The organism is Kribbella sp. NPDC049227, from assembly GCF_043197265.1.
Taxonomy (GTDB): Bacteria; Actinomycetota; Actinomycetes; order Propionibacteriales; family Kribbellaceae; genus Kribbella.
Genome location: NZ_JBICST010000011.1, coordinates 182,982 through 238,837, shown reverse-complemented (window position 1 = coordinate 238,837; position 55,856 = coordinate 182,982). Strand labels below are relative to the sequence as shown.

Below are 55,856 nucleotides of genomic sequence, written 5' to 3'. Positions count from 1 at the left end.
GGACCATCGCGATCCAGACCCGTTGCCGTTGGCCACCAGACAGCTGGTCGACCGGGCGCTCCCGCAGTTCGGTCAGCTCGACGGCCGCCAGGGCCTCGTCGATCGCGGCGTCGTCCTCAGCGGTCAGCCGCCCGAACAGTCCGCGGTGCGGATGCCGCCCCCGCGACACCAGTTCGGCAGCTGTGATCCCCTCCGGCGTCACCGGCCCTTGCGGCAGCACACCGAGCTTCCGGGCCAGCTCACGCGCCGGCAACTTGTGGATGTCCTTGCCGTCCAGCAGCACCTGGCCGCTCTGCGGAGTGAGCAGGCGGCTCATCCCACGCAGCAGCGTGGACTTGCCCGATCCGTTCGGCCCGACCACAGCGGTCAGCTGTCCGGCCGGCACCTCCAGCGTCAACCCGGACACCACCGGCGCATCCGCGCCGTACGCGAGGGTGAGGTTCTCGACGTGCACTGATCAGCGTCCCTTCTGCTGACGGCCGATGAGGTGGAGGAGGTACGGCGCTCCGCACGCAGCGGTGATGACGCCGACCGGGAGTTCGTACGGCCCGACCCGCAACCACTGCAGGCCGTTGCGCGCGACCAGATCGGCCAGTACGACGAACAGCGCACCGAGCATCGCGGTGGTGAGCAACGGCGGTCGCTCCATCCGGGTCAGCCGCTGCGCGATCTGCGGCGCCACCAATGCGGCGAACGCGATCGGTCCCGCTCCCGCCGTCGCCATCGCGGCCAGCACCGTGGCCACGATCAGCAACGCCAGCCGCATCCGCGCGACCCGCACGCCGAGCGACGACGCGACATCGTCCCCGAGCACCAGCGCGGACAGGTCCCGGTTGAACATCATTGCCACCGGCAACAAGAGCACCACCGCGAACAGCACCGGAATCGCGTCGCTCCAGGCCCGCGCGTTCAGCGAACCGGCCAACCACGCGGCGGCCCGGCCCGCGTCGTTGACGTCACCGATCACCAGCAACCACGCGACCAGCGAATTGGCCGCGGCCGCGATCCCGACCCCGATCAGCACCACGCGCCCGGCGTCGACCACGCCACGCTGGATCGACAACGCGCCGACGATCATCGTCGCGATCAGCCCACCCAGTACGGCGGCCAGCGGGATGCCGACCTTGGCCGCGGCGCCCGAGATGTTCCCACCGCCGCTGCCTGCCAGCACGATCACCGCGACCGCACCCGCGGACGCGCCGGAGTTGACGCCGACGATGTCGGGACTGGCCAGCGGGTTGCGCGACAAGGTCTGCAGCAGCGCCCCCGAGACGGCGAACGCGATGCCGACCAGCAGGCCGGTGGCCACACGTGGAAGCCGCAACTCGAGCACCACGAGACGCGTGCCGCGACGGCCGCCACCGAGCAGTACCTCGATCACGTCGGCGAGCGGGAGTTTCGTCGTACCGACGCTCAAGGAGACGAGCGCGATCATGATGGCGAGGACCGCGAACGCGACGCTGAGCATGACCGTCCGCGACTTCACAGCGCCACCGCCCGGCGCCGTACGACGATCACGAACAGGGGCGCGCCGACGATGCCGAGGACGACGCCGGCCTGGACCTCACCGGCACCGCCGACGAGCCTGCCGACCAGGTCGGCGAGGACCAGCGCGGTCCCGCCGATGACAGCCGCGCCCGGGATCAGCCAGGTGTTGCGCGCACCGAAGATCCGGCGAGCGACGTGACCCGCAAGCAGTCCGAGGAAGCCGATCGGCCCGCAGGCCGCGACGCCCGCTGCGGTGAGCAGGCCGATCGCAACCAGCCCGACCAATCGGGCCCGGCGGATCGACAACCCCAGACCGGCGGCAACATCGTCGCCGAGCGCCAACAGGTCGAGGTCGCGAGCGTTGACCAGGGCGAGGATCAGACCGACCGCCGCGAACGGCAGCACCTGCCCGGCGACATCCAGGCCGCGGCCCGCGACCGAGCCGACTGCCCAGAAGCGGTAGCTGTCGAGGGTGTCGGCGTCGAGCAACACGATCGCCGACGTCAACGCACCGAGCATCGCGGCCACCGCCGCGCCGGTCAGCGCCAACCCGACCGGCGACGCTCCGTTCCCCCGCGAGGCCAGGCGCTGTACGCCGAACGTCGCCACCAACGCGCCCACCAGCGCGACCCACACGGTCGACGAGACCGACTCGACCAAGCCGAGCTGCAACCCGAGAACGACGGCGAACGCGGCGCCCGAGCTCACGCCGAAGATCCCCGGCTCGGCCAGCGCGTTGCGGGTGTGGCCCTGCATGAGCGCCCCCGCGACACCCAGACAGACACCGATCAGGACAGCCACCACCGTGCGCGGGAAGCGCAGGCTGCGGACGATCACATCCGGGTCGGACCCGTTGTTCGCGGTCAATGCATGCCACAGCGCGCCAGGCCCGAGCCACCGCGATCCGAACGCGAGGCTGGCCGCGAAGGCCAGCAACAGAACGACGACGAGCACGAGCAGCGCGGCAGTACGACGTACGGCGGGACGGCCGGCGCGGACCGGTGGCGGCACGACCGGGCGTGCGGACGGGACGGCGGAGGACATATGGTTAGGGTTGCCTTAGTTCAACGTTGTGGTGAGTCACCTTAACCTGCGAGCCGTCCTGACCAGGAGACACCTGTGCGCCTGCCCCGAACCACCGCCCTGCTCGCCGTCGCCGCCCTGGCTCTGACCGCCTGCGGCTCGGCCGCGGACTCCGAGGACTCCCCGGATGCGGCCGCGGCGTCGTCCGCCGGGTTCCCGCGCACCGTCGAGCACGCGATGGGCAAGACCGAGATCCCGGCCAAGCCGAAGCGGGTGGTGGCACTGGACGCGAGCTTCGTCGACGCGACGCTGATCCTGGACACACCGGTGGTCGGATACACCGACTACCGCAGCATCAACGGGAAGCTGCCGGACTACCTCGGCGACGACCGCAACACCCTGGGCGGCGAGGCGGAGGCGGTCGGCACGCTGGCCGAGCCGAACCTGGAGAAGATCGCCGCGCTCGACCCGGACCTGATCATCACCGCGAAGGTCAGGCACGAGAAGCTCTACGACCAGTTGTCCGCGATCGCACCGACGGTCATGTCCGAGACCACCGGGCCGACCTGGAAGGAGAACATCCGGCTGGAGGCGAAGGCGCTCGGCGCGGAGGACCTGGCCGAGAAGGAGATCTCGTCGTACGAGAAGGCCGCCAGGACGGTCGGCGACGCGATCAACGCGAAGGCGAAGAACCCGACGATCTCGGTGGTCCGGTTCGTCGACGGACCGACCCGGCTGTACCAGAACGCCAGCTTCTCCGGCATCGTGCTCAAGGACGCCGGACTGAAGCGGCCCGCGCCGCAGGACGTGAACGACTTCGCGCTGGAGATCAGCCCGGAGCGGATCAAGGACGCCGACGGCGACGCGATCTTCGTCACCGTGTACGCCGACGAGAAGGGTCTGAGCGCCAAGACCGCCGGGCAGTTCAAGGCCAACCCCCTGTGGGCGCCGCTGGCGCCGAAGGTGCACGAGGTGCCCGACCTCACCTGGATGACCGCGGTCGGACTGCAGGGCGCGTGGTCGATCCTCACGGACCTGGCCAGGACCTTCGACGTGCCCGCTCCGGTCAAGGCCGACTGAGCGCTCGATAGGGTCCGCGGTATGACGGCTCTGACTCGATGGCATGTCGGTCCGTGGACCACGCGGGGTACTCGTCCCGGCTCGCCGTTCGAGCCGGGGCTGAAGCGGACGCCCGACGAGTTGAACTTCGACATCGTCGGGCTGTCGCGGATCCTCGGTCGGCGGCAGACGCTGCCGGAGGAGATGCTGGTCCGCCGCTGCCAGGCTGCGTTGCGCCCGACCGATCCGCGCCCGTGCGGCGTCCAGACCCTGACCGATCCGGACCTGGCCAGCGACCTCGCCGAAACCGCCGAACGCGCCTTCACCTGGATCGCCGACCGCGCCCCCGCCGGCTACGAGTTCGCCCTCACCGACGCCGTAGAACTCCGTCCGTTGCTGGACCTGGACGCCCCCGTCGTCGCGATCGAGGCCGTCATCCACCTCGCCGACACCGACCTCCCCGCCGCCCGCCTGGCCGCCTCCCACGTACGCCGCTCCACCTCCGGCGACTGGTACGCCGGCGACGCGGTCTGCAACTGGTCGGGTCCCCACGACACAGCAGACGCTGCGATCACCGCCGTACAAGCTGCCCGCGAAGACCTGGTCGCCCAACTACGGTCGGCCGGCCGCGAAGACCTCGCCACCACCGCATCCCGCTGGCCAGCAGTCCCCGTCGAACCCGCCTAGCACCACCACCTCCCAGTCCCACCAGGTGCCCCTCGGCCGCTGCCGTTTGATGGGTTGGCCCACCAGATGATGGGTTCGCCCACCGCACGCGGATAGCCAACCCACCTGCTCGTGGGCTGACCCAGCCCACGACCCACCCCCAGACACGGCGGGCTGCACCGACCAGCGCCAGCCGGTGGGTGGACCCATCAAACGGCGGGTTGGCCCACCGCACGCGGATAGCCAACCCACCTTCTCGTGGGCTGACCCAGCCCAGGGGCGAGAAGTTAGGCGGAGTGGGTGAGGGGTGGCGGGGTGGGGGTGGCGTGGGGTACGAGGTGTTGGCGGAGGAAGGTCAGTTCGGCTTCGACTGCGGCCTCGTGGCCTTCGGTGAGGGGGGCGTAGTGGTTGCCGGGGAGGCGTACCAGCTCGGCCTTGGCGGACTTGGTAGCGGCGGCGATTGCTGGGGCGGCTAGGGCGGAGCGGTCGTCGTCGCAGACCACGTAAAGGAGTGGGCAGCGGATGTCGGCGGCGTACTTCGCTGGGCGGTAGAACGCGGCGCGGGGAATTGAGCGCGCGGCCAGGGTTTGCTGCCAGTCCGGGTACTTGTTGCCGGGATTGAGGACTGCATCGCCCAGCTGGGCGTCAGGGGTGTTGAGCAGCGCGACTGTCCCGCGCGGGCCGGACAGCGCCACCAGCTTCGGGGGTCGCCCGACAAGAGCACCGACTGTGTCCAGCGCGGTGCGGCCGGCCAGGCGGAGTGCACCGAGCGGGCTCTGGTAGCGAGACGCCTTGCGAGTCACGACCGGACCATCGACGTTCGGGGACTGCGCGATCGCGGCGGCAATCCGATCGTCTTCCGCGGCGAGCTGTACGACGTACCCGGCGCACAACGAGAACGACCAGAGCGCGACCCGCTCGACCCCGGGAAGGGTCGCGGCGAAACCGATCGCCGCCCGCCAGTCCGCCAGCTGCCCGGCGATCGGCGCGACCTGACGCGGCTCACCACCGCTCTCACCGAAGTTGCGATAGTCGAACGCCAGCACACTGAACCCAGCCGCCGCGAACCTCTCGGCGAACCGGTCCGTACCCGGCTCCTTGGTGACGCCGAATCCTCCGGTCATCACCACGCAGCCGCCGTTCGACCCCGGATAGTGCCAGCCCGCGCACTCCACACCCGCACTGCTGAACCACACCTTCTCGCGCATACCCAGAAGTGAACCACGCGGTTCGCAAACTGTCCATGGCTCCTCTCAGAACCGCCGGCACGCACGGATCAGGCCGACTCTTCGCGCTCGAGCGCCCGGACCAGCGCGGCGAACCCGGCCTCGATCCCGGCCCCGTCACCACTGGTCCGCCACTCGATCAGGAACCCGCGCAGCGTCGCCAGGATCAACTCCGCGACCTCGCCCTTGCGCTGCTCGGACCACGCCGCCGGACAGATCGACAGCAACGCCGGGAGGTACTGCTTCGACGCTTCCCGGGCCAGATCGGCGTACCGCGCCGGGTCGTACATCGCCAGGCCGATCGCCTGGTCCAGCACCCACGACTCCGGGCCGACCAGGATCGGCCACATCGCCCGGACCCGGTCGGCCAGCGGCCGATCGGCGCCCTCGGTCGCGGCCGCGAGACTGCGGCTGATCCGGCGCTCGCGCAACTGCAGGACCGACTCCGTCAGCAGCTCCTCGGGGCCGGCGAAGTGATACAGCAGCACCTTGTGCGTCGTACCGGCCGCCCGTGCGGCCCGGCGGAGGGAGAAGTCCACCAGCCCGTTCTGGCCAAGGTCGTCGGCCACGCGATCGAGCAGTTCCCGCCGCCGCGCCTCCCCGCGCGGCGACTTCGCCGATCGCCGGTAGCCCGCCCGTTCCTCGGTCACCCGCTCAGTGTCACTGAAGTGAAGCTGGCAACGAAGTACCCGACGCCGTAGGGGGCGGCGTCGTACGTCAGGTTGCCGGTCAGAGCGGTCTGCCCGAGTGCGCCCGCGAGGACCTGCCATGGAGCGCGGCCTGCCGCCTGGAGAACGGTCGCCAGGTCCGGGTCGAGGGCAGCGAGGACGTCCAGATCCACGCTCCGCAACGCCTTTGCGACCGTCGCGTCGAAGATCTCGGCACGAGGATGGAGGTGGACGGGAGCATGGTCGCTGCGCCGGGCCGAGCCGTCGCCCATCACCAGCAACCCGATCCGGTCGTTGCCCTCGGCAATCTCCCGCCCGAGCGCCAGGCACACCTCTGGCGAGTCGTCGGCCACCGAGATCGACGTACGCCGTACGCCCGCCGCCTTGCTCTGGCCGACCAGCCAGGCCCCGACCAGCAAGGACAACGGCAACGCCGCCTCACCGTCTCCGACTCGCACCTGCGGAGCGCCGTACGCCGCGAAGCTGCCGCCCGCGGAAGCGTCGTACCGGCGCCCGGTGACCGGGCCGGACCCGACGATCACCAGGGCGTCGGCCTCTGCGAGTACGTCGATGGCCGCCAGGCAGGCCGCGCGCAGCGGATCGAGCTCGGGCGCGGCGCCGAAGGCCAGCTCGGGCACGATCACCGGCGGATGCGGGCAGACCGCAGCGGCGACGACTGGCACTAGCCGAGTCCCCGGCCGTGGCGCAGGAACAGGAACCCGTCATCGGTGGCGAGGACCTGCAGCAACGGCAGCGACCGCGCCTCGGTGGCCGCCAGTCCGTCGGTGATCCGGCGTGCTCCGGGTCCCGCGAGCAGCGGCGACACGGTCAGGCACAGCTCGTCGACCAGATCGGCACCGGTGAGTGCGCCGAGGAGATGCGGACCGCCCTCACACAGGATCTGCGGCAGTCCGCGCTCGACCAGCCCGGCCACTGCCTGGTTCAGGTCGACGGTCTCGTCACCGCAGATCATCACGTCCGCCACCTCGGCGAGGGCCTCACGCTGGTGGTCCGGCGAGGACGCACAGGTGATGACGATCGGCCGTACGGGCGCCTCGGTGAAGACCGTGCTGTCGGCGGCCAGTTCGAGTCGCGCGGAGACCACGGCGAGGGTCGGGTTCTCGGGCCAGCCCTGCTCGTTCCGCCATCCACGCCGCTTCGCGCCGAGCCGGAGACCGCCGTACCCCTCGGCGCGGAGGGTCCCCGCGCCGACCAGGACGACGTCGGCGAGCATCCGCAGCCGGCCGAGCATGCTCTGGTCGTCCTTGCTGGACAGGCCGCCGGACAGACCCTCCAGCGTCACGGCACCGTCGAGGCTGGTGACGAAGTTCGCCCGCAGCCTGGGGACGGACCGATCGGGCACCGTGTAGGCGGCGATCAGTTCGTCCTCGGTCAGCTCGGCCCCGGCAGCACAGTTCCGGATCACACCAGGCTCCTTCGGGTGTACGCGGGCGTCGCCGTCTTCCGCAGTACGGCGATCAGGTCGAGGGCCTGCCGGGTCCCCGCGATGTCGTGGACCCGGAACACCCGGGCGCCGAGCCAGGCCGCGATGCTGACGGCCGCCAGCGTCGCGGGTCCGCGCCGGCCGGACGGCAGGTCGAGAGTCTCGCCGAGGAAGTCCTTGTTCGACATCGCCACCAGGACCGGCCAGCCGGTCGCGGCCAACTCGTCGATCCGGCGGGTCACCTCGAGCGAGTGCAGCGTGTTCTTGCCGAAGTCGTGGGTCGGATCGATCACGATCCCGTCCGGCCGGACCCCGGCGGCGATGGCTCGCTCGGCCAGTGCGGTGGTCGTCCGGATCACGTCCGCCACCACGTCGTCGTACGCCATCCGGTGCGGGTCGGTGCGGGGTTTCAGCCCACCGACGTGGCTGCAGATCAGCCCGGCGCCGGACTCGGCGGCCGCCGCCGCGATGTCAGGATCGTGGCCGGACCAGGTGTCGTTGATGAGGTTCGCGCCGGCCGCTCCGACCCGGCGCGCGACGCCGCTGCGGAAGGTGTCCACGCTGATCAGGAGCTCCGGGTGGCGATCGCGCACGGTGGCGACGAAGTCCACGGTCCGGCGCAGTTCCTCGGTCTCGTCGACCGCTTCGCCGTACCCGGCCTTGACACCGCCGATGTCGACCAGGTCCGCCCCGTCGGCGACGGCCTGGTCGATCGCCGAGAGCGCGGCCTCCTCCGCGAAGGTGGCGCCGCCGTCGAAGAACGAGTCCGGGGTGCGGTTCACGATCGCCATCACCGCGAACTCCCCCGGCCCGAACGACCGGCCGCCGAGCCGCAGCACACCACTGGGTTCCTGAGCCACGCGCCGACTCTATCGGCCGGTCCCAGGGCCGCCGCCGGGCGGCCTGAGCGCCGGCTGCCGGTATCGCTCGCGCCACATATCCTATAGGATTCCCCGCGACAGACCGCCCACAGCTGCAGAACGGGTCCTCCATGCCACGGTTCACCGAGTTAGAGACGTACGACGTCCGCTTCCCCACGTCGCTGGACCTGGACGGCTCCGACGCGATGAACACCGACCCGGACTACTCGGCGGCGTACCTGATCCTGCGCACCGACGCCGGCGACGGGCTCGAAGGGCACGGGTTCGCCTTCACCATCGGCCGTGGCAACGACGTCCAGACCGCGGCGATCGAGGCGCTGCGCTACCACGTGATCGGGCTCGACCTGGACGCGACGCTGTCCGACCTCGGTGGATTCTGGAAGTCGCTCGTCCACGACTCGCAACTGCGCTGGCTCGGCCCGGAGAAGGGCGTCATGCACATGGCCATCGGCGCCGTCGTGAACGCGGTCTGGGACCTGGCCGCCAAGCGGGCCGGCGTACCGCTGTGGAAGCTGCTGTCGGACCTGACTCCGGAGCAGATCGTCGACCTGGTCGACTTCCGCTACCTCACCGACGCGCTGACCCGGGACGAGGCGCTGGAGATCCTGCGTGCCGCCGAGCCCGGTCGCGCGGACCGCGAGGCGACTTTGCGCGAGCGCGGGTTTCCGGCGTACACCACCACTCCGGGCTGGCTCGGGTACGACGACGCCAAGCTGGTCCGGCTGTGCCACGAGGCGGTCGCCGAGGGCTTCACCCAGATCAAGCTCAAGGTCGGCGCGGACCTGGACGACGACATCCGCCGGATGCGGCTGGCCCGCGAGGCCGTCGGCCCGGACGTCCGGATCGCGATCGACGCGAACCAGCGCTGGGACGTCGCCGACGCGATCCGGTGGGTCGAGGCGCTGGCGCCGTACGACGTCTGGTGGGTGGAGGAACCGACCAGCCCGGATGACATCCTCGGACACGCGGCCATCGCGCGCGCGATCGCTCCGATCCGGGTCGCGACGGGTGAGCACGTGCAGAACCGGGTCGTGTTCAAGCAGTTGCTGCAGGCCGAGGCGCTGTCGATCCTGCAGCTCGACTCGGCCCGGGTCGCCGGGGTGAACGAGAACATCGCGATCCTGCTGCTGGCGGCGAAGTTCGGCGTACCGGTGTGCCCGCACGCGGGCGGGGTCGGACTGTGTGAGCTCGTCCAACACCTGTCGATGTTCGACTACGTCGCGGTCAGCGGGTCGATGGACAACCGGGTGATCGAGTACGTCGACCACCTGCACGAGCACTTCCTGGACCCGGTGGTGATCCGGGACGGGCACTACGTGGCGCCGGTGCGGCCCGGGTTCGGTGCCGAGATGGATGCCGAGACGCTCTGCGACTTCCGGTACCCGAGTGGCAAGATCTGGACCGACCTCACAAAGGAGAACAAGTGACGGACTTCGCCGGCCTCCGTGCAGTTGTCACCGGTGGCGCGTCGGGCATCGGTCTCGCGGCCGCCCAACTGCTGGCCACCCGGGGCGCCCAGGTGGTCGTCTTCGACCTCAAGCCCGACGTCGCGGAACCGCTGACCGGGATCGCCGCGGATGTGACCGACGACAACTCGGTCCGCGACGCCGTTGCCGCGGCGGCGCTGCAGCTCGGCGGGATCGACATCGTGGTGAACAACGCCGGCATCGGCGCGCAGGGCACGGTCGCGGCCAACGACGACGACGAGTGGCATCGCGTCCTCGACGTCAACGTGGTCGGGATCGCCCGGGTGACCCGGGCCGCGCTGCCGTACCTGCGCAAGTCCGAGTCCGCCGCGATCGTCAACACCTGCTCGATCGCCGCCACCGCGGGCCTGCCGAACCGGGCCCTGTACTCCGCGAGCAAGGGCGCCGTACTGGCTCTGACGATGGCGATGGCGGCGGACCACGTCCGCGAGGGGATCCGGGTGAACTGCGTGAACCCGGGCACCGCGGACACCCCCTGGGTCGGCCGGCTGCTCGACGTCGCGGACGACCCGGCGGCAGAGCGGGCGGCGCTGGAAGCGCGGCAGCCGATGGGCCGGTTGGTATCGGCCGACGAGGTCGCGCACGCGATCGCCTACCTGGCCAGTCCGTTGTCGGGTTCGACCACGGGTACGGCGGTCGCCGTCGACGGCGGAATGCAGAACCTGCGGCTCCCGGCGGTGAAGTCATGAGGCTCTTCCCGGACGACCAGCGGATCGGGCTCGGCGGTGCGCCGCTGGGCAACCTGCTGGGCGAGGTCCACGAGGCCGACGCGGTCGCGACGGTGAACGCCGCCTGGGACGAGGGGTGGCGGTACTTCGACACCGCCCCGCACTATGGTCTCGGGCTGGCCGAGGAACGGCTCGGGGTCGGCCTGCGGGGCAAGCCGCGGGACGAGTTCGTGCTGTCGAGCAAGGTCGGCCGGATCATCTACGAGGCCGAGGACGCGGCGACCGACGACGAAGGGTTCGAGGTCAGCTCGAAGCGGCGGCGGCGCTGGGACTTCTCCCGCGACGGCGTGCTGCGGAGCATCGAGGACTCGTTGCGCCGGATCGGCACCGACCGGCTGGACGTCGTGTTCGTGCACGACCCGGACGACCACTACGAGGAGGCCGTCGCGACCGCCTTCCCGACGCTGATCGAGCTCCGCGACCAGGGCGTGATCGGCGCGATCGGCTCCGGCATGAACCAGACCGCGATGCTGACCCGGTTCGTCCAGGAGATCGACATCGACGTGATCATGCTGGCCGGCCGCTACTCCCTGATCGACCCCGACGGCCTGGACGACGTACTGCCGGCCTGCCTCGAGCACGACGTCCAGGTAGTTGCCGTGGGCATCTTCAACTCCGGTCTGCTGTCCCAGCCCCGGCCGGCGCCCGGTGCCACCTTCAACTACGCGCCGGCCGCCGCATCCCTGGTGGACAAGGCGAATCGCCTGGCTGACGTCTGCGAGGCGCACAACACCAGCCTGCCTACCGCGGCTCTCGCCTTCCCCCTCTTCCACTCAGCAGTAGCCGGCATCGCCGTTGGCTGCCGCACGCCGGAGGAGGTCCGCACCAACGCGACACTGGCCCGGACCGAGGTCCCCAAGGCACTCTGGTCCGACCTGAAGTCCGAAGGCCTCCTCCGCGAAGACGCACCCACGCCGTAGCGTCAGACCGGCGTCTCGCCTACGGATTTCCACACGACCTGCAAGCTGTCCCGCCGGCCGATCTGCTCGATGCGTTCTCCGACGTGTGCGCTCACCTCATCCAGCCGCGCCGGGTCGGCTTCCACCCGAAGCACCAGCCCGTCCGGCTCGGCCCGGATCCGCCAGGTCGCTTCTCCCAGGTCGATGACCAACTCCCCCGGCTCGCTGGACACCACCGTCATCCCACCCGGTTGATGGGCGAAGTGACTGCTCAACTGCTCGACATATCGTTCCGCGCGCGTCGTACCAACGTGCGCCTCGACCACTGCCATCACTGACACTCTCCTGTCGTTAGTTCGCCGCCAACCGCTCTGGTGAGAGGTTGAGGCGGCGGAGTAGTTGGGCGTTGAGGGCCACGACGATGGTCGAGACGGACATCAGGATGGCGCCTACGGCGGGCGAGACGAGGATGCCTGCGAACGCCAGTACGCCGGCAGCCAACGGGACCGTGATGACGTTGTAGCCCGTGGCCCAGACGAGGTTCTGCCACATCTTGCGGTAGCTGGCCTTCGAGAGAGTGATCACGGACAGCACGGCTCTGGGGTCGTCGGCGGCCAGGACCACGCCGGCGGATTCGATCGCGACGTCGGTGCCGGCGCCGATGGCGATGCCGACCTCGGCGCGGGCCAGGGCCGGTGCGTCGTTCACTCCGTCGCCGACCATCGCGACCTTGAGTCCACGAGCCTGTAGTTCGGCGACCTTGGCGTCCTTGTCCTGCGGGAGGACCTCGGCGAAGACCTCGTCGATCCCGAGTTCCCTGGCGACCGCATCAGCCACCTGGTGCGCGTCACCGGTGATCATCGCGACCTTCACACCGCGCCGGTGCAGCGCATCGACGGCCTGGCGAGACTCCTCGCGAACCTCGTCCTCCAACGCGATCGCTCCGAGCACCCGCCCGTCGCGAACCACATGCAGCACCGCGGCCCCGCGCCCCTTCCACGCCGCGACCTCCGCCTCCAGCTCAGCCGGCTCAGGTACGCCATACTCCCGCAGGAACGCCGGACCGCCGACGGCGACCTCGGTGCCGTCGACAACGGCCTGCACGCCTCGTCCGGTCAGCGACCGGAACTCCGAGGCAGTCAACCGGCCCGCCCTCCCCGCGCCGACAGCGGTCCGGACCTCGTGCGCCCGGACGATCGCCTTCGCCAACGGATGCTCGCTGTCCGCCTCGACCGCGGCAGCCAGTTCCAGCAACTCCTCGTCGGACACGGATCCGGCCGTTGCCACCCCGGTCACGGCCGGCTCGCCCTTGGTCAGCGTGCCGGTCTTGTCGAACAGGACCACATCGATCGTCCGCATCCGTTCCAGCGCCAACCGGTCCTTCACCAGTACGCCGGCCTTCGCGGCGCGCTCGGTGGAGATCGCGATCACCAGCGGAATCGCCAGCCCCAGCGCGTGCGGGCAGGCGATCACCAGCACCGTCACGGTCCGCGTCACTGCCTCGTCGAGCTCGCCGAGCAACGTCCACACCACGAACGTGATCAGCCCGGCGATCGACGCGAAGTAGAACAGGAACGCCGCGGCCCGATCCGCCAGCGCCTGCGCACGGGACGACGAGGCTTGCGCCTCAGCCACCAGCCGTTGGATGCCGGCCAGTGCCGTGTCATCCCCGACGGCGGTGATCTCGATCCGCAGAGCGTTGTCGGTGGCAACGGTTCCTGCGACCACCGAGTCGCCGACCGCACGGGCGACAGGCCGCGATTCGCCGGTGATCATCGACTCGTCGACCTCGGCCTGGCCGTCGACCACCGTGCCGTCAGCGGGCACGCGCCCGCCCGACCGCACCAGTACGACGTCACCCTCGCGCAGGTCGTGCAGCATCACCTCGACCACACCGTCGTCGGTCACCTTCTCGGCCGAGTCGGGCAGCAAGGCGGCCAGTGCGTCGAGCGCACCGGACGCGGCGCCGAGCGCCCGCATCTCCAGCCAGTGACCGAGCAGCATGATCACGATCAGCAGCGCGAGCTCCCACCAGAAGTCCAGGTCGAACCCGCCGATGTCCAAGGTGGTCACCCACGACGCGACGAACGCGACCGTGATCGCCATCGAGATCAGCAGCATCATCCCGGGCCGGCGGGACTTCAGCTCGCCCCATCCACCGGTCAGGAACGGCCGGCCCCCGTACACGAAGATCACTGTGCCGAGGACCGGCGCGATCAGCCCGGAGCCGGGGAATTCCGGCCGGGTGTAGCCGAGCAGGTCGGCGAACATCTCGCTGAAGAACACCACCGGCACGGCCAGCGCCAGGCTGATCCAGAACCGGTCCTTGAACTGCGCCGCATGATCCCCATGCCCAGCATGACCTGAATGCCCGGCGTGATCCGCAGGCTCGGCGTGCGCGCCGTGCTGGTGCTCCTCCATACCCCGACGGTACCCCCTAGGGGTATGGGATCACTAGAGGGGGTCGATGTCGGTCAGGGTCTCCGGGGTGAGCTCGAGCCAGCGGGTGATGCCAATCTCGCGCAGGAACGGCACGTCGTGGCTCGCGACGATGACCGCACCGCTGTACGACGAGAGCGCGTCCTTGAGCTGGGCGACGCTGGCCAGATCGAGGTTGTTGGTCGGCTCGTCGAGCATCAGCAACTGCGGCGGAGGCTCGGCCAGCAACAGTGCGGCCAGCGTCGCCCGGAAGCGTTCACCACCGGACAAGGTGCTGACCAACTGATCGGCGGCCCGGCCACGGAAGAGGAAGCGCGCCAGCCGCGACCGGCGTTCCTGGTTCTCCGTGCTCGGCGCCAGCAGCGCCAGGTTGTCCACGATCGACAGGTCGTCGCGGAGCAGGTCGAGCCGCTGCGGCAGGTACCGGAACGGGACGACCGGCAACGAATCACTCGTGATCGACTGCAGCAGCGTCGTCTTGCCCGCACCGTTCGGCCCGGTCAGCGCGATCCGCTCCGGCCCGCGGATCTCCAGATCCACGGTCGCGCCGGTGCGGAGCTTGTGCTCCTCCAGCCGGAGCACGACCCGCCCCGCCGGTACGGCGGTCTTCGGCAGGTCGACGCGGATCGCCTCGTCCTCGTGGACCTTCGCCTCCGCCTCGGCCACCGCGTCCTGCGCCGACTCGAGCCGCTCGGACTGCATCCCGAGATGCTTGCCCGCCGACACCTGGGCCGACCGCTTGAGCCCGCCCGCGATGATCTTCGGGATCCCGCCCTGCTCGAACGCCCGCTGGCCCCGCGCCCGGCGCTGGTCCATCTTCATCCGCGCCTCGACCAGATCGCGCTTCTGCTTGCGGGCGTCGGCCTCGGCCGCCCGGAGCATCCGCTCCGCGGCCTCCTGCTCGACCGCCACCGCCTCCTCGTACGCCGTCAGGTTGCCGCCGTACCAGGTGATGTCGCCCTTGCGCAGGTCACCGATCTGGTCGACCCGGTCGAGCAGTTCGCGGTCGTGGCTGACGATCAGCAACGCACCGCGGAACTGGTCGACGGCGTCGTACAGGTGCCGGCGAGCCCGCAGGTCGAGGTTGTTGGTCGGCTCGTCGAGCAGCAGTACGTCGGGACGCCGCAGCAACTCGGCGGCCAGGCCGAGCAGGATCGTCTCGCCGCCGGACAGCTCGCCGACACTGCGGTCGAGGTCGATCGCGCCCAGGCCGAGCTTGCCCAGCAACGCCTCGGCGCGTTCGTCGACGTCCCACTCGTCGCCGACGATCGCGAAGTTCTCCTCCGAGGCGTCACCGGACTCGATCGCGGTGACGGCGCGGCGGATCGCGTCGATGCCGAGCGCCTGGTCGACCCGCAGACCGGTGTCGAGGGTCAGGTCCTGAGGCAGGTACCCGAGCTCGCCGGCCACCCGGATCGTGCCACGCTGCGGCGTCAGCCGGCCCGCGATCAGGCGCAGCAGCGTCGACTTGCCGGCGCCGTTGCGGCCGACCAGGCCGGACCGCACGGGTCCGGCGACGAAGTTGAGCCCGTCGAACAGGACGTCGCCGTCCGGCCAGGCGAAGAAGAGGTCCGTACAGGTCAGGGAATTACTCATATGCGTGTACTCCGAACGAGGTCTTGGACGAGACCGCGCACCAGAACGGGCGGCGATCACCGGCTGCAGAAAAGACCTCGGAGTTACAACGCGACCCCTGACGTCGGGAATGGGACGTCCACCAGGGTAGCGGGCCGTGCTTCATCGCTTCAACCATTTTCCCGGCGCTTGCGCCAGGCAACGATCACCAGGTCGACCAGGGCGACGACCGCCAGGACCACGCAGGCGATCACCCAGCCGGCCGGTACGTCGTACGCCGCGAACAGGATCGCGGACGTGACGAACAGCGCCACGCCGAAGCAGGACAGGACCAGCCGCAGCGTCAGCGCACTCCGGGGCGGCGGCGGCTCGAAGGCCATACCACTGGACTACCTCAGGGCGCCTTGCGGAGCCAGGTCTCGACGCCGGCGATATGGGCGGTCATCCAGGCGCGGGCCGCCTCGGCGTCACCGGCCTCGATCGCGTCCAGGATCGCGGCGTGCTCGGACAGCGTCCGCTCGACCGCGCCGGCCTGGGTGACACCGCGCCAGATCCGGGCCCGCTGGGTCGCGCCGGAGATGCCGTCGAGCAGCGAGCAGACGACCATGTTCCCGGTCGCCTCGGCGATGCAGCGATGGAACCTGAGGTCGTTGGCGACCAGTTCCTCCACCTCCGCGTCGGGCGTGAGGTCGCTGCACAGCAGCCGCAGCTCGGTCACCTGCTCCCTGCTGATCCGGACCGCGGCCAGCGCGGCGACCCCTGGCTCGAGCAGCCGCCGTACCTCGAAGAACTGCAGCACCGAGTCGTCCCGGTGCAGGTCGACCATGAAGTTCAGCGCGTCCAGCAGATGCGACGAGTCCAGGCTCGTGACGTAGGTGCCGTCACCGTGCCGGACGTCGAGGACGTTGACGAGTGTCAACGCCTTCACCGCTTCGCGCAGCGAGTTCCGCGACAGACCCAGCCGCGCCGCGAGGTCCGCCTCCTTCGGCAGCCGATCCCCCGGACCCAGTTCCCCCGAGGTGATCATCCCTTTGATCTTGACGATCGCCTCATCCGTCAACGCCATCTGGTCAGTATGCCGCCCGCACCACTCAACGACGTACCGCGACAGCGTCCACTTCGAAGCTCATCTCCGGCAGGGCGAGTGAGGCGACGCCGAGCAGGGTCTGGACCGGCGGCCGCTCCGGCCAGTACTTCGCGATCACGCGACCGAGCGCGGCGAGTCTGTCCATCGAGTGGTCGACGATGTACGTCCGCAACTGGAAGACGTTGCCGTAGTCGAGCCCGGCGGACCGCAACGCGATGCCGAGGTTGGCGAAGGCAAGCTCCAACTGCTCCTCGAACCCGGTGACCGGTACGTGCCCGTCCGGGCCGGAGGCGTACTGCCCGGCGACGAAGACGAGCTCACCGACCTCGGCGACGTGGCTGTAGCCGAACCCGGCCGGATCGTGCAGCCCGGCGGGATTGCCGATCATCGCGCACCTCTCTTCCTAATCTGGATGTCTGATATCCAGAACATAGCATCCGGCCATGAGCACGACACCTGGATATTCGGGTAAGCCGCTGGTAGCCAAGCTCGGGATCAAGGCAGAGCACGCCGTACTGCTGGACAACGCTCCGGATGGGTTTGTGCTCGAGGGTGTGGCGGCCACCCGGCGGTTGGGGCGCGGGCCGTACGACGTTGTGCTCGCGTTCTGCCCGGACCGGGCCCGGCTGGCCAAACGGCTGCCGGTGTTGCTGGCGAGGACGACGACCGCGGGGATGATCTGGATCGCGTGGCCGAAGCGGTCGTCCGGCGTACCGACCGACCTGGACGAGAACGGGATCCGCGAACTGGCGGTGCCGCTCGGCGTCGTGGACGTGAAGGTCTGCGCGGTCGACGCCACCTGGTCCGGTCTCAAGCTGGTCCGGCGGCTCAGCAACCGCTGAAGACCAGTCGCGTGGAAGTGGACTGATCCGGAGCGTGACGTTGGCCACATTCCTGCACAGTCCTGATCATCACCCGGGGCGAGTGCGCAACTGCATACAGTGGCCAGTTAGGCTGGAACCGGACACCGTGGGTCACCGTCAGAGTCGCCGGAAACCCTCCACTGCAAGGCGTCCCGGACATGGTTTGCCCGGACCGTTGAGCATCGGCCGATCACCGTCGGCCCGATGAGCTGAAACACCTGTCAGCACAGTGTTTCAGGCCTCGAACGATCCAGCCGCCGAAGCCCGACCACCCGACACACTGGTCCGGTGGTCCCAGGCTGTGGAAGAGGGTCGCGTGCTATTAGCCTTGCCCTGGGGAACCACCCATAACATCAGCATTAACCACCGCGGTACCGGACCCGATCGGAAGAGGCGAACTGCCAAGTGGCCACCGAGCCATCAGACACAAATCCCCTAGCAGCCTTCGGTGCGAACGAATGGCTGGTCGACGAGCTGTACGAGAAGTACCTGCAGGACCCGAATTCGGTGGATCCGGCGTGGCTCGCCTATTTCAAGAGTGACAGCTTCAAGGCATCCCAGCCTGGTGACGCGAAGCCGGTGACGAGCACCCCGGCCGACGCTCCCCGGCCCGACGCCGTATCGGACAACAAGACTCCCGAGGCACCGAGCCGCGGCACTGTGCCGTCCGCGCCGGCCTCGAGCGCACCTGCCGCTGTCGCAGCCGCCACGCAGGCCGCCGTACCGCAGAGCCAGCCAGCAGCGAAGCAAGCGCCGGCCACGACAGCCGCCGCCCCGACCGGAGGCACGGTGAACCAGCCGCCCAGCGCCCAGCCCAAGGCCACTCCCGCCACCACCGCGGACACCGAGCGCCAGATCATGCGCGGCGCGCCCGCGCGGACGGCGCAGAACATGGAGACCAGCCTCCAGGTCCCGACCGCGACCAGCGTCCGCCAGGTCCCGGTCAAGCTGCTGATCGACAACCGCATCGTCATCAACAACCACCTCAAGCGCGCCCGCGGCGGCAAGGTCTCCTTCACCCACCTGATCGGCTGGGCGCTGGTGAAGGCGCTGAAGACGCTGCCGGAGATGAACGCGTCGTACGACGAGACCGACGGCAAGCCGACCCACGTCCAGCCGCAGCACATCAACCTCGGCCTGGCCATCGACATGCAGAAGCCGGACGGCACCCGGCAGCTGCTGGTGCCGTCGATCAAGGCCGCCGAGACGATGACGTTCGCCGAGTTCTGGATGGCCTACGAGGACGTCGTACGGCGGGCCCGGGACAACAAGCTCGCGCTGCCCGACTTCCAGGGCACCACGATCAGCCTGACCAACCCCGGCACCATCGGCACCCAGCACTCGGTGCCGCGGCTGATGGCCGGCCAGGGCTGCATCGTCGGCGTCGGCGCGATGGAGTACCCGCCGGAGTACCAGGGCGCGGCCGACGAGACGATGGCCAAGCTCGCGGTCAGCAAGGTGATGACGCTGACCTCGACGTACGACCACCGGATCATCCAGGGCGCCCAGTCGGGTGAGTTCCTGCGCCGGTTGCACCAGTTGCTGCTCGGCCAGGAGGGCTTCTTCGACGAGATCTTCCAGTCGCTGAGGATCCCGTACGAGCCGATCCGCTGGGCCGCCGACCTCCCGCACAGCCACGAGGAGGACGTCTCCAAGCAGGCGCGCATCCTCGAGATGATCCACGCCTACCGGGTGCGCGGCCACATCATGGCCGACACCGACCCGCTGGAGTACAAGCAGCGCAGCCACCCGGACCTGGACGTGGCCACCCACGGCCTGACCCTGTGGGACCTGGACCGCGAGTTCGCCACCGGCTCGTTCGGGGCGGCCAGCGAGCGCAAGTTCATGAAGCTGCGCGAGATCCTCGGCATCCTGCGCGACTCGTACTGCCGGACCACCGGTATCGAGTACATGCACATCCAGGACCCCGAGCAGCGCAAGTGGATCCAGGAGCGGGTCGAGCGGCCGCACACCAAGGTGCCGCGCGAGGAGCAGTTGCGGATCCTGGCCAAGCTGAACGAGGCCGAGGCGTTCGAGACCTTCCTGCAGACCAAGTACGTCGGCCAGAAGCGGTTCTCGCTGGAAGGCGGCGAGACCACCATCCCGCTGCTCGACGAGCTCTGCGAGGAGGCGGCCGGGGCCGGCCTGGACGAGGTCGTCATCGGGATGGCGCACCGCGGCCGGCTGAACGTGCTGGCCAACATCGTCGGCAAGTCGTACGGCCAGATCTTCCGCGAGTTCGACGGCAACATCGACCCGCGGACCGTGCAGGGCTCCGGTGACGTCAAGTACCACCTGGGAGCAGAGGGCGAGTTCGTCTCCGAGTTCGGCGACAAGATCAAGGTGTCGGTGGCGGCGAACCCGTCCCACCTGGAGACGGTCGACCCGGTGCTCGAGGGCATCGTCCGGGCCAAGCAGGACATCCTGGACCGCGGCGTCGCGTTCCCGGTGCTGCCGGTGCTGGTCCACGGCGACGCGGCCTTCGCCGGCCAGGGCGTGGTGGCGGAGACGCTGAACCTGTCCCAGCTGCGCGGCTACCGCACCGGCGGAACGATCCACGTGATCGTGAACAACCAGGTCGGCTTCACCACCTCGCCGGCCTCGTCCCGCTCGTCGATGTACTCCACCGACGTGGCCCGGATGGTGCAGGCGCCGATCTTCCACGTCAACGGCGACGACCCCGAGGCCTGTGTCCGGGTCGCGGACCTGGCCTTCGAGTACCGCCAGGCGTTCAACAAGGACGTCGTCATCGACCTGGTCTGCTACCGCCGCCGCGGTCACAACGAGGGCGACGACCCGAGCTTCACCCAGCCGCTGATGTACGACCTGATCGAGCAGAAGCGGTCGGTCCGCAAGCTCTACACCGAGGCCCTGATCGGCCGTGGCGACATCACGGTCGAAGAGGCCGAGCAGGCGATGCGCGACTTCCAGCAGCGGCTGGAGCGGGTGTTCGCCGAGGTTCGCGAGGCCAAGAGCCAGCCGGACACCCCGGCGCCGTACGTGACGGTGCCGGTCTACCCGGACAAGCCGGAGGGCCCGGACGCGACCGCGACCACGCCCGAGGTGCTGAAGAAGATCGCCGACGCGCACACCACGCTGCCGGAGGGCTTCACCGTGCACCCGAAGGTGCTGCCCCAGCTGCAGCGCCGGGCGACCGCGATCACGCAGGGCCCGATCGACTGGGCCAGCGCGGAGATCACCGCGTTCGGTTCGCTGCTGCTGGCCGGGCGCCCGGTGCGCCTCGCCGGTCAGGACAGCCGCCGGGGCACGTTCGTGCAGCGGTTCGCCGCGATCATCGACCGGGTCAACGGCCAGGACTACGTCCCGCTGCAGAACCTGGACGAGAACCAGGCGAACTTCCACGTCTACGACTCGCTGCTGAGCGAGTACGCCGCCCTCGGCTTCGAGTACGGGTACTCGGTGGCCCGGCCGGACGCGCTGACCCTGTGGGAGGCGCAGTTCGGCGACTTCGTGAACGGCGCCCAGTCGATCATCGACGAGTACATCTCCGCCGGTGAGGCGAAGTGGGGCCAGAAGTCGGGTGTCGTGCTGCTGCTGCCGCACGGGTACGAGGGCCAGGGCCCGGACCACTCGTCGGCCCGGGTCGAGCGCTTCCTCCAGCTGTGCGCGGAGAACGCGATGACGGTCGCTCAGCCGTCGACGCCGGCGTCGTACTTCCACCTGCTCCGCCGGCACACGCTCGGCGAGGAGCACAACCCGATGATCGTCTTCACGCCGAAGCAGTTGCTGCGGCGCAAGGAGGCGGTGTCGCAGCCGGAGGAGCTCACCCACGGCACCTTCCGGCCGATCATCGGCGACGCCGAGGCGGAGGCCACCGCGGGTACGGTCGACCGGATCGTGCTGGCGTCCGGGCGGATCGTCTACGACCTGCTGGCCGAGCGGAAGAAGGCGGAGCCGGACAAGATCAGCACCGCGGTCATCCGGGTCGAGCAGCTCTACCCGCTGCCGAGCGACGAGATCGTCGCGGAGCTGGCGAAGTACCCGAACGCGACCGAGATCCGCTGGGTCCAGGACGAGCCCGCGAACCAGGGCCCGTGGCCGTTCATGGCGCTGAACCTGACCGAGCACCTGGGTGGCAAGCCGTTCTACCGGGTGTCCCGGCCGGCCATGTCGGCGACCTCCGTGGGCTCGATGGGTGCGCACCAGGCCGAGCAGTCCACGCTGCTGAAGCAGGCCTTCAGCTGACGTGTACTTCACCGACCGAGGGATCGAGGAACTCGAGGGCCGGCGTGGCGAGGAAGACGTCACGCTGGCCTGGGTGGCCGAGCGGCTGCGCGAGTTCGTCGACCTGAACCCCGAGTTCGAGACCCCGATCGAGCGGTTCGCCACCTGGCTGGCCCGCCTCGACGACGAGGACGACTGAGCTTCCTCCTCATCTAGAGTGAGCGTGTGCCCTTCGCCGAGCAGCCCGTACGCCGGGTGGCCGCGGCGGAGGGCGTTCGTCCGTCCGGGCCTTGGCCGCACACGATTCCCGCCGTACGGCAACTGCTGACCGACGGTCTCGACCTGGATCCCGGCGTCACCTTCCTCGTCGGCGAGAACGGCACCGGCAAGTCCACGCTGGTCGAGGCGATCGCGGTCGCGTACGGCCTGTCCCCCGAAGGCGGCTCCACGGGAGCCCGGCTGACCACGCGGGCGACCGAGTCACCGCTGGCGGACGAACTCCTGCTGACCCGGGGCATCGGCGGCAAGCGGGCCGGCTACTTCCTGCGCGCCGAGACCATGCACGGGTTCTACACCTACCTGGAGAACAACCCGCGCCCCTCCGGCCCGGCGGACCTGGCCTTCCACGAGATGAGCCACGGCGAGAGCTTTCTGAGCCTGATCAACGACCGCTTCATCCGGCGCGGGTTCTACTGCCTGGACGAGCCGGAGTCGGCACTCTCGTTCTCCAGCAGCCTGGTCGTGGTCGGCGTACTCAACCGGCTGGCGGAGTCGGGCTCGCAGGTGCTCTGTGCGACCCACTCCCCCGTGATCGCCGCTGTGCCAGGGGCAACGATCCTGGAGACCGGCGACTGGGGCCTCCGGAAGACGGCCTGGGAAGACCTCGAGCTCGTGCAGAACTGGCGTGCCTACCTGCGTCACCCCGAGCAGTACCTGCGGCGCATCCTCTAGTCCGCGTGTGGCGGCCGGGTTCGCAGCGGTGGATCGGGAGCCAGCGTGCCGTCCGGAGCGATGTGCTCGAAGATCTGGTCGACCAGATTCAGGACGTGCGGGTCGTCGACGGTGTAGATGTGCCGGCGGCCTTCGCGGCGGGCGGTGATGATGCCGGCCAGCCGGAGCTTGCCGAGGTGCTGGCTGGCGGTGGCGATACTCACGCCCACCCGCTCGGCCAGCGTGCCGACGTCGTACTCGCCCTGAGCCGCCAGTGAGACCAGATGCAGCCGCACCGGGGCGGACAGCATCGCGAAGGTGCCCGCGGCGGAGTCCAGCTGGGCCTTCGTGGGTTCGGGAAACGGTGTCGTCATCGCGCAGTCATTGTGACCGCTGAAGGGGCTGTGCGGCAGCCCGCCGAGCCGGGGTGAGGACGGTCTCACACTTTCGCAATTGCGAAAGTATCAAAACGGTGGCAGGCTGGAACCATGTTCCGAGCCCTCCGCCCTGTGCTCATGCTGCTCGTGGTGGCGATCCCCGCGGTCGCCCTCCGGCTCACCGGCACACACCCTTCGGCCCTGCCGTCGATCTTCGTCTTCGGCCTCGCTGTGGTCGCCGCGTCCTTCGTCCTCGCCTGGGCGGCCGAGGCCGCGGAGGTGGACATCTCGGGCGGTCTGGCGATCGCCCTGCTGGCGGTCATCGCGGTGCTCCCGGAGTACGCCGTGGACCTGTACTTCGCCCACACGGCGGGCAGCAACCCCGACTACGTGCAGTTCGCCGCCGCCAACATGACCGGCTCGAACCGGTTGCTCCTCGGCCTCGGCTGGTCCAGCGTCGTCCTGCTCAGCCTGTACGTCGCCTCGCGGCGCAGCGGGCGGTCGGTCAAGGCACTGGTGCTCGAGTCCGGGTACCGCCGCGAGCTCGGCTTCCTGGCCATCGCCGGTGTGGTCGCCTTCGTCATCCCGGTGACCGGCGAGATCCACCTGGTGCTGGGCATCCTGTTGCTCGCGTTCTTCGCCTACTACCTGTACCGCGCCGCGATCTCGGAGCACGACGACGAGCCGGACCTGATCGGGCCGGCGGCAACGATCGGCGGGCTGCCGACGGTGCAGCGGCGGATCGCGGTGATCGGGATGTTCCTGGTCTCGGCCGGGGTGATCCTGGCCGCCGCGGAGCCGTTCGCGGACTCGCTGGTCGAGGGTGGCCACGCGCTCGGGATCGATCAGTTCCTGCTGGTCCAGTGGCTGGCTCCGCTGGCCTCGGAGGCGCCGGAGTTCATCGTCGCGCTGCTCTTCGCCTGGCGCGGCAAGGGCGCGGCCGCGCTGGGCCTGCTGATCTCGGCCAAGGTGAACCAGTGGACGCTGCTGATCGGCAGCCTCCCGATCGCCTACGGCATCGGCGGCGGACCGATCGCGCTGCACCTGGACGGACGGCAGATCGAGGAGTTCCTGCTCACCGCGACGCAGACGCTGCTCGGGATCGCCGTATTGCTGAGCCTCCGCTTCCCCCGCCGGGCGGCCTGGACGCTGCTGGGTCTGTTCGCGATCCAGTTCGCCGTACCGGGTCAGACCGGGCGGTATGTGATCAGCGGGATCTACCTGGTGCTCGCGATCGTGGCGGCCGTGCGCAACCGGCAGTACGTCATGGCAACGTTGACCTCGCCGTTCCGGAAGACGGACAAGCCCGCCGACGCGGAGCGCGCCGACGAGCTCGTCGAGGTCTGAGCCGACCTGTCTCGTGGGTCAGCCCACGAGACGGGGACGGCAGGCGGCTGGCGGGTTGGCGTGGGTCAGCCCACGAGACCGCGGGTTGGCCCACCGCGTGCGACTCGCCAACCCACACTCTGATGGGTCGACCCACCAGACGGGGAGAGGACCGCGGGCGAGCGGCGGGTCAGCCCACCAGACGGGGTGAGCGGGCCAGCGGGTGGGCGGGGGTCAGCTGGCCTGCTGCTCCTCGGTCTCGACCAGGGCGCCGCGGCGGCGTTCCTGCGGGCCGGGCTTGCCGCGGCGGCGGCCGGAGAGGAACTTCTCGCCGGCCGCCGTACCGGTGAACTTGGTCCGGCGGGCCCATTCACGGCATTCGTCGATCACCGGGCACGAGTTCAGGCACACGGCCTGGGCCCGGCGCTGCTCCCAGTGCGTGGCGGACTCGTCGTACGCCGGTGCCTGGCCGACGCACGCGGCCCGGGTCATCCAGCGGTCGGCGGGGTCGGCGATCACCGTCAAGGTCGGCCTCATGGGCCCTCCTGGTCCTCCATCGATCGGGCGGATCGACCCGCGGGGGTTTCCCGCGGTAGGACCAGAGTGCGCCTGCCTCATTGCCCCGCTGCGACGCGCATGTTTCAGCCGTGCAACGTCAGTGCCGGACCATCCGGATCTCCCAGAGGCCGAAGAACGGATCGTGCTTGCGGCTGCCGTCCTCGACGAAGTCGTTGCGCCGGTAGAACCTCCGGGCCTGCTGGTTGTCCTCGAACACCCACAGGCTGGCCGGATCCTTGCCGATGGCAAGCTCCAGCAGCCGGGCACCGAGCCCGGTCCCCCACCACTTCTGGCGGGTGTAGATGGCCTGCAGCTCGAGCGGAGTCGGGGCGTCGTCGTCCCGGTTGGGCCCGCCCGACGCGAAACCGACCACGCGGTCCTCGACCCCTGCCGCGGGGTCCGGGTTCAGCGCGATCCAGCGCTGCCATCCGTTCCTGGCGGCGGTCGTCCACCGCTCGATCCGGCGGTCGATGTCGCTGGTCCGTTCGAGCAACTGGTCGGCCGGGACCAGGTCGGCGTACGCCTCCCGCCAGCAGAGCAGGTGGCACCAGGCCGCCGCCTCGGAGTCGGCGACGGTGGCGCGGCGGATGAGAGGTTGCACCTAGACAGTGAAGACGATCTTGCCGAAGACGTCACCTTCATTGAGCTTGGTGAAGCCCTTGCGGGCGTCGGCCAGCGGCAGGATCGAGTCGATGTGCGGCGAGATGCCGGCGTTCGCCATGAACTGGAGCAGCTCGGCCAGCTCTGTCCGGGTGCCCATGGTCGAGCCCTGGACCCTGAGCTGCAGGAAGAAGATCCGGTTCAGCTCGGCCGACTTCGGCGCCTGGCCGCTGGTCGCGCCGGAGATGACCATCGTCCCGCCCTGCTTGAGCGACTTCAGCGAGTGCGACCAGGTCGCCTGCCCGACCGTCTCCATCACCGCGTCCACCCGCTCCGGCAGCCGCGCACCGGACTCGAACGCCCCGTGCGCGCCGATCTCGAGCGCCTTCGCCCGCTTCCCCTCGTCCCGGCTGGTCGCCCAGACCCGGATCCCCGCCGCCCGCGCCAGCGTGATCAGCGCGGTCGCGACACCACCGCCGGCACCCTGCACCAGCACGGTGTCACCCGGCTTCAGACCCGACTGGGTGAACAGCATCCGGTACGCCGTCAGCCACGCGGTCGGCAGGCACGCCGCCTGCTCGAAGCTCAGCCCGGCCGGCTTCGGTACGACGTTGCGAGCCGGTACGGCGACCTTCTCCGCGAGCGTTCCCTGGTAGCGCTCGCTGAGCAGCGACCGCTTCGGGTCGAGCGTCTCGTCGCCCTTCCAGGCCGGGTCGGAGATCACCGCGTGCACGACGACCTCGTTGCCGTCCGGGTCGACCCCGGCCGCGTCACAGCCGAGGATCATCGGGAGGTTCTGCTCGGCCAGTCCGACGCCCTTGAGCGACCACAGATCGTGGTGGTTGAGCGCGGTCGCCCGGACGTCGATCGTCACCCAGCCCTCGGGCACCGTCGGGTCAGGGCACTCCCCCACCTCCAGAGCGGCGATCGGGTCGTCGGCGTCGAACTTGGCGGCGTAGGCAGCAAGCATGCCTACCACCCTAGGGGGTGGTCTACTCGGAGTCAGTTACCGAATTCACCATCGGGGTGGAGAGCACGCCGTCGAGCAGGCGACGGGATTCCTCGAGCGCGGTGATCGAGGCCGTGATCCGGTCGCGCTCCTGGTGCAACTGGTCGATGAGCACCTCGCACCTCGGCTCCAGCTTCGCTGTGACACACGGCAACACCTGCGAGATCGTCGCCGTCGACAAGCCGGCCGCCAGCAAGGTCCGGATCCGCGCCACCACGTCGACGTCGCTCTCGGCGTACTCGCGATATCCGCTCGCCAGCCGCTGCGGCCTCAGCAGCCCTTGGTCCTCGTAGTACCGGAGCAACCGCTCGCTGACCCCGGTCCGCGCCACCATCTCGCCCATCCGCACCCCGTCGCCACCTCCACGACTCGACTCTGACATGCGTGTCGGAGTTTAGCCTGCCTCCGGATCGGCAATAAGGGCCATGACCGTAATCCCCTGAGGAGAGCCGATGCTACGCGCACTGATGGCCGCGGGTATGACCGCCGTCCTGCTGACCGGACAGACCACGGCCGCCCCGGCCGCGCCGACCGCACAGGTCACCGGCGCCTACCTGCAGATCACTGCCGACGGCGTCGCCACCGACCCAGGTTTGGAGGGCGCGTCGCACGCCCACGCCGCACTCGCCGCGATGTACGACGTCACCGGCGATCCGCGGCAGCGCCAGACCGCCGACGAACTGCTCGATTACATCCTGGGGCGAAAGCCGGGCCAGATGAGCACGGACCTCGCCCTGCAGTTCCTGCGAAGCCCTTACCTCCAGAGCGATCCGCGGTTGCGCGCCAACCTGGAGACCTTCGTGACCGCGCTCCTCGACCTGTACGCCACGCAGCCCGACAAGGTACTGCGTACCGGCGACATCCGCACACTGACGGGACGCGCTGAGCTGCTGGTCGACTACGCCGAGTACCTCGAGCACGGGCACGGCGACCCGTCCCGGATCCGGTCCGCCGACGCCGCGGCCCGAGCGATGCTGGACCGAGTCGCCGCGCTGCAGTACACCCACGCAGAGGCCGTCTCGTCGTTCCACAACGACCGGTACGTCGGTGCCTTCCCGCACTTCGTCGCCGGTGACGACGGCAACATGGGCACCTGGGATGTCGAGCACTGGGCGCCGTCGATGCTGTCACTGGACCAGTACGCCGCGGTCCGCGCACTCGCCACCGGCTACGGCCGGTTCCACACTGCCACCTACAACGACGCCGCCGCGTCCGGGACCCGTCACCTGCTCGGCACGACCCAGATCGATCCGGACCTGATCTACGCCGGCGCTCCCGCGGGCTTCCCGCTGGACGGCGCGACGTACGTGATCGGCGAGGAGACCGGCGAGCAGCCGTACCTGATCACCTACGGCTGGTCCCCGAACGCGATCGCCCAGCTGGGTACGGCGTTGAAGGCGGTCCGGGACAACCGGGTCAAGGTGCCGGACTCCGCCGCCTGGCTGGCGTCGTACTGGCGTGGCACTCCTCCGCGCAGCGTGCTCGCACCGGGACAGTTCTGGCACGGGCTGGACGCGAAGATCGAGTACACCCACCGGTTCATCGAGGCCACCCAGCTCGCGGTTCCCGCCGACTTCCCCTGGCTCGGCCTGGATCGCACCACGTTCCCCGGCACGGGTGACGACGACATCCGCCGAGGCGGCTGGTACGACGGCTCCGGCCGCGGCACCATGTCCGCGGTCTACTCCCGACTGGCAATGACCGGCTACATCCAGTCCGGCGGCCACGACATCCCCATGCTCACCCAAGCCGCCCACTGGTGGAACCACATGGTCGTCCGCAGTTGATGGCGGGTTGTGTCACCGCCGGCCGGAAACTATCCCGTCAGCGGCGACACAACCCGACAGCGACCGGTCAGGCGCGGGCGACTCCGTCGGTTTCGGCGGCTGCTGCTACTGCGGCGGCGACGGCTGGGGCGACGCGGGGGTCGAAGGGCGACGGGATGATGTAGTCGGGGCGCAGGTCGTCGGTTGCGATGAGGTTCGCCAGCGCCTCGGCGGCGGCGAGCTTCATGCCCTCGGTGATGCGGGACGCGTTCGCGTCGAAGGCGCCGCGGAAGATTCCGGGGAACGCGAGCACGTTGTTGATCTGGTTCGGGAAGTCCGAGCGGCCGGTCGCGACCACGGCGGCGTGCCGGTGCGCGATGTCCGGGTGCACCTCGGGGTTCGGGTTCGCCAGCGCGAAGATCATCGACCCCGGTGCCATCCGGGCGATCGCTTCCTCGGGCACGGTTCCGCCGGAGACGCCGAGGAACACGTCGGCACCGTCGAGCGCGTCCACCAGGCGGCCGGAAAGCCCACCGGTGTTGGTGTCGCGGGCCAGCGACAGCTTCACCGGGTTCAGGTCGGCGCGATCCTCGTGCAGCACACCCTTGCTGTCGACGACGGCCAGGTCGCCGACCCCTGCCTGCAGAAGGATGCGCGCACACGCGACCCCGGCCGCACCCGCACCGGAGATGACCACGCGGATGTCACTGATCGACTTGTCCGTGACCCGGAGCGCGTTCCGCAGCGCGGCCAGTACGACGACCGCCGTACCGTGCTGGTCGTCGTGGAAGACCGGGATGTCCAGGCGCTCCTTCAGCCGGCGCTCGATCTCGAAGCACCGCGGCGCGGAGATGTCCTCCAGGTTGATGCCGCCGAACGTCGGAGCCAGCCGGACCACCGTCTCGACGAACTCGTCCACGTCGGTGCAGTCGAGCGCGATCGGCACCGAGTCGACGCCGCCGAACTCCTTGAACAGCAGGGCTTTGCCCTCCATCACCGGCAGCGAGGCGGCCGGCCCGATGTCGCCGAGCCCGAGGACGGCGGTCCCGTCGGTGACGACCGCGACCACGTTGGACTTCCAGGTGTAGCGCCGTACCAGCGCGGGATTCTCGGCGATCGCGGTGCAGACGCGGGCGACGCCCGGCGTGTAGGCCTTGGACAGGTCCGCGGCGTCGCGGACGTGCACGGACGAGGTGACCTCGATCTTGCCACCGCGATGCAGTTCGAAGACGGCATCACCGGCGTACGGGTCGGGAACCTCTGGTGAGAATGGCTGGGCGACCATCAGAGCCCTTTCGCAAAAACTTGGGTGGAAGTGTTCGACAACAGGGGATCGCCCGTGCGCACGAGTAAACCACACGCCCTACTGGTCTGCTGTGAGGGGTCCCACATCCGGTGACGATCCAGTCGCGATCCGACACGAACGCCGGGCGCCGGACTGCCTGTTGTGTCAGGATGCGGTTTCCCCCCACCACGTCGAGGAGAATTCGCGATGAACATCGTCTCCACCCTCCGCAGGAGCCGCCTGACAGCCGCCGCCACCACGGTCGCCGTCCTCGCGCTCGCGCTCGCCGCCTGTGGCAGCGACGACTCGGGCGCCGGTGGATCCGAGGACAAGGCGAAGGCGGCCGGCATCACGCTGGTCAAGCCGGGCAAGTTCACTGTCTGCACACACCTGCCGTACAAGCCCTTCCAGTACAAGGACGGCAACAAGGTGGTCGGCTTCGACGTCGACCTGCTCGACCTGGTCGCGCAGGACCTCGGCCTGGAGCAGGAGGTGGTGAACATCGAGTGGGCGCAGGTCACCTCGGGCGCCGCGTTCCAGGCGAAGAAGTGCGACATGGGCATGGGCGCGATGACGATCACGCCGGAGCGGCAGGCCGCGATCAGCATCACCGACCCGTACATGGACGCCACTCAGGTGCTGATGGCCAAGAAGGACTCCGGCATCAAGGGCCTGGAGGACCTGCGCGGCAAGATCCTCGGCTCCCAGGCCGACACCACCGGTCACAAGTACGCCGACGAGAACAAGGACAAGTACGGCTACAAGGTGATCCCGTTCCCCGACTCGGCGCTGCAGGAGAACAACGTGAAGTCCGGCCGGGTCGCCGCCGCCATCAACGACAACGGCCTGCTGTACGACTTCATCAAGGACAACCCGGACATGGCCGTGGTGGCCGAGTTCGACACCGGTGAGCACTACGGCTTCGCCGCCCTCAAGGACGGCAGCGGGCCGAAGCTGGTGGAGAAGTTCAACGGCCTGCTCGCCACGGCGAAGTCGGACGGCAAGTACAACGAGATCTACAAGAAGTGGTTCGGGGTCGAGCCGAAGAAGTGAGCCGACAAGACATGAGTTCCGCCACCGAAACCGTTCAGCGGAAGGGGTTGAGCCCGCGGCAACGGGCTCGCCGCTCCCGCGGGATCCAGTACGCCGTCCTGGTCGTTCTCCTTCTGGTCGCCGCGTTCAGCGCGGACTGGGGCCAGATCATCAGCGTCTTCTTCAAGCCGCAGTTCATCAAGGAGGCCTTCCAGAACGGGCTTCTCACCGCGCTGGTCAAGACGCTGGAGTACACCGCCGGCGCGTTCGTGATCGGTCTGGTCGGCGGCACCGTGCTGGCACTGATGAGGCTGAGCCAGGTCGGGCCGTACCGGTGGATCGCGACGGCGTACATCGAGTTCTTCCGGGGCCTGCCGGCGATCGTGGTGTTCATCGCGTTCAGCCTGCTGCCGCTGGCGTTCGAGGGCATGACGATTCCCTGGGACCCGTACGGCGTGGTCTGGCTGGCGCTCGGGATCGTCGCGTCGGCGTACATGGCCGAGGTGATCCGGGCCGGCATCCAGGCGGTGCCGAAGGGACAGGTCGAGGCGGCCCGCTCGCTCGGTATGCCGGCCGGGCTGGCGACCCGCAAGATCGTGCTCCCGCAGGCGTTCCGGATCGTGCTGCCGCCGTTGACCAACGACCTCATCCTGCTGGTCAAGGACTCGTCGCTGGTGTTCATGATCGGTGTCGCCGCGGACGGGTACGAGCTGACCGGCTTCGGCCGCGACCTGGCCAACACCGAGGCCAACCTGACGCCGCTGGTCACGGCCGGCTTCTGCTACCTGCTGATCACGCTGCCACTGGGCCTGCTGGTCCGCCGGCTCGAGGCCAGGACGGAGAGGACGCGCTGATGGCACCGGTGGTCGAGATCAGGGACCTGCACAAGTCGTTCGGCAGCAACCATGTCCTGCGCGGCATCGACTTCACCGTCGAGCAGGGCGAGGTCGTGTGCGTGATCGGCCCGTCCGGTTCGGGCAAGTCGACGCTGCTGCGCTGTGTGAACCTGCTGGAGAAACCCCAGCAGGGACAGGTGTTCGTGCGTGGTGAGGACATCACCGACCCGGACTGTCACCTGGACGCCGCGCGGCAGCAGATCGGCATGGTGTTCCAGCAGTTCAACCTGTTCCCGCACCTGTCCGCGCTGGCCAACTGCACGATCGCCCAGCGGACGGTGCTGAAACGCAGCCCGGTCGAGGCGGACCGGGTCGCCCGGGCCAACCTGGAGCGGGTGGGCCTGAGCGACAAGATCGACGCTTTCCCGGCGCAACTGTCCGGTGGCCAGCAGCAGCGGGTGGCGATCGCCCGGGCACTGTCGATGGATCCGGCGCTGATGCTGTTCGACGAGCCGACGTCGGCGCTCGACCCCGAACTCGTCGGCGACGTACTGACCGTGATGCGCAAGCTCGCGCTCGAGGGGATGACCATGCTCGTGGTCACCCACGAGATGGCGTTCGCCCGCGAGGTCGCGGACCGGGTCGCGTTCATGGACGGCGGCGTCATCGTCGAGCAGGGTCCGCCGGCCGACGTCATCGGCGACCCGAGGGAGGAGCGCACGCGAACGTTCCTGCGCCGGGTTCTCGACCCGACCCACGTCGAGCCGACCTGACCGAATTGTCACGCTGCGTGCCCGGGAGGTCGACGGGCCGCAGCGCGGCAGCGGGCCAGGACTACGAATAGGTCTCCATTGGGCCCCCATCGGTGCGCCCCGGCTATCGGCCTGTGTCAAGATGCGGACACATGGCGCCGGGCCCGTCCGGCACCCAGCTTTGGAGGACTAGATGTCTGTCCTGCGTAGGACGCTCGTGTTGTCCGGCGTCCTGGTTCTCGCGGCCGCCGGATGTGGTTCTGACTCGCTCGACAACAACAACGGTGCCGGCAGCGCGCCGAGCAGCGCCCCGTCGAGCGCGCCGTCCAGTGGTGGACCCGACCTGAGCGGTTCACTGCCGGCCAAGATCAAGTCCGCCGGCAAGATCGTGGTCGGCGTGGACGCCAGCTACCCGCCGAACGAGTCCCTGCAGGGCGGCAAGACCGTGGTCGGGATGGACGTCGACCTGTTCAACGCGGTGGCGCAGAAGTTCGGCGTCACGGTCGAGTGGCAGCCGGCCAGCTTCGACACCATCATCACCGGTGTCCAGGGCGGCAAGTACGACGTCGGCGTCTCGTCGTTCACGATCAACGACAAGCGCAAGCAGCAGGTCAACATGGTCAGCTACTTCAACGCCGGCACCCTGTGGGCGACCGCGAAGGGCAACCCGAAGGGCGTCAACGCCGACGACGCCTGCGGCAAGACCATCGCGGTCCAGAAGGGTACGACGCAGGAGCAGGACGACCTGCCGAAGCGGCAGGCCAAGTGCAAGGCCGAGGGCAAGCCGGCGATCAAGACGCTGCCCCGCGACAAGCAGGACCAGTCGACCGCGGACCTGGTCTCCGGCAAGGCCGACGCGATGCTGGCCGACTCCCCCGTCGTGCTGTACGCGATCCAGCAGACCAACGGACAGCTCGAGCAACTCGGTGACATCTACGACGCGGCGCCGTACGGCTATGTCGTTCCGAAGGCGCAGACCGAGTTCGCCGGCGCAATCGTCCAGGCCCTGAAGGCGCTCGAGTCCGAGGGCACCTACAAGAGCACGCTGACCAAGTGGAACAACGACTCGGGCGCGATCTCCGACTTCGCCGTCAACCCGTGAGTCGACATGGTTACTGACACCGAAACGCGGCAGGCGGAGCCGGCCTCCGATCGGCCGGGGCGGATCGACGCCGTCCCGGTCCGGCATCCCGGGCGCTGGGTCGCGATCGCCGTGATCGCCGTCCTGGCCGCGATGCTGGTGCACCTGCTGCTGACCAACAAGGCGTTCGAGTGGCGCTTCGTCTTCGAGGCGATGAACCAGTCACAGGTCATCAACGGCTTCGTCAAGGGCACGCTGCTGGTCACCGCGCTGTCGATGATCGTCGGCGTGGGCGGCGGCGTCCTGCTGGCCGTGATGCGGCTGTCCGACAACCCGATCCTGGCCGGCGTGGCCTGGGTCTTCACCTGGTTCTTCCGCAGCATCCCGCGGTACATCCTGCTATTCACGATGGGCACGCTGGGCATCTTGTTCCAGGAGGGAGTCGCGTTCGGGGTGCCGTTCGACTGGAAGATCATCGAGTGGCTCGGGTTCTCGGGTGACTGGCGGCTGTTCACGCTGGACGCGAACCAGATCTTCACCGGCCTGGTCGCCGGTGTGATCGGCCTCGGGCTGTCCGAGGCGGCGTACATGGCCGAGATCGCCCGGGCCGGCATCCTCAGCGTAGACAAGGGCCAGGCCGAGGCCGCCGAGGCGCTGGGGATGAGCAGTGGCAAGGTGATGCGCCGGGTGGTGCTGCCGCAGGCGATGCGGGTGATCGTGCCGCCGACCGGCAACGAGACGATCGCGATGCTCAAGGACACCTCGCTGCTGGTCGCGGTCCCGGTGATCGGCGAGCTGTTCTACCAGCTGCAGTCGATCGGGAGCACGTACTACAAGACGTTCCCGATCGCCGTCGCGGCCGCGCTGTACTACCTGGCCGTGACGAGCGTCCTGATGGTCGGTCAGTACTTCCTCGAGCGGCACTTCGGGCGAGGCTTCGGGAACAGGGCGCCCCGGGCGGCCCGCCCGGCCGGCGCGGGAGGTGCGTGATGACGGCCGCGGCCGCCGCTGAGACGGCGGAGCCCGTGACCGAGCGCCTGGTGCACGCAGTCAACGTGACGAAGTCGTTCCATCACAACGAGGTGCTCAAGGGCATCGACCTGGACGTGGATCGCGGTCAGGTGGTCTGCCTGCTCGGCCCGTCCGGTTCCGGTAAGACGACGTTCCTGCGCTGCATCAACCAGCTGGAGACGATCGACGGCGGCCGGATCTGGGTCGACGGCGAGCTGATGGGGTACGACGACCGCGGCGGGCGGCTGTATCGCCTCAAGAACAAGCAGATCGCGGCCCAGCGCCGCGAGATCGGCATGGTCTTCCAGCGGTTCAACCTGTTCCCGCACATGACCGCGATCGAGAACGTGATGGAAGCGCCGATCCAGGTCAAGCGCGAGGGCAGGAAGGAGTCCCGGGTCCGGGCCCAGGCGCTGCTCGACCGGGTCGGCCTCGGCGACCGCAGTACGGCGTACCCGGCACAACTGTCCGGCGGTCAGCAGCAGCGGGTGGCAATCGCGCGAGCGCTGGCGATGCAGCCCAAACTGATGCTGTTCGACGAGCCGACATCGGCGCTCGACCCGGAGCTGGTCGGCGAGGTGCTCGCGGTGATGCGCGAGCTGGCGGACGAAGGGATGACGATGATCGTGGTCACCCACGAGATGTCGTTCGCCCGCGACGTGGCCGACACCGTCGTCTTCATGGACGCCGGCGTGGTGGTCGAGTCCGGGCGGCCGCGCGAGGTGCTCGGGAACCCGCAACACCAGCGCACCAAGACCTTCCTGACCCGGCTGCACTCCGAACACGACCACCCGTGATTCCTGTGCGGAGGGCCGGCTCGTGCACCGGGCCGGCCCTTTCGCCGTGCATCAACCGCTTCGAGCGTGGAAGATGTACGGCATGGTGAGCCGAGCGGCCGCCGGACACGAGGGAGGCAGTGTGAGCAGCACAGGACGATCCGCCGAGGTCCGACTGAGTATCCCGGCGGACAGTGCCTACATCGCCGTCCCGCGGTCGGTGGTCGGCAACCTGGCGGCTCGCAACGACTTCACCGTGGACGCGATCGACGACCTGCGGATCGCGGTCGACGAGGCGTGCGCCCTGCTGCTGCCGCAGGCCTCCGACGGCGTGCTGGACTGCGTCTTCGAGATCAACCCACCGCAGCTCACCGTCCGGACCAGTGCCGTCGTACCGAACGGCTGGCGGCCGGACACGTCGTCGTTCGGCTGGACCGTGCTGACAGCGCTGGTCGAGTCCGCGGCGGCCGAGACCATCGACGGCCGGCTCACCATCACCGTGACGGCAACCGCCACCGCCGCGGAGAAGGCGTGACCGACGACCGCTCACTGGGCGAGCCCCAGGAACCTACAGACCTGCGCACCCGGACGGCCGAGCTGTTCCGAGCTATGGCCGCGGGCGATCCCGACCGCGCCCTGGCCCGGGACGGCCTGGTCGCGCTGCACATGCCGCTGGTGGAACATCTGGCCCGCCGCTTCCGCAACCGCGGCGAGCCGTACGACGATCTGGTCCAGGTGGCCACGATCGGCCTGATCAAAGCAATCGACCGCTTCGACTCCGACCGGGGCGTGGAGTTCTCGACGTACGCGACGCCGACGATCCTGGGCGAGATCAAGCGGTACTTCCGGGACAAGGGCTGGGCGATCCGGGTGCCGCGGCGGCTGCAGGAGCTGCGGCTGTCGCTGACCGCCGCGACCGCCGAGCTGACCCAGGAGCTGGGCCGCGCGCCGACGGTGGCCGAGCTGTCCGAGCGGCTCGGGTTGTCGCCGGACCTGGTGATCGAGGGGCTGGAGTCCGCGAACGCGTACAACACCTTGTCCCTGGACGCTCCCGATCAGAACGAGGCCGACGCCACCACGGTCCTGGACGGGCTCGGCGGCGAGGACGAGGCGCTCGAGAGCGTGGAGTACCGGGAGTCGCTGAAACCGCTGCTGGCCCAGCTGGACACCCGGGAGAAGCGGATCCTGACGCTGCGGTTCTTCCGCGGGATGACGCAGTCCCAGATCGCCGAGGAGATCGGCATCTCCCAGATGCACGTCTCCCGCCTGCTGGCCCGCACCTTGACCGAACTCCGGGCAGGCCTGCTGAAGGAGTAGGGCCTACAGGACCGGACGGTCCTTGGTCGGGTCGTCCGCCAGCGCCAAGGTCGAGGCCTTCTGGAACAGTCCGATCAGTACGCCGACAGCCGCCAGCGCCAGCGCCACCGAAACAGCCTTCGTCGACCCGCCCCAGAAGCTGTACGCGACCAGCAGCTGGATCAGCTGGGCGAACACGGCCGGCCCTCGGCTCCAGGTCGAGGCCCGCCACAATCCACGGGCCACCAGGCCGAGGCCGGCGCCGTACGCGATGAAGAAGACCGCGGTGGTCAGTCCGAGCACCAGCCGGGATCCATGGATCGTAAATGCTTCGGCAATTCCCAGAACGATGAGCACAAGCCCTTCCGCAGCGACCACAGCCGCGGCTAGCTTGAGCGGTCTCGGTACGGCGGCAGCTGGGGAGTCGGTCGGCACTTCGCCAGCTTAATGCCCCATGCCGAGGTGTACTTCGGGCCCAAGGGACGAACACCTGCTCTTTCCGCGAGCCCGATCGGGTCGCGGAACCCCCAGCCCCACAAGGGCTTCGAGGTTGTGCGTAACCAATGAGCGGTTGGATCGGTTACTTGCAGTGAACGGGTGATTGCGGATGATCTTCTCCGTCCGGCTACCGGACGGGGAGAACCAGCGCGCACCGGTTCGTAGTGTTAAGGAAGTGTTGTGATCTGATCGACAACTCCAGAACCCTTGTTTCACTCAGCTGAGATTGGGAACATGGTCTCGTTCGTGAAAACGTTCACAACACGCACCTCGCACCACGAACCCCCCGTGCGAGAAGCATCACGAGTACAGCACTGCTGATCGGGCACAGACCTACCCGACAGCGTACGACCACTACTGAGAGAGATGGGATCCGCCATGGATTGGCGCCACCGGGCCGTTTGCCTCGATGAGGACCCGGAACTGTTCTTCCCCATCGGCAACACCGGGCCCGCGATCATGCAGATCGAGGAGGCCAAGCAGGTGTGCCGTCGTTGCGACGTGCGTGAACAGTGCCTCGCCTGGGCGCTGGAAGCCGGCCAGGATCACGGTGTCTGGGGCGGTCTGAGTGAGGACGAGCGCCGCGCTCTCAAGCGCCGCAACGCCCGCGCCCGCATCCGCACCGCCTGAAGCCCCCAGAACGCCAGGCCCCGCGGGATCCGCGGGGCCTTTCGATTTCCCCCGCTACTCCTTGACCGGGATGTCCAGGGTGACCTGGGTTCCGGGCTTGCCGTCGTGGCGCGGGCCGAACTCGAGGGTTCCGTTCAGCTCGCCGATGACGAGGGTGCGGACGATCGACAGCCCGAGGTTCCCGGACAGCTCCGAGTCGAAGTTGGCCGGCAAGCCTTGTCCGTCGTCCACCACGGTCACGTGCAGCCTGCCGACGGATCGCTCGGCGCCCAGCTCGACCGTCCCGCTGGCCTCGCCGCCGTCGCGCGTACCGAACGCGTGCTCGACCGAGTTCTGCATCAGTTCCGTCAGCACCATCGCCAGCGGGGTTGCGATCTCGGAGTCCAGCACCCCGAAGTTCCCCGATCGGCGCGTCTCCACGGTCGTCTCGACGGTCGACACATCGGCCACCATGGCGGCGACACGGTCGGCCACGTCGTCGAAGTCCACGTGCTCGTCGAACGACTCCGAGAGCGTCTCGTGCACGATGGCGATCGAGCCGACCCGGCGGACCGCCTCGGCCAGCGCGGCCTGGCCTTCCGGCACGCTGATCCGCCGGCCCTGCATCCGGAGTAACGCGGCGACGGTCTGCAAGTTGTTCTTGACGCGATGATGAATCTCCCGGATGGTCGCCTCCTTGGTGACCAGCTCCCGCTCCCGGCTGCGCAGCTCCGTCACGTCGCGGAGCAGGATCAGCGCGCCCACGTGCTGCCCGTCGGCCCGCAGCGGGATCGCCCGGAGGAACAGCGTGGCGTCGGAGTTCTCGATCTCGATCTCCTTGGCCGCCCGCCCGGTCAGCACCGACGCGAGCACGTCGTCGACCTTGTGCCCGCTGTGCAGCAGTTCGCCGGTGACCTCCTTGAGCCGGCTCCCGACCAGATCCGTCACGAGTCCCATCCGGCGGTAGGCCGACAACGCGTTGGGGCTGGCGAACGTCACCATTCCGTGCCGATCGACCCGGATGCAGCCGTCCCCGACCCGCGGCGTGGTGGACAGCAGCCGCTCCCCGCCGTACGGGAAGATGCCGTCGTTGATCATCCGGGCCAGGTCGGTGGCGCTCTGCAGGTAGGCGATCTCGAGCCGCGACGGGGTGCGGACGCCGAGCAGGTTGGTGTTCCGGGCGATCACCGCGATCACCTTCGTCCCCCGGCGGACCGGGATCGTCTCGACCCGGACCGGGACGTCGTCGCGCCACTCCGGGTCGCCCTCGCGGCAGATCCGGCCGCCGTCGTACGCCTGGTCGAGCAGGTGCCGGCGGCCGCGCGGGATGAAGCTGCCGACGATGTCGTCCATGTACGCCGTCGGCCCGGTGGTGGGCCGCATCTGCGCCCCGGCCCAGAACCCGAGACCCTCGGTGTCGGGCAGCCAGAGCACCAGGTCGGCGAACGAGAGATCGGCCAGCATCTGCCAGTCCGAGACGAGCAGTTGCAGGCGGTCCAGGTCGGCCTGGTCCAGGGTCGTGTGGTTCCGCGCCACATCGCTCAGAGACGGCACGCCCCGATGCTACCGATGGCCTATACCAGCTCCTCGGGTGGTCCGCTCGACAAGTGGGTGGAGATGGGTGTTGATTGATCAGGCACCACAGATGAAAGGATGCTTCGGTGGAGTCGACGTACTGGCAGGACGTGATGGCCGCGGATTACGCGGTACCGGGCGACCGTGCGCTGACCGACCTCACCGAGGAGCTCGTCCGCGGCCTCGCCAGTACCAACCCGCAGGTCCGTGACGCCCTCGCGTATCCGACGCTCGCGACCTGGCTGGAGCGCGGGGTGTACGACGACCTGCTGCCGGGCTTCGGTGACGGCCTCTGCGCCGGACTCGCCTACGGCCTCGGGGAGGACGGCACCGACACCGTCTTCCGCCGCTCGTTCACCGCGCTGACGCTGGCGGAGGTGATCCACCGCGACAACGCCGAGTTCCTGGTGCACGACGAGGTGGTGATGCGCTGGGGCGACCGGCTCGCCACCTGGCTGCTACGGGAGCGCGACCTGCGCGGATACGTCTCGGACTGCGGCTGGGCGCATGCCGTTGCCCACGGCGCCGATGCGATCGGTGCGCTGGCGCGGTCCCGGCACTGCGACGCCGGTGTACTGCGCGCGCTGCTCGACGTACTGGCGGACCGGATCGTCAAGGACACGCAGTACCGCTGGGTGCACGAGGAGCACGACCGGGTCGCGCACGCGGTGATGACGATCCTGCACCGGAACATGCTGACCAGCGACGAGCTCGAGCGCTGGCTGAAGCCGGTCGCGGAGACGGCGGCCCAGCAGCCGCTGATGCACGAGACCCTGCCGGAGTGGCCGACTCCCTCGGTCTTCAACGCCCGCGGCGTCCTGCACGTGCTGCTGAGCCAGCTCGCGATCGGTGTGAAGGGCTTCCCGATTCCGGGCGACGACGAGTTGTTCGGCCGCCCGATCGAGGCTCGCGCGGACATGCTGCTGATGCTGACCGAGGCGGTCCAGTCCTCCCAGCCCTACATCTACCGCCCGGCGGCCAACCCGCGGTCCTAGTCCGGCTCGGGTACGGCGACCGTCGCGACCACTGCGCGATGGTCGGTCCCCGCGATCTCGTACGTCGCGAAGCGGCCGGGCTGGATCGACCGGGTCACGACCACGTGGTCGATCTGCGTCCGGACCACGGCTGGCTGGTCCGACGGCCAGGTGCCCTGCAGGCCGCTGCCCACCGACGGCCCGACGCTGCGGCAGTTGGTGCCCAGAGCGTGCCGGAAGTCCGCGTGGTCGAGGGTCGCGTTGAAGTCGCCGGCCACGACGGTCGGCGGATCCTGTGTGCACCAGTGCCGCAGTACGAGCAGGTCCTGTTTCCAGGTCGGCATCGAGTCCGGCAGCGGCGGGAAGCCGTGGTACGCGATCAGCCGGACGTCGCCCAGGTTCCCGCCGGTCACGATCACGTGGCCGAACGCCGTACCGAGTTCCGTGGCGAACCGCACCGCGCCGAGGTTCGCGGAGACCAGAACGCTGGTGGCGCTCTCCACCGCCTTCGACGGCTGCTGCGTGAACCCCTTGTACTGCAGGTCATGCAGCTGCGCGCGGATCTCCTCGCGCACGTCGACCTGTGCCTCGGGCAACGACACCAGGTCGGGCCGGCGCTGCCGGATCAGCTCGGCCACCTCCCCCGCGTTGGCGCCCCCGCCGAGCACGTTCGCGACCATGATGGTGAGCTCCCGCGTGCCCGCCGCCGGCGGATGCGCATCGGACAGCTGGCGCGGCACCGTCAGCGCCCCGCCGGTCAACGCCAGGGCCACCACGAGTACGGCGGCTATGCGCCATCCCCGCCGTACCAGCATCAGCAGACCGAGCAGCAGGACCACGACGAGGCCCTGGGGACGGAACGCGACCAGCTGTGCGAACGGCGTGACCTCATCGAGCCCGAACAGTTCCGGATACAGCGGAACGGCGACCGCCACGAGAAAGAGCACGGACAGCACGACCCGCCGTACCAACCATGCCTTTTCGTTATCCATGGACCACGCTGAAACTCTAGTCGGTGGTACAGACGAGCGGTAGCGTGCTCCGTTGCGCCTGCCGTGTGTCCCGAGGAGGTTTGCTGTGTCCAGATTGTCCGCGGTCAGACCCGCGTACTGGATCTCCGGCGTTCTGCTGGCGGTCGCGGTCGTCGTACCGCTCCTGGTCTCCACCTACGCCAAGGATGAGCCCCGGTTGTGGGGCTTCCCGTTCTTCTACTGGTACCAGCTGATGTGGGTGTTCATCTCGGCGATCCTGGTCAGCATCTGCTACCAGCTGGTGAGCCGGGAGGAACGCCGGCGGCGGGCCGCCCAAGGGCTCAAGAACCCGGACCAGCACGGTGCGGACGAGGAGGCGGACCGGTGAACAACGTCGACTGGGTGCAGTTGATCATCGTCATCGTGATCTTCGGCGCCGTCACTGTGATGGGCTTCATGGCAGCCCGCTGGCGCAGTGCCGGTCACATGGACAACCTCGACGAATGGGGACTGGGCGGCCGTGGCTTCGGCACGTTCATCACCTGGTTCCTGCTCGGTGGCGACCTCTACACCGCGTACACCTTCGTCGCCGTCCCGGCCGCGATGTTCGCAACCGGTGCGATCAGCGGCTTCTTCGCGGTGCCGTACACGATCGTGGTCTACCCGATCATCTTCATCTTCATGTCCCGGCTGTGGTCGGTGTCGCATCGCAACGGCTACGTGACCCCGGCCGACTTCGTCGGCGGCCGGTACGGCAGTAAGGCGCTGTCGCTGGCGGTGGCGGTCACCGGCATCCTGGCGACCATGCCGTACATCGCCTTGCAGCTGGTCGGTATGCAGGCCGTGTTCGAGACGATGGGCCTGGGCGGCGACAACACGCTGGCCAAGGACCTGCCGCTGCTGATCGCGTTCGCGGTGCTGGCGGCGTACACCTACTCGTCCGGTCTGCGGGCGCCGGCGATGATCGCGTTCGTCAAGGACGGTCTGATCTACCTGGTGATCGGCGTCGCGATCATCTACCTGCCGCACGAGCTCGGCGGCTGGCACTCGATCTTCGGTGCCGCCGAGGACAAGCTGACCGCGACCAGCCCGGCGACGGGCAAGCCGGTGGGCACGTTCATCCCGGGTGAGTCCGGGTTCTCGGCGTACTGGACGCTCGCGCTGGGTTCGGCGATGGCGCTGTTCATGTACCCGCACTCGGTGACCGCGGTGCTGTCGACGAAGAACCGCAACATCGTCCGGCGGAACGCGGCGATCCTGCCGGCGTACTCGCTGCTGCTCGGTCTGCTCGCCCTGCTCGGCTTCATGGCGATCAAGGCGAACGTCGACGTGAAGGGCCTGGACGGCCTGGCCAACCCGCAGCTGGCGATCCCGCGGCTGTTCGACCAGGAGTTCCCGTCCTGGTTCGCCGGCATCGCGTTCGCGGCGATCGCGGTCGGGGCACTGGTGCCGGCGGCGATCATGTCGATCGCGGCGGCGAACCTGTTCACCCGCAACATCTACCGCGACTTCATCAAACCCGCCGCCACTCCGGCCCAGGAGGCCAAGGTCTCCAAGCTGGCGTCGCTGCTGGTGAAGCTGGGTGCGCTGGTGTTCGTGCTCGGGATGGACAAGACGATCGCGCTGAACCTGCAGCTCCTCGGCGGTATCTGGATCCTGCAGACGTTCCCGGCGATCGTCGTCGGCCTGTTCACCAAGTGGTTCCACAAGTGGGCACTGCTCACCGGCTGGGCGGTCGCGATGGTGTTCGGCACCCTCGAGGCCTACAACGTGGTGAATCCGGCGACCAAGAAGCACTTCGGTGGTTCGCTGGCCAACATCCCGTTCACCGACACACAGGCCTACATCGCGCTGACCGCGTTCGTGCTCAACCTGGTCATCGTGGTCGTCCTGACGCTCGTCCTGCGGGCACTCAAGGTGCCGGAGGGCAACGACACCACGCACCCGACGGACTACGTCGCGGACCGCGGCGACCCGGGCGTGAAGGACCTGCCCGAGCTCCTGGACGAGGGCGGAGCGTCGGCGGCCAAGTCCTAGCGCGGACGCCTCGACGGCGGTCTCATCGGCTCCGGCCGATGGGGCCGCCGTCACCATATGCCGCCATGTCGACACGCTGCGAGGTCAGCTTGCCCGGATTCGGGCCGCCGGGACGGCAGAATCGCGAGGGTGTTGCTGGTCCTCCTCGTCATGGTGCTCGGTGCTCTCGCGGCGCTCGCGACCGGCGGACGCTTCGGACGATTGGCGGACAACTCCCTGGCCGGCGTGCATTGGCTGGCCGCGGCCGCGATCGGCCAGCTCCTCGGTTCGCTCTTCGGAGGTACGGCGTACCCGGTAGGGCTGATCGGGTCCGCGGTCTGCATCGCCGTGTTCCTGCGGCTCAACCTGAAGCATCCCGGCGTCGGCTTGCTGGCGTTGGGTTTCTTCGCGAACGCGATGGTCGTCGCCCTGAACGGCGCGATGCCGGTGTCGCCGACCGCCTTGGCCCGCGCGGGGATCGGCACCTCCGTGGTGACCGATGCGCGCCACGAGCTGTCCGATGCGGCGACCAGGTTGCCTTGGCTGGGCGACGTCGTACCCGTGGCCCTTCCGGGCCTGGGACAAGCTGTCAGCGCCGGAGACGTGCTGATCGCGGCCGGTGCCGGCTTGCTCCTGTACGCCGGAATGGGCGGCTCCGGCCGGATTCCCGCGGACGCCGCACCGGTGTGGGACGACCTCGAGCCGTCTCCCGTCCATCCGGCCCTGCAGGTGCTGCGGACGAACCTAGAAGCGGAAGCCCCGGCCGATCACGCGCCTGAGTGACTCGACCACGACCGGGTCGTACTCCGCCCCGATCCCGAGCCCGATCGACTCCATCGCCTTGGCCGGCGACTGTCCGTTGCCTTCGCCCACCAATTGTTCGTAGGCCAGGGCAACATTCACGATGCCGCTCTCCAACGGGATGTCGGCATTGCTCGCGCGACCGTGCCGGTACGGGTCGTTCGAGTGCCGGACGATCTCGGCGACGTGGTCCAGTACCCCGGACCGCTCGATCACCGAGGCTCCGATCTCCGCCGCGCGCTGGCGCTCCTCCCGCGTCCGCAGCAGGCTCGCGCCGCCCGGGCTGGGATCTGCCAGCGCCAACTGCCCGACGCCCGACAACAGAGCGGCGTACTCCAGAGCCTCCATCCGCGCCGGGGTCAGACCCAGGTCGTTGCCGATAGCCACTGCCAGGGTCGCGGTCCGCGCGTTCTGCCCCGGACTGCTGAAGCCGGCGATCTCAGTACTGCGGGCCATCGACCGCACCGTGGTCCGGTACGTCCGCTGCGCCGACGCGAACCGCCGGAACGCGAACTGGGTCAGCAGCAACGGCACCACGACCAGCGGCACCGCCCACAGACCGATCAACGACGTACCCGCGGCGAGCAGCATGCCGCTGATCCCCATCGCCAGACCGATCCGTCCCATCACCGCGAGCTCGTCGCGAAGCGCCGCGGGGAACGGACGGTTGTACCGCTCGGTGTCCTGGCCGGCTCCGACCAGAGCATCGGTGAGACCGGCCGACAGCACGGCCAGCAGCATGGCACCGGTCAGCGGTACGGCGTGGGTCCACGACCCGTTCCAGTACAGGCTCTCCGGCGTGACGAGCTCGAAGGTGACTGCGGCGAACGCGACCGAGAGGACACGACGGCTGGAGATGACCAGATCCCAGGGCAGGCCGGCGATCGCCCGCGGGAAGATCCCGGCCAGCGTCGCAAGGCCTGTGACGGCGACGATCTGGGCAACCTCCGGAGGAACGCCGACGGCCGGTCCGCGCAGCATCACGTAGGCCAGCGAGGCGCTGGTGGCGATCGGTGCCCGGTTCCGGCTGGGGTCCACGCGGAACTGCACCATCTCGCCGACCGCGATCAGCAGACCGAAGACGATGACGAACGGCCAGCCGGTCACGCCCTGCCTGGCCGTGATGATCAACGCGACCAGGCCCACCGCGCCACCTGCGACGGACAGCACCACGCCGCTGCCCAGGCGCCGCGCTTCGAAGGTGTCGAACTCCTTGGCCTGGGTCATGCCGGTCCAGCCGCCGAGCCCGACGCACCGCCCCCGGTGCCCAGACTCAGATCGTCGTGGTCGATGCTGACCTGCACGCTCTGGTCCGGCGCCGGCTGGTCCGCGGCCGCGGCGCTCCAGCCCTGGGTCCGGATCACCTGGACGAACGCGTCGACCAACTCGGGGTCGAAGTGGGTGGTCTTGTCCTGGACGAGGATCGCCAGAGTCTCGTCGACGCTGCGGGCGGGCCGGTAGGACCTGGTCGAGGTGAGGCAGTCGAACGCGTCGACGATGCCGATGATCCGTGCGAAGAACGGGATGTGCGTGCCGCTGAGTCCGGCCGGATAACCGGTCCCGTCGTACTTCTCGTGATGGTGCAGGACGGCCGACTTGACCTCTTCGAGGAAGGGGATGTTGCCGATCAGCTCGACCCCGCGGGCCGGGTGCAGCCGGATCGCGTCCATCTCCGCGTCGTCCAGCTTGCCCGGTTTGCGGATGATGCTGGTCGGTACGCCGACCTTGCCGACGTCGTGCAGCAGTCCGGCGTGCTCCAGCGCGTTCTGGCGGTCCTCGGGCAGCCCCAGCTGGCGCCCGAGCATGCCGACCCCGGCGCTGACCCGCTCGGAGTGTCCGCGGGTGTACAGGTCCTTGGTCTCGATGACCTGGATGAACGCTCGCATCGTCGCCGCCTGGGCAGCACGTTCGGCCTGGTACTGCGACAACGCCCAGCGGACAACGAGTAATGGCCCGACCACCAGCAGGCACGAGGCGATGCCGAGACCACCGATCCAGGTCACCGCCAGCAGGACGCCGAGAGCGCTGTACCCGAGCATCGGCAGGAAGGTCGGCCCGATCACCGACTTGAGGAAGTCGACCACCCGCACCTGCCCCTCGAGCCAGAGGATCAGGCTCAGCAGCAGTGCGTTGGCCAACTGATGGCCGATCGTGCCGGCCATCGCCGCGACGACGGTCCTCGGGATGTCGTCCAGGACGTCGGATCCGACAGGGCCACCTAGCAGGGCGTAGGCGGCACCACCGCCGGCGGCCGCGAGAACGCGGTACGACGGGTTGAAGATGCGCTTGACCAAGGGAGACGGTTGCCGGAGCTGTGCCACGTACCCGAACACAGACACGGCGACCGCTGTCCACGGTCCCGCGATCACGAAGACGGCTACCAACGCCACGGAATCGAGGGCAGCCGGATGGTTGGGCAGGACCTTGAACCGCAGGGCCCCGCCAAGGAGCATGAGTAGGGCAAGTGCCAGAGTGGTGAGACTGAAGGTGATCTGAGTAAGAGCCACGACGAGCACCGCCAGAGCGGACACGGCAACCACGGCCACCGCTGCTCGTAGCAGTGAAGCTCTCACTGGGGCGCCACCTCTAGCCTTCCACTACGACATAGTTCACCAGTCCCAGCTGTCGGTCGCCATGATAGTCACCTCCGACCAGCGGCGTAGTCTTGAATCCCGGGCTGCTGCGGGCTTCAGGGGGGCTAGACAGCGCATCGCTGACTCTTCCTTTAATTCTTGCTCAAACGACGTGCGCCGAAACACTGTAAGGCAGTGCATGACTCGCCGCACGATGGGACGGTCCGCAGCGTGGTATGAGAGACTGTGACTCTTTGCAGTTGTTTCAAGGAGGCTTAGGAATGGGCAAGACCGGCCGCAAGCGCCGTGCACGCAAGAAGAAGGGCGCGAACCACGGCAAGCGCCCCAACGCCTGAACTCAGGCGGCTACAGACAGCGAGGACCCCGGCCAAAACCGGGGTCTTTGCAATTTGGTCACAGCTCGGATCAGACCAGCTTTAACCGAGGTCTGTATTCGGAGCGTCCCCGGTCGCACACTGAATGCTACCGTCAAACGACTGTTGGGTTATGCGATCACTTCGGGCCCGCAGATCCTCCTAGAGTTGGCTCCGGATGTTCGGCACCGACGGTGCCGGGTGGGCTGCGTCGAGTGAGGGACGGGTGACGGACGAGTGAGGAGGTGGGTGGGCTGACCGCCGCGAGCCTGAGCGATCTGCTCCGCGGATTCCGGACCAGGGCCGGGCTGACCCAGGCCGCTCTCGCCACCAAGGCCGGGTTGAGTGAGCAGGCGATCAGCGTGCTCGAGCGCGGCACCCGGCAGCGACCCCGGATCGGAACCGTCCAGGCACTGACCGTGGCTCTGGACCTGACCGCCGGCGAAGCCGAGGAGTTCCTGGCCGTTGCCCGCGGCAAGAGCCGCACGGTGCGGGGGCCGAGGGCGGCGCCGGTATCGTCGGCACCGGCTGTGACCGACGCGTTACCGGTGCCATGGCAACTACCTCCGGCCGTGCCGGACTTCACCGGTCGTGCTGCTCAGATCGAAGCAGTCCAGGCCGCTTTGCGGGATCCCGCCAGGATCCGCACCGGCGCGGTCGGGCTGGTCGCGGTGACCGGCATGGGCGGCATCGGCAAGACCGCCCTCGCTGTCCAGGCGGCGCACAAGTTGACCAGCAGCTATCCCGACGGCCATCTCTACCTCAACCTCCGCGGATACGGCCCGGGCCGGCCGATGACGACCGAGGACGCGCTTCGCCAGTTGCTGCGGTCCCTCGGTCTCGACCTTCAGCTGATTCCTGACGACGTGGAGGAAGCGGCCGCGCTCTTGCGCTCGCAGTTGGCGGGCCGCCGGGTGCTCGTGCTGCTCGACAACGCGACCGACGTACGTCATGTCACGCCGTTGCTGCCGGCGAGCTCCGGATCGGCGGCGATCATCACCAGCCGCGGATCGATGGCCGCATTGCCCGGGGCGCGCCAGATCCGGCTCGACGCGTTGTCGGAGACCGAGTCGGTCGAACTGCTGTCCGGGGTCATCGGCCAGGCCCGGGTCGCGGCCGAACCGGACGCGGTCGAACGGCTCGCGTCGTTCAGCGGCCGGTTGCCACTGGCCGTCCGGCTGATCGGCGGCCGTCTGGCCGCGCGGCCGAGCTGGCCGATCCAGCATCTCGTCGATCTGCTCCGGGATGCGGAGCGCCGGCTCGACAACCTCGGCTCCGACGAGACCGGCGTACGCGCGAGCATCGCCAGTTCGGTGGAGTTCCTCAGCACCAGCGACCGGGCGCTCGACCGCGAGGCCGCGCAGGCCCTTCCCCTGCTCAGCGTTCCGGACGGGTCGGATCTGCTCACCATCGTCGCCGCTCACCTGCTCGGCGTCCCGCTCCGCCGGGCCGACGCGATCCTGGAACGCCTCGTCGACCTCAACCTGCTCGAGTCCGTGGCCCCTGACCGCTACCGCCTTCACGACCTCATCCGGGCCTATGCCCGCGAACTGGCCGACGAATCCCTCACCTCGGCCGACCGCGACGCCGGTCTGGACCGCGTTCTTCGCTTCTACATCGCGGCGGCGTGGGCCTGCCAGCGGCTGACACATCCGAAGAGTCCCAGGTTGTCGCTGGCCACTGTCCGGGCCGAGCCACTTCCGGCGTTCACGGACATGGGCTCGGCGCTTCGGTGGTTCGACGACGAGCAGCGCAACCTGATGGACAGAGTCGCTCAGGCGGCCGGTACGTCGATCGCCGGGACGGCCGTGTTCCCCGAGCTCGCGGTCGCGATGTTCGGCTACCTCGAGCCGCGCCGGCGCTGGGTGGAGATGCGCGAGCTCGGCCGGGGCGTGGTCGAGCTCGCCGAGCAGCTGAAGCTGCCGCTGACGGCCGCCTGGCTGCAGCACGACAGCGCGATCCCCGAGGTCGAGAACGGCGCCCTGGAAGCCGCCGTTCCGCATCTGTTCACAGCGCTGGAGATGTTCCGGCAGGAGGCCGACATTCCCGGGCAGGCGCGGTGCTGCTCATCGCTGACGTATGTGCTCGGCCATCTGGGTCGCATCGACGAGGCGCTGGAGTTCGGCAATCAGTCGCTGCGGCTCAGCCAGGAGATCGGCGACGTCACACTGGAAGGCGTCGCGTACACCGCGGTCGGCGGACTCTACGACCGCCTCGGCGACTACGAACGGGCCGACCAGGCGTTCGCGCAGGGCGTCGCCCTGGCGCAGAAGTACGGCGACGAGCGCTCGGTGTTCAAGCGCTTCGTCAACGCGGGGTTCTCCCATGTGCTGGTCGGCCGGTACGGCGACGCGGTCGACGCCGTGCAGCGCGCCGTCCTGCTGGCCGAACAAGCCCACGACGACGTGGGTCTCAACGAGAGCCATCACACGCTCGCCCTGGCCTTCGCCGGTCAAGGGCGGTTCGACACGGGTGAGTACCACGCCCACGAAGCGCTGCGGTTCTCCCGGCGGACCAAGAACCGGCTGCGGGAGGGCCGCATTCTTCTCGAACTGGCCAAAATCAATGCCGCGACCGGTGACCGTTCCGCCGCGACGGCAAATGCCACCGCCGCCGCCGGCATACTCGCGGGGCTTTCGCCTATTCACGAAACGCAGGCCGAGGAGCTGCTGGCTCACTTGGCGCGCGACCAGCCCTACACCTACGCACTCACAAATCACTCGATCTGATCGCCGGCCCCGCCCAATCGGGACGAACGGCGATTCAGTCGGTGGTGGTGATGGTGGTTTCGACCTGGATTTGGGTCAGCCGGAGAAGGATTTTCTGGCGAAGGGCATCCGGGGCGTGGTCGGAGCCGCAGGAACGGTGCACGAGTTTCTTCACGCAGCGTTCCAGGTCGTATTCGTCCAGGCAGGGGGCGCACTCTTCCAGGTGCTGCCGGATCTCGTCGGTGCTGGCGTCCTCGAGCTCGTTGTCGATGAACACGTACACCCGCTGCAGGATCTCGCTGCAGTCGACGTCGTGGTGCTCGCCGCAGCTCACGACTCCTCCTTCTCCGCGGTCGCGTCGGCGCTGTCGTCCGACGTGGGGATCAGGCCACGATCCCGGGCGTAGTCGCCCAGCAGCTCACGCAACTGGCGCCGGCCACGGTGCAGCCGGGACATCACGGTGCCCACCGGCGTACCCATGATGTCGGCGATCTCCTTGTAGGCAAAGCCCTCGACATCGGCCAGGTACACGGCCAGGCGGAAGTCCTCCGGGATGGACTGCAGCGCTTCCTTGACGTCCGAGTCGGGCAGATGCTCCAGAGCGACGGCCTCGGCCGACTTCAGTCCTCCGGGGGTGTGGGACTCGGCGGCGGTGAGCTGCCAGTCCTCGATCTCCTCGGTCGGCGACTGCGTGGGCTGACGCTGCCGCTTGCGGTATCCGTTGATGAACGTGTTCGTCAGGATCCGGTACAGCCACGCCTTCAGGTTGGTGCCCGGCGTGAACTGGTGGAACGAGCTGTAGGCCTTCGCGAAGGTGTCCTGCACCAGGTCCTCGGCGTCGGACGGATTGCGGGTCATCCGCATCGCCGCGGCGTACATCTGATCCAGGAAGGGCAGCGCTTCGCGCTCGAACCGCGCGGTGCGCTGCTCGGGTGTCTCGGTGGTGGTGGGAGTCGGCATCGTGATCGAGAATACCGGGGTCTGCCCAGCGTTCCGCGCCGGAGCCACACTCGTCGCCATCATGTACGTCACAACACCCCCCGCCGCAGCGTCATTCCCGCCTGAGCGGGGCGCAGCGGAGCGTTCAACCGCTGACCATCATCCGGACACTTCGCGGCTGACCCATTCGAACACAGCTTCGACCAGCAGGTCGAACGCCTCCTGCTGAGTCAGCTCGGCCCGCTTCGGCACCTTGAACGAGTGCTCCGCGTCCGGTACGACGGCCATCTCGGTCAGCGGCGGAAACTCCTCCGGCGACCCGAACGGGTCCCGCTCCCCCTGCACGACCAGCGTCGGCAGCCCGGCTCCCTGCAACTCGTCGACGCGCGAGCTGCCCGGCTTGCCCGGCGGATGCAACGGAAACGCCAGTGCCAGTACGCCGGACGCCCCCAGACTGCTCGCGGTCCGGCAGGCCACGCGGGCCCCGGCGCTGCGTCCGCCGATCACCAGCGGGGTGCGGACCCGGAGCTGGCCGATGATCGCGATCCACGCCTCGTCCAGGATCTTCGGCGCCGGCGCGAGCTTCTTCCCGGCCCGGCGCCAGGGCTGCTCTATCAGGAACACGTTGATGTCCTGCTTCGGCAGCCGGGCGGCCAGTGCGGCCAGGTCGCCGGACTCGATCCCCGCCCCCGCGCCGTGACCGAGGGCGAGCGTCGCCACCGGCCGCCGGGCCCGATGCGCCACGATCCGGGCCTCACCGTGCGGCGTCCCCACAATCCGTTCGTCGGTCACGCGCCCATCCTGTCATCAGAAGGCGACGGAACGGCGCTGCTCGGGCGGTGGGTCAGAAGAACAGCTGCCCCGGGGAGGGGAAGGGAAGGTGGTGGGTGGGTCAGAAGACAGGTGCTCCGGGGAGGGGAAGGGAAGGTGGTGGGTGGGTCAGAAGAGAGTGGTCTCCTCGGGCGCCGGCGGCTTGTCGATCGGGTCGGCGCCGTCGGGCGGCAGCGGGTCGATCAGGTGCGGTCCGTTGTTCTTCACCGAGCTGACCGCCTTGGACACGGCGTACGCCTCCAGCCGCCCGGGCGCGGCCGGGACCAGGAGGTCGAGCAGGTCGTCAGGATCCGACGACAGCGGGTCGAGCCAGGCGTCGTACCGCTCGCGCTCGACCAGGAGCGGCATCCGGTCGTGGATGCGGCCGAGGTCGTCGGTGGCCGAGGTGGTCAGGACCGTGCAGGTCCACAGCCAGGCCTCGTCCTTGTCCGCGTCCTGGACCGACTTGTCCCGCCAGATCTCGTACAGCCCGGCCATCGCCAGCACGCCGCCGTCGGCCGGGTGGATGAAGTACGGCTGCTTGACCGGCTTGCCGTTCACCTTCTCCTCGGCCGTGTACCACTCGTAGTACCCGTCCGCCGGCAGGATGCAGCGCCGGGTGGCGAACGCCTTCTTGAAGGCCGGCTTCTCCGCCACCGTCTCCATCCGGGCGTTGATCAGCCGGTTGCCGATCGAGGTGTCCTTGGCCCAGGACGGCACCAGTCCCCACTTGACCGTGGTCAGCTTGCGGACCGTGTCCTCGGGCTGCTCGCGGTTCTTCCGCTCGACCACCGCGATCACCTGGTCGGTCGGCGCGACGTTGTAGTTGTCGCCGAGCTCCTGCACGGACTCGCGCACGTTCCCGGCCTCGATCTCGAACTCGACGACGAGGTCCGACGGGTCCCGGCTGGAGGCGTATCTTCCGCACATGGCACCAGCCTAGACAGGGCCACCGACAACGACCACGGGACGAGCGACGACGGATCGCTCACCCCGTGATGAGCGATCCGCCGCCGGTCCGATGCGTCCGGGCACCCCCCTGTTGGCGTCCGGACGCAGGTCCCTAAGGTCTGGCCAGTTCGTCGAGCACCCGGCCGGACATCTCGTCGCTGCCCGGCAGTCCTTCGATCCAGATCCGGGCCAGCTGGGGTACGTCGGTGTCCAGCCGCCACTGGGTGATCAGGGCTCGTACCGTCTCGACCTGCTCCGGCAGGTTCGGCTCGCGGCCGACGAGCGCCGCCGCACGGTGTGAGCCGACGCGGCCCAGTACGTCACCGCCGCAGAAGACGATCCGCAGGCACTCCGCCACGTCGACCAGCCGGAGTTCGCGGTCGAACGGCGTGGTGCCCGGGGGATTGAGCGGCTCGACAACCACCAGTGCGTGGGTCTGCGGTACGGAAGTTCCACGGAGTTCCGCCTCTCGGTAGAGCTCGCCGAGCCGGGACCGCAGGTGCGCCAGGCTGGACAGCCCGGTCAGCGGGTCCTCGCAGGACAGCGAGTGGAGGTAGACGAGTGAGGCCTCGGCCCAGCTGGAACTGAGTGCGCGTACCGCGGCGAAAGCCGGCTCGCCCCCGGCGATCGAGCGGTACAGCGCACTCAGCCCATCAAGTGCCTCGAGCAACGAGACTCCGTCGGCCGCCAGTTGGCGGCCGACCTCGTCGCTCGCAGGCACGACATCGGCCCCGTCCCGGAGCGCCTCGGCGATCGCGAGGTAGGCGCTGCGGTCGGTGCTGCTTTCGGGACAGCTCATCGCGTCGGGGCCAGCTGTGCCGTGCGGATCCCTCCGCCCGCACGGTTGATCGATGGGAGACGACGCTTCCGGCCGGTTCCGTGCGGGCGACCCCGCCAGGTTCAGGGACTTGGCCGGACGCAGGTCGAACCGTCTGCGGAGATCCGCGAACAGCGACATGGCCCTCCTCGAAACAGCCCCGTCAGTCTCCCGACCGGTCGGCCGGAAGCGTCGTTCCGGAGGTGAGACAGCGGCGGGCGAAGTTCATGACGCGGATTCGGAGAACTTTTTTCGCGTAACTTCCGCGTGGCCGTCCTCGTCAGGAAAGGTGCGCCGGGGAGATGCGCACAGCCCGTCCCACGTGGGAGCCTTGTCCTCGGCAACTATGTGACGGACGGTGACGCCGTCGTACGGACAGTCGTGACCACAGACCACGGGGGAGACCGATGGAGACGCCGGAAGGACCGAGCGACGCCGAACTGATCGCGCGCGTCCGCAACGGCGACCTCGAGGCGTACGGCGAGTTGTTCGGCCGGCATCACCACGCGGCCGAGCGGATGGCCCGCCAACTGGTCCCGGCCAACGATGCCGACGACCTGGCCAGCGACGCGTTCGCCAAGGTGCTCGACGCGCTCCGCTCCGGCGGCGGCCCGGACATCTCGTTCCGCGCCTACCTGCTGACGACGGTACGGCGGGTGCACGTCGACCGGATCCGGTCCGGGCGCAAGGTGCAGGCCACCGACGACATCGCGGCGTACGAGCGGGAGCCGGAGACCTTCGACGACCCGACCGTGACCGGCTTCGAGAGCGGCGCGGCGGCCAAGGCGTTCGCGAGTCTTCCCGAGCGGTGGCAGGCCGTGCTCTGGCACACCGAGGTCGAGGGTGAGAAGCCGGCCGCGATCGCTCCCCTGCTCGGCCTGACCGCGAACGGCGTGTCCGCGCTCGCCTATCGGGCCCGCGAGGGTCTGCGCCAGGCCTACCTGCAGCAACACCTGGCCGACGTCGCCGGGGATCGCTGCCGCTGGACCACCGAGCGTCTGGGTGCGTACGTCCGCGGCGGCCTGACCAAGCGGGAGAACCGCAACGTCCGCGAGCACCTGGACGACTGCGCGAAGTGCACCGCGGTCTACCTCGAACTGGTCGAGGTCAACAGCGCGCTGCCGGCGCTGCTCGCCCCGGCCCTGCTGGGCACCGCGGGTCTCGGCTACCTGGCCGCCGCGTCCGGCGCCAAGGTCGGCTTCGTCGGTTTCCTGGCCACGGGCTGGAAGAAGGCCACCGAGAACAGCACGCGTACGGCGGTCGGCGCCGGAGCGGTCGTGGTCGTCGCGGTCGCGGCCGTGCTCGCGGCGATGGCGCTCACCGGCAACGACACTCCCCCGGCGGCGATCAGCAATCCGCCGAGCCAGCAACCCACCCAGCCACCGGGGACAGCTCCGACGGTGCCACCGGCCACGCCGCCGACGGTCAAGCCGCCGACCGCGAAGCCGACGACAGCTCCGACCACCGCACCCCCGACGACCGCGCCGACGTCACCGGAGCCGACGCCCGGCGTCACTCCGACTCCGACAGGGACCACACCGACTCCACCGTTGCCGACGACACCGATCCTGGACGAGGGCCTGCTGACCATCAGTGCGCCGCGCGGCGGCAGCAGCCCCACGACCCGGGCCGGCGGGGCGCAGGGCCAGGCTTCCGAGCAGTGGATCATCACGATCACGGCCCCGGCGCAGAACGCCGACCCGATCGTGGTCGGCCTGAAATACGGCTCCGCACTCCACTGGCCGCTCAGCGGGGACCCTCGCGGCTGGACGTGTGACCAGGCCGCCGGCACGTGTACGGCGGACAACTCCTCCGCGCCCCAGCCACTGCCGGTCTCGTTCGCGACGCCGACCGGCGGCTCGGCGGCCGACCGGACCTTCACTGTCTCGGCCAAGACCGGCCGCCTGTACGACGACGACTCGGCCACGCTGACCGCACCGCCGCGGACCGACGAGAACCTGCTGAAGATCGTCGCCGGCAAGGCGGATCCGGATGTCCACCACCGCATCCTGACTGTTGCCCCAGGCACGGACCGGACCAGCGTGACGCTGAAGCTGAGCTACGGCTCGTCGCTGGAGTGGCCGATCACCGGCAACCCTGCGGGCTGGAAGTGCTCGGCCTCGACGAAGACCTGTACGTCGCTCACCCCCGCCAAGCCGGCTCCGCTGCCCGCGGACTTCGACGTACCCGAGGACAGCTCGGCGACGGCGCGGACGTTCACGGTGGCGGCCACGGCCGGGCTGGTGAGCGACACGGACTCCGAGGTACTGGCGGGGATCCAGCCGGACGAGTCGCTGCTGCAGATCGTCACGCCGACACCGAGCACCGACCCGAACCCGTTCCTCTACAACCGGTTCCTGCAGCTCAACGGGGCCACGAACCAGCGGGTGACGCTGGACATCACCTGGGGCCGCAGCCTGCAGTTCGTGCCAGCGCTCAACGTCGGGTGGACCTGCTCGCGGTCGTCCGACATCAACACCATGACCTGCTGGACCGACAACTACCGCAAGTCGTTCAACTCGCAGTGGGCCGCATGGCTGCCCGGCACCGGCTCGAGCAACACGATCACCGTGCACGCCCAGGTCGGTGGGCGCGAGGACACCGACTCCGTCAAGATCCCGCCCTCCACCACCCGCCGCTGACCCGTCCCTCCCCACCTCCTACCCCATCCACCCTCCCATCCCACCCCCACCCCTCCGCCGACCCCACCCCACCTCACCTCCCCTTCTCTTCTGGTGGGCTGACCCCTCAGAACGTGGGTTGGCCAACCGCGTGCGACTGGCCAACCCACACGCGGATGGGTCAGCCCACCAGACGGGGCCGGGCCGAAGGCCGGACCGGGCGGGACGGGGCGGGGCGGGGCGGTCGCCTCCTAGCTCGCGTTCCC

Annotated in this window: 57 protein-coding genes (1 of these 57 only partly in view); 27 read left to right on the top strand and 30 right to left on the bottom strand. The window is 69.1% G+C overall.

What is annotated here, in order from left to right; all coding sequences use genetic code 11:
* The 3 genes in view from ACGFH6_RS42070 to ACGFH6_RS42060 are tightly spaced (at most 3 nt apart) and all read right to left on the bottom strand, a layout consistent with a single transcriptional unit that may run on beyond the window.
* Positions 1-454: the 5' portion of an ABC transporter ATP-binding protein gene (locus tag ACGFH6_RS42070; protein ID WP_393396460.1), read on the bottom strand. It extends 323 nt beyond the left edge of the window; only the first 454 of its 777 coding nucleotides appear in the window; the start codon lies at positions 452-454; its stop codon lies beyond the left edge, outside the window.
* A 3-nt stretch (positions 455-457) separates the two neighbouring features.
* Positions 458-1,486: a FecCD family ABC transporter permease gene (locus tag ACGFH6_RS42065; protein WP_393396458.1), complete on the bottom strand. Its 1,029-nt coding sequence runs from the start codon at positions 1,484-1,486 to the stop codon at positions 458-460.
* On the bottom strand, positions 1,483-2,532 hold the full coding sequence (locus tag ACGFH6_RS42060) for a FecCD family ABC transporter permease (RefSeq protein ID WP_393396456.1): 1,050 nt from the start codon (positions 2,530-2,532) through the stop codon (positions 1,483-1,485). The genes ACGFH6_RS42065 and ACGFH6_RS42060 overlap by 4 nt, the downstream gene beginning before the upstream one ends.
* Positions 2,533-2,607: 75 nt before the next feature.
* On the opposite strand from ACGFH6_RS42060, the gene ACGFH6_RS42055 reads away from it, so the two are divergent.
* Complete coding sequence (locus ACGFH6_RS42055; protein ID WP_393396454.1) at positions 2,608-3,591, top strand: ABC transporter substrate-binding protein; 984 nt, start codon at positions 2,608-2,610, stop codon at positions 3,589-3,591.
* Positions 3,592-3,612: 21 nt separating this feature from the next.
* Positions 3,613-4,257 (top strand): hypothetical protein, encoded by a 645-nt coding sequence (locus ACGFH6_RS42050; protein WP_393396452.1) that lies wholly within the window; start codon positions 3,613-3,615, stop codon positions 4,255-4,257.
* Positions 4,258-4,523: 266 nt separating this feature from the next.
* On the opposite strand, the gene ACGFH6_RS42045 is transcribed toward ACGFH6_RS42050, so the two are convergent.
* From ACGFH6_RS42045 to folP, 5 genes are all read right to left on the bottom strand, one after another.
* The gene (locus ACGFH6_RS42045) at positions 4,524-5,444 is read right to left on the bottom strand and encodes an alpha/beta hydrolase (protein ID WP_393396450.1); all 921 of its coding nucleotides are present in this window, start codon (positions 5,442-5,444) and stop codon (positions 4,524-4,526) included.
* A gap of 68 nt (positions 5,445-5,512) precedes the next feature.
* Complete coding sequence (locus tag ACGFH6_RS42040; RefSeq protein ID WP_393396448.1) at positions 5,513-6,112, bottom strand: hypothetical protein; 600 nt, start codon at positions 6,110-6,112, stop codon at positions 5,513-5,515.
* Positions 6,109-6,813 (bottom strand): class III extradiol dioxygenase subunit B-like domain-containing protein, encoded by a 705-nt coding sequence (locus ACGFH6_RS42035; protein WP_393396446.1) that lies wholly within the window; start codon positions 6,811-6,813, stop codon positions 6,109-6,111. Before ACGFH6_RS42035 ends, ACGFH6_RS42040 begins: the two co-directional genes overlap by 4 nt.
* Positions 6,813-7,556, bottom strand: a complete 744-nt coding sequence (locus tag ACGFH6_RS42030; protein WP_393396444.1) for a pyrimidine reductase family protein — start codon at positions 7,554-7,556, stop codon at positions 6,813-6,815. Before ACGFH6_RS42030 ends, ACGFH6_RS42035 begins: the two co-directional genes overlap by 1 nt.
* Positions 7,553-8,365: a dihydropteroate synthase gene (gene folP, locus ACGFH6_RS42025; protein ID WP_360444672.1), complete on the bottom strand. Its 813-nt coding sequence runs from the start codon at positions 8,363-8,365 to the stop codon at positions 7,553-7,555. Before folP ends, ACGFH6_RS42030 begins: the two co-directional genes overlap by 4 nt.
* A 200-nt stretch (positions 8,366-8,565) precedes the next feature.
* Between folP and ACGFH6_RS42020 the strand changes: the two genes are divergently transcribed.
* The 3 genes from ACGFH6_RS42020 to ACGFH6_RS42010 are packed head-to-tail and all read left to right on the top strand — an operon-like array spanning position 8,566 to position 11,590.
* Entirely contained in the window at positions 8,566-9,882 is a 1,317-nt protein-coding gene (locus ACGFH6_RS42020; protein ID WP_393396442.1) for an L-fuconate dehydratase, read from the top strand.
* On the top strand, positions 9,879-10,631 hold the full coding sequence (locus ACGFH6_RS42015; protein ID WP_393396440.1) for an SDR family NAD(P)-dependent oxidoreductase: 753 nt from the start codon (positions 9,879-9,881) through the stop codon (positions 10,629-10,631). The genes ACGFH6_RS42020 and ACGFH6_RS42015 overlap by 4 nt, the downstream gene beginning before the upstream one ends.
* The gene (locus ACGFH6_RS42010) at positions 10,628-11,590 is read left to right on the top strand and encodes an aldo/keto reductase (RefSeq protein ID WP_393396438.1); all 963 of its coding nucleotides are present in this window, start codon (positions 10,628-10,630) and stop codon (positions 11,588-11,590) included. Before ACGFH6_RS42015 ends, ACGFH6_RS42010 begins: the two co-directional genes overlap by 4 nt.
* A 2-nt stretch (positions 11,591-11,592) precedes the next feature.
* On the opposite strand, the gene ACGFH6_RS42005 is transcribed toward ACGFH6_RS42010, so the two are convergent.
* The 6 genes from ACGFH6_RS42005 to ACGFH6_RS41980 all read right to left on the bottom strand — a co-directional run bounded on the left by ACGFH6_RS42005 (position 11,593) and on the right by ACGFH6_RS41980 (position 17,058).
* The gene (locus ACGFH6_RS42005) at positions 11,593-11,901 is read right to left on the bottom strand and encodes a DUF2218 domain-containing protein (protein WP_393396436.1); all 309 of its coding nucleotides are present in this window, start codon (positions 11,899-11,901) and stop codon (positions 11,593-11,595) included.
* Positions 11,902-11,920: 19 nt separating this feature from the next.
* Positions 11,921-13,990, bottom strand: coding sequence for a heavy metal translocating P-type ATPase (locus ACGFH6_RS42000; protein WP_393396434.1), 2,070 nt, complete (start codon positions 13,988-13,990; stop codon positions 11,921-11,923).
* 33 nt (positions 13,991-14,023) lie between these two features.
* Positions 14,024-15,604 (bottom strand): ABC-F family ATP-binding cassette domain-containing protein, encoded by a 1,581-nt coding sequence (locus ACGFH6_RS41995; RefSeq protein WP_393396432.1) that lies wholly within the window; start codon positions 15,602-15,604, stop codon positions 14,024-14,026.
* Between the two features lie 149 nt (positions 15,605-15,753).
* Complete coding sequence (locus ACGFH6_RS41990; RefSeq protein WP_393396430.1) at positions 15,754-15,963, bottom strand: DUF6343 family protein; 210 nt, start codon at positions 15,961-15,963, stop codon at positions 15,754-15,756.
* A 14-nt stretch (positions 15,964-15,977) separates the two neighbouring features.
* Positions 15,978-16,649, bottom strand: a complete 672-nt coding sequence (locus ACGFH6_RS41985) for a FadR/GntR family transcriptional regulator (RefSeq protein ID WP_360444408.1) — start codon at positions 16,647-16,649, stop codon at positions 15,978-15,980.
* Positions 16,650-16,674: 25 nt separating this feature from the next.
* Positions 16,675-17,058, bottom strand: coding sequence for a RidA family protein (locus ACGFH6_RS41980; RefSeq protein ID WP_393396427.1), 384 nt, complete (start codon positions 17,056-17,058; stop codon positions 16,675-16,677).
* Positions 17,059-17,113: 55 nt separating this feature from the next.
* On the opposite strand from ACGFH6_RS41980, the gene ACGFH6_RS41975 reads away from it, so the two are divergent.
* The 4 genes from ACGFH6_RS41975 to ACGFH6_RS41960 all read left to right on the top strand — a co-directional run bounded on the left by ACGFH6_RS41975 (position 17,114) and on the right by ACGFH6_RS41960 (position 22,669).
* A complete protein-coding gene (locus ACGFH6_RS41975) occupies positions 17,114-17,512 on the top strand; it encodes a DUF3052 domain-containing protein (RefSeq protein WP_393396425.1) in 399 nt (132 codons plus the stop codon).
* A gap of 426 nt (positions 17,513-17,938) precedes the next feature.
* On the top strand, positions 17,939-21,739 hold the full coding sequence (locus ACGFH6_RS41970) for a multifunctional oxoglutarate decarboxylase/oxoglutarate dehydrogenase thiamine pyrophosphate-binding subunit/dihydrolipoyllysine-residue succinyltransferase subunit (RefSeq protein WP_393396423.1): 3,801 nt from the start codon (positions 17,939-17,941) through the stop codon (positions 21,737-21,739).
* A 1-nt stretch (position 21,740) separates the two neighbouring features.
* Complete coding sequence (locus ACGFH6_RS41965) at positions 21,741-21,917, top strand: DUF6104 family protein (protein WP_165554028.1); 177 nt, start codon at positions 21,741-21,743, stop codon at positions 21,915-21,917.
* Between the two features lie 26 nt (positions 21,918-21,943).
* Positions 21,944-22,669, top strand: coding sequence for an AAA family ATPase (locus ACGFH6_RS41960; RefSeq protein WP_393396420.1), 726 nt, complete (start codon positions 21,944-21,946; stop codon positions 22,667-22,669).
* Here ACGFH6_RS41960 and ACGFH6_RS41955 read toward each other — a convergent pair.
* Entirely contained in the window at positions 22,666-23,022 is a 357-nt protein-coding gene (locus ACGFH6_RS41955) for a metalloregulator ArsR/SmtB family transcription factor (RefSeq protein WP_360444425.1), read from the bottom strand. The genes ACGFH6_RS41960 and ACGFH6_RS41955 overlap by 4 nt on opposite strands.
* A gap of 114 nt (positions 23,023-23,136) precedes the next feature.
* Here ACGFH6_RS41955 and ACGFH6_RS41950 point away from each other — a divergent pair, with 114 nt between their 5' ends.
* Positions 23,137-24,372: a sodium:proton exchanger gene (locus tag ACGFH6_RS41950; RefSeq protein ID WP_393396417.1), complete on the top strand. Its 1,236-nt coding sequence runs from the start codon at positions 23,137-23,139 to the stop codon at positions 24,370-24,372.
* 213 nt (positions 24,373-24,585) lie between these two features.
* Here the strand turns inward: ACGFH6_RS41950 and ACGFH6_RS41945 are convergent, their stop codons facing one another.
* From ACGFH6_RS41945 to ACGFH6_RS41930, 4 genes are all read right to left on the bottom strand, one after another.
* Positions 24,586-24,888, bottom strand: a complete 303-nt coding sequence (locus ACGFH6_RS41945; RefSeq protein WP_393396415.1) for a WhiB family transcriptional regulator — start codon at positions 24,886-24,888, stop codon at positions 24,586-24,588.
* A 118-nt stretch (positions 24,889-25,006) separates the two neighbouring features.
* On the bottom strand, positions 25,007-25,510 hold the full coding sequence (locus tag ACGFH6_RS41940; RefSeq protein ID WP_393396413.1) for a GNAT family N-acetyltransferase: 504 nt from the start codon (positions 25,508-25,510) through the stop codon (positions 25,007-25,009).
* Positions 25,511-26,479 carry a zinc-binding dehydrogenase gene (locus ACGFH6_RS41935; protein ID WP_360444437.1) on the bottom strand — a complete coding sequence of 323 codons (969 nt, stop codon included), beginning with the start codon at positions 26,477-26,479 and terminating at the stop codon, positions 25,511-25,513. It lies immediately after the preceding gene.
* 22 nt (positions 26,480-26,501) lie between these two features.
* On the bottom strand, positions 26,502-26,900 hold the full coding sequence (locus ACGFH6_RS41930) for a MerR family transcriptional regulator (RefSeq protein WP_393396408.1): 399 nt from the start codon (positions 26,898-26,900) through the stop codon (positions 26,502-26,504).
* A 70-nt stretch (positions 26,901-26,970) separates the two neighbouring features.
* Here ACGFH6_RS41930 and ACGFH6_RS41925 point away from each other — a divergent pair, with 70 nt between their 5' ends.
* Positions 26,971-28,305, top strand: coding sequence for a hypothetical protein (locus ACGFH6_RS41925; RefSeq protein WP_393396406.1), 1,335 nt, complete (start codon positions 26,971-26,973; stop codon positions 28,303-28,305).
* A 67-nt stretch (positions 28,306-28,372) separates the two neighbouring features.
* Here ACGFH6_RS41925 and ACGFH6_RS41920 read toward each other — a convergent pair whose 3' ends face one another.
* On the bottom strand, positions 28,373-29,569 hold the full coding sequence (locus ACGFH6_RS41920) for an NADP-dependent malic enzyme (protein WP_360444444.1): 1,197 nt from the start codon (positions 29,567-29,569) through the stop codon (positions 28,373-28,375).
* A 207-nt stretch (positions 29,570-29,776) separates the two neighbouring features.
* Here ACGFH6_RS41920 and ACGFH6_RS41915 point away from each other — a divergent pair, with 207 nt between their 5' ends.
* From ACGFH6_RS41915 to ACGFH6_RS41880, 8 genes are all read left to right on the top strand, one after another.
* The gene (locus ACGFH6_RS41915) at positions 29,777-30,622 is read left to right on the top strand and encodes an ABC transporter substrate-binding protein (protein ID WP_393396403.1); all 846 of its coding nucleotides are present in this window, start codon (positions 29,777-29,779) and stop codon (positions 30,620-30,622) included.
* A gap of 11 nt (positions 30,623-30,633) precedes the next feature.
* On the top strand, positions 30,634-31,455 hold the full coding sequence (locus ACGFH6_RS41910; RefSeq protein WP_393396401.1) for an amino acid ABC transporter permease: 822 nt from the start codon (positions 30,634-30,636) through the stop codon (positions 31,453-31,455).
* Complete coding sequence (locus ACGFH6_RS41905; protein WP_393396399.1) at positions 31,455-32,210, top strand: amino acid ABC transporter ATP-binding protein; 756 nt, start codon at positions 31,455-31,457, stop codon at positions 32,208-32,210. Before ACGFH6_RS41910 ends, ACGFH6_RS41905 begins: the two co-directional genes overlap by 1 nt.
* Before the next feature lie 172 nt (positions 32,211-32,382).
* Positions 32,383-33,291, top strand: a complete 909-nt coding sequence (locus ACGFH6_RS41900; protein ID WP_393396397.1) for an ABC transporter substrate-binding protein — start codon at positions 32,383-32,385, stop codon at positions 33,289-33,291.
* 6 nt (positions 33,292-33,297) lie between these two features.
* Complete coding sequence (locus tag ACGFH6_RS41895) at positions 33,298-34,260, top strand: amino acid ABC transporter permease (protein WP_393396395.1); 963 nt, start codon at positions 33,298-33,300, stop codon at positions 34,258-34,260.
* Positions 34,260-35,078, top strand: coding sequence for an amino acid ABC transporter ATP-binding protein (locus ACGFH6_RS41890; RefSeq protein WP_393396393.1), 819 nt, complete (start codon positions 34,260-34,262; stop codon positions 35,076-35,078). Before ACGFH6_RS41895 ends, ACGFH6_RS41890 begins: the two co-directional genes overlap by 1 nt.
* 121 nt (positions 35,079-35,199) lie before the next feature.
* Positions 35,200-35,592, top strand: a complete 393-nt coding sequence (locus ACGFH6_RS41885; RefSeq protein WP_393396391.1) for an anti-sigma regulatory factor — start codon at positions 35,200-35,202, stop codon at positions 35,590-35,592.
* The gene (locus ACGFH6_RS41880) at positions 35,589-36,374 is read left to right on the top strand and encodes an RNA polymerase sigma factor SigF (protein ID WP_393396389.1); all 786 of its coding nucleotides are present in this window, start codon (positions 35,589-35,591) and stop codon (positions 36,372-36,374) included. The genes ACGFH6_RS41885 and ACGFH6_RS41880 overlap by 4 nt, the downstream gene beginning before the upstream one ends.
* Before the next feature lie 3 nt (positions 36,375-36,377).
* Here the strand turns inward: ACGFH6_RS41880 and ACGFH6_RS41875 are convergent, their stop codons facing one another.
* Positions 36,378-36,656: a hypothetical protein gene (locus ACGFH6_RS41875; RefSeq protein WP_360444471.1), complete on the bottom strand. Its 279-nt coding sequence runs from the start codon at positions 36,654-36,656 to the stop codon at positions 36,378-36,380.
* 573 nt (positions 36,657-37,229) lie between these two features.
* Here ACGFH6_RS41875 and ACGFH6_RS41870 point away from each other — a divergent pair.
* A complete protein-coding gene (locus ACGFH6_RS41870; RefSeq protein ID WP_012922773.1) occupies positions 37,230-37,481 on the top strand; it encodes a WhiB family transcriptional regulator in 252 nt (83 codons plus the stop codon).
* A 54-nt stretch (positions 37,482-37,535) separates the two neighbouring features.
* Here the strand turns inward: ACGFH6_RS41870 and ACGFH6_RS41865 are convergent, their stop codons facing one another.
* On the bottom strand, positions 37,536-39,014 hold the full coding sequence (locus tag ACGFH6_RS41865) for a histidine kinase N-terminal domain-containing protein (RefSeq protein WP_360444474.1): 1,479 nt from the start codon (positions 39,012-39,014) through the stop codon (positions 37,536-37,538).
* 107 nt (positions 39,015-39,121) lie between these two features.
* Between ACGFH6_RS41865 and ACGFH6_RS41860 the strand changes: the two genes are divergently transcribed.
* Positions 39,122-40,030 carry a DUF2785 domain-containing protein gene (locus ACGFH6_RS41860; RefSeq protein ID WP_393396386.1) on the top strand — a complete coding sequence of 303 codons (909 nt, stop codon included), beginning with the start codon at positions 39,122-39,124 and terminating at the stop codon, positions 40,028-40,030.
* Here the strand turns inward: ACGFH6_RS41860 and ACGFH6_RS41855 are convergent.
* Positions 40,027-41,001 carry an endonuclease/exonuclease/phosphatase family protein gene (locus ACGFH6_RS41855; RefSeq protein ID WP_393396384.1) on the bottom strand — a complete coding sequence of 325 codons (975 nt, stop codon included), beginning with the start codon at positions 40,999-41,001 and terminating at the stop codon, positions 40,027-40,029. The genes ACGFH6_RS41860 and ACGFH6_RS41855 overlap by 4 nt on opposite strands.
* Positions 41,002-41,086: 85 nt before the next feature.
* Between ACGFH6_RS41855 and ACGFH6_RS41850 the strand changes: the two genes are divergently transcribed.
* The 3 genes from ACGFH6_RS41850 (at position 41,087) to ACGFH6_RS41840 (ending at position 43,779) form a co-directional block, all read left to right on the top strand.
* A complete protein-coding gene (locus ACGFH6_RS41850; protein WP_393396382.1) occupies positions 41,087-41,368 on the top strand; it encodes a DUF3311 domain-containing protein in 282 nt (93 codons plus the stop codon).
* Complete coding sequence (mctP, locus tag ACGFH6_RS41845) at positions 41,365-43,017, top strand: monocarboxylate uptake permease MctP (RefSeq protein ID WP_393396380.1); 1,653 nt, start codon at positions 41,365-41,367, stop codon at positions 43,015-43,017. Before ACGFH6_RS41850 ends, mctP begins: the two co-directional genes overlap by 4 nt.
* Before the next feature lie 129 nt (positions 43,018-43,146).
* Complete coding sequence (locus ACGFH6_RS41840; RefSeq protein ID WP_393396378.1) at positions 43,147-43,779, top strand: DUF5317 domain-containing protein; 633 nt, start codon at positions 43,147-43,149, stop codon at positions 43,777-43,779.
* Here ACGFH6_RS41840 and ACGFH6_RS41835 read toward each other — a convergent pair.
* Together ACGFH6_RS41835 and ACGFH6_RS41830 are read right to left on the bottom strand one after the other, a co-directional pair.
* The gene (locus tag ACGFH6_RS41835; RefSeq protein WP_393396376.1) at positions 43,741-45,024 is read right to left on the bottom strand and encodes an HD-GYP domain-containing protein; all 1,284 of its coding nucleotides are present in this window, start codon (positions 45,022-45,024) and stop codon (positions 43,741-43,743) included. The genes ACGFH6_RS41840 and ACGFH6_RS41835 overlap by 39 nt on opposite strands.
* Complete coding sequence (locus ACGFH6_RS41830; RefSeq protein ID WP_393396374.1) at positions 45,021-46,370, bottom strand: HD-GYP domain-containing protein; 1,350 nt, start codon at positions 46,368-46,370, stop codon at positions 45,021-45,023. Before ACGFH6_RS41830 ends, ACGFH6_RS41835 begins: the two co-directional genes overlap by 4 nt.
* 281 nt (positions 46,371-46,651) lie before the next feature.
* Here ACGFH6_RS41830 and ACGFH6_RS41825 point away from each other — a divergent pair, with 281 nt between their 5' ends.
* Positions 46,652-46,726 carry a 50S ribosomal protein bL37 gene (locus tag ACGFH6_RS41825; RefSeq protein WP_369759046.1) on the top strand — a complete coding sequence of 25 codons (75 nt, stop codon included), beginning with the start codon at positions 46,652-46,654 and terminating at the stop codon, positions 46,724-46,726.
* Between the two features lie 263 nt (positions 46,727-46,989).
* Complete coding sequence (locus ACGFH6_RS41820) at positions 46,990-49,473, top strand: NB-ARC domain-containing protein (RefSeq protein WP_393396372.1); 2,484 nt, start codon at positions 46,990-46,992, stop codon at positions 49,471-49,473.
* 34 nt (positions 49,474-49,507) lie between these two features.
* Here ACGFH6_RS41820 and rsrA read toward each other — a convergent pair whose 3' ends face one another.
* The 5 genes from rsrA to ACGFH6_RS41795 all read right to left on the bottom strand — a co-directional run bounded on the left by rsrA (position 49,508) and on the right by ACGFH6_RS41795 (position 52,951).
* The gene (gene rsrA / locus ACGFH6_RS41815; RefSeq protein ID WP_328518789.1) at positions 49,508-49,786 is read right to left on the bottom strand and encodes a mycothiol system anti-sigma-R factor; all 279 of its coding nucleotides are present in this window, start codon (positions 49,784-49,786) and stop codon (positions 49,508-49,510) included.
* Positions 49,783-50,412 carry a sigma-70 family RNA polymerase sigma factor gene (locus tag ACGFH6_RS41810; RefSeq protein ID WP_131358482.1) on the bottom strand — a complete coding sequence of 210 codons (630 nt, stop codon included), beginning with the start codon at positions 50,410-50,412 and terminating at the stop codon, positions 49,783-49,785. The genes rsrA and ACGFH6_RS41810 overlap by 4 nt, the downstream gene beginning before the upstream one ends.
* A 138-nt stretch (positions 50,413-50,550) precedes the next feature.
* Positions 50,551-51,183: an alpha/beta family hydrolase gene (locus ACGFH6_RS41805; RefSeq protein ID WP_393396369.1), complete on the bottom strand. Its 633-nt coding sequence runs from the start codon at positions 51,181-51,183 to the stop codon at positions 50,551-50,553.
* A 147-nt stretch (positions 51,184-51,330) separates the two neighbouring features.
* On the bottom strand, positions 51,331-52,131 hold the full coding sequence (locus tag ACGFH6_RS41800; RefSeq protein WP_393396367.1) for an SOS response-associated peptidase: 801 nt from the start codon (positions 52,129-52,131) through the stop codon (positions 51,331-51,333).
* 133 nt (positions 52,132-52,264) lie between these two features.
* Positions 52,265-52,951 carry a hypothetical protein gene (locus tag ACGFH6_RS41795; protein WP_393396365.1) on the bottom strand — a complete coding sequence of 229 codons (687 nt, stop codon included), beginning with the start codon at positions 52,949-52,951 and terminating at the stop codon, positions 52,265-52,267.
* Between the two features lie 425 nt (positions 52,952-53,376).
* On the opposite strand from ACGFH6_RS41795, the gene ACGFH6_RS41790 reads away from it, so the two are divergent.
* Complete coding sequence (locus ACGFH6_RS41790) at positions 53,377-55,611, top strand: sigma-70 family RNA polymerase sigma factor (protein ID WP_393396363.1); 2,235 nt, start codon at positions 53,377-53,379, stop codon at positions 55,609-55,611.
* The last annotated feature ends 245 nt before the right edge of the window (positions 55,612-55,856 follow it).

What these genes read in the sequence shown, in the direction of transcription:
- ACGFH6_RS42020 (WP_393396442.1), top strand. Translation starts at nt 8,566, where the DNA reads ATGCCACGGTTCACCGAGTTAGAGACGTACGACGTCCGCTTCCCCACG.
- ACGFH6_RS41790 (WP_393396363.1), top strand. Translation starts at nt 53,377, where the DNA reads ATGGAGACGCCGGAAGGACCGAGCGACGCCGAACTGATCGCGCGCGTC.
- ACGFH6_RS41905 (WP_393396399.1), top strand. Translation starts at nt 31,455, where the DNA reads ATGGCACCGGTGGTCGAGATCAGGGACCTGCACAAGTCGTTCGGCAGC.
- ACGFH6_RS41995 (WP_393396432.1), bottom strand. Translation starts at nt 15,604, where the DNA reads ATGAGTAATTCCCTGACCTGTACGGACCTCTTCTTCGCCTGGCCGGAC.
- ACGFH6_RS41945 (WP_393396415.1), bottom strand. Translation starts at nt 24,888, where the DNA reads ATGAGGCCGACCTTGACGGTGATCGCCGACCCCGCCGACCGCTGGATG.
- ACGFH6_RS41835 (WP_393396376.1), bottom strand. Translation starts at nt 45,024, where the DNA reads ATGACCCAGGCCAAGGAGTTCGACACCTTCGAAGCGCGGCGCCTGGGC.
- ACGFH6_RS41920 (WP_360444444.1), bottom strand. Translation starts at nt 29,569, where the DNA reads ATGGTCGCCCAGCCATTCTCACCAGAGGTTCCCGACCCGTACGCCGGT.
- ACGFH6_RS41870 (WP_012922773.1), top strand. Translation starts at nt 37,230, where the DNA reads ATGGATTGGCGCCACCGGGCCGTTTGCCTCGATGAGGACCCGGAACTG.
- ACGFH6_RS41855 (WP_393396384.1), bottom strand. Translation starts at nt 41,001, where the DNA reads ATGGATAACGAAAAGGCATGGTTGGTACGGCGGGTCGTGCTGTCCGTG.
- ACGFH6_RS41985 (WP_360444408.1), bottom strand. Translation starts at nt 16,649, where the DNA reads ATGGCGTTGACGGATGAGGCGATCGTCAAGATCAAAGGGATGATCACC.
- ACGFH6_RS41910 (WP_393396401.1), top strand. Translation starts at nt 30,634, where the DNA reads ATGAGTTCCGCCACCGAAACCGTTCAGCGGAAGGGGTTGAGCCCGCGG.
- folP (WP_360444672.1), bottom strand. Translation starts at nt 8,365, where the DNA reads ATGGCGATCGTGAACCGCACCCCGGACTCGTTCTTCGACGGCGGCGCC.
- ACGFH6_RS41925 (WP_393396406.1), top strand. Translation starts at nt 26,971, where the DNA reads ATGCTACGCGCACTGATGGCCGCGGGTATGACCGCCGTCCTGCTGACC.
- ACGFH6_RS42045 (WP_393396450.1), bottom strand. Translation starts at nt 5,444, where the DNA reads ATGCGCGAGAAGGTGTGGTTCAGCAGTGCGGGTGTGGAGTGCGCGGGC.
- ACGFH6_RS42050 (WP_393396452.1), top strand. Translation starts at nt 3,613, where the DNA reads ATGACGGCTCTGACTCGATGGCATGTCGGTCCGTGGACCACGCGGGGT.
- ACGFH6_RS41990 (WP_393396430.1), bottom strand. Translation starts at nt 15,963, where the DNA reads ATGGCCTTCGAGCCGCCGCCGCCCCGGAGTGCGCTGACGCTGCGGCTG.
- ACGFH6_RS41950 (WP_393396417.1), top strand. Translation starts at nt 23,137, where the DNA reads ATGTTCCGAGCCCTCCGCCCTGTGCTCATGCTGCTCGTGGTGGCGATC.
- ACGFH6_RS41935 (WP_360444437.1), bottom strand. Translation starts at nt 26,479, where the DNA reads ATGCTTGCTGCCTACGCCGCCAAGTTCGACGCCGACGACCCGATCGCC.
- ACGFH6_RS41800 (WP_393396367.1), bottom strand. Translation starts at nt 52,131, where the DNA reads ATGTGCGGAAGATACGCCTCCAGCCGGGACCCGTCGGACCTCGTCGTC.
- ACGFH6_RS41980 (WP_393396427.1), bottom strand. Translation starts at nt 17,058, where the DNA reads ATGATCGGCAATCCCGCCGGGCTGCACGATCCGGCCGGGTTCGGCTAC.
- ACGFH6_RS41810 (WP_131358482.1), bottom strand. Translation starts at nt 50,412, where the DNA reads ATGCCGACTCCCACCACCACCGAGACACCCGAGCAGCGCACCGCGCGG.
- ACGFH6_RS42000 (WP_393396434.1), bottom strand. Translation starts at nt 13,990, where the DNA reads ATGGAGGAGCACCAGCACGGCGCGCACGCCGAGCCTGCGGATCACGCC.
- ACGFH6_RS41895 (WP_393396395.1), top strand. Translation starts at nt 33,298, where the DNA reads ATGGTTACTGACACCGAAACGCGGCAGGCGGAGCCGGCCTCCGATCGG.
- ACGFH6_RS41900 (WP_393396397.1), top strand. Translation starts at nt 32,383, where the DNA reads ATGTCTGTCCTGCGTAGGACGCTCGTGTTGTCCGGCGTCCTGGTTCTC.
- ACGFH6_RS42010 (WP_393396438.1), top strand. Translation starts at nt 10,628, where the DNA reads ATGAGGCTCTTCCCGGACGACCAGCGGATCGGGCTCGGCGGTGCGCCG.
- ACGFH6_RS41915 (WP_393396403.1), top strand. Translation starts at nt 29,777, where the DNA reads ATGAACATCGTCTCCACCCTCCGCAGGAGCCGCCTGACAGCCGCCGCC.
- ACGFH6_RS41795 (WP_393396365.1), bottom strand. Translation starts at nt 52,951, where the DNA reads ATGAGCTGTCCCGAAAGCAGCACCGACCGCAGCGCCTACCTCGCGATC.
- ACGFH6_RS41930 (WP_393396408.1), bottom strand. Translation starts at nt 26,900, where the DNA reads ATGTCAGAGTCGAGTCGTGGAGGTGGCGACGGGGTGCGGATGGGCGAG.
- ACGFH6_RS42005 (WP_393396436.1), bottom strand. Translation starts at nt 11,901, where the DNA reads ATGGCAGTGGTCGAGGCGCACGTTGGTACGACGCGCGCGGAACGATAT.
- ACGFH6_RS42060 (WP_393396456.1), bottom strand. Translation starts at nt 2,532, where the DNA reads ATGTCCTCCGCCGTCCCGTCCGCACGCCCGGTCGTGCCGCCACCGGTC.
- ACGFH6_RS41975 (WP_393396425.1), top strand. Translation starts at nt 17,114, where the DNA reads ATGAGCACGACACCTGGATATTCGGGTAAGCCGCTGGTAGCCAAGCTC.
- ACGFH6_RS41955 (WP_360444425.1), bottom strand. Translation starts at nt 23,022, where the DNA reads ATGACGACACCGTTTCCCGAACCCACGAAGGCCCAGCTGGACTCCGCC.
- ACGFH6_RS41890 (WP_393396393.1), top strand. Translation starts at nt 34,260, where the DNA reads ATGACGGCCGCGGCCGCCGCTGAGACGGCGGAGCCCGTGACCGAGCGC.